The sequence below is a fragment of the Pantoea sp. BAV 3049 genome (assembly GCF_009765445.1).
In the GTDB taxonomy this organism is placed as follows: domain Bacteria; phylum Pseudomonadota; class Gammaproteobacteria; order Enterobacterales; family Enterobacteriaceae; genus Erwinia.
This window is the reverse complement of sequence record NZ_WHOY01000031.1, coordinates 1445007-1502677: the sequence shown is the minus strand read 5'-3', so window position 1 is coordinate 1502677 and position 57671 is coordinate 1445007. Positions and strand designations below refer to the sequence as shown.

Annotated in this window: 51 protein-coding genes, 1 tRNA gene and 2 rRNA genes (1 of these 54 only partly in view); 19 read left to right on the top strand and 35 right to left on the bottom strand. The window is 55.4% G+C overall.

Annotation, left to right across the window (positions count from 1 at the left end; translation table 11 throughout):
- From GSQ70_RS07710 to pepQ, 7 genes are all read right to left on the bottom strand, one after another.
- Window positions 1-2177 (bottom strand): 23S ribosomal RNA (locus GSQ70_RS07710) (it extends 729 nt beyond the left edge of the window).
- Window positions 2178-2404: 227 nt separating this feature from the next.
- A tRNA-Glu gene (locus tag GSQ70_RS07705) sits at window positions 2405-2479 on the bottom strand.
- Between the two features lie 91 nt (window positions 2480-2570).
- A 16S ribosomal RNA gene (locus GSQ70_RS07700) occupies window positions 2571-4110 on the bottom strand.
- The 16S and 23S rRNA genes sit together here with 1 tRNA gene alongside, the layout of an rRNA operon.
- Window positions 4111-4514: 404 nt before the next feature.
- Window positions 4515-5051, bottom strand: coding sequence for a menaquinone-dependent protoporphyrinogen IX dehydrogenase (gene hemG / locus GSQ70_RS07695; protein WP_158782007.1), 537 nt, complete (start codon window positions 5049-5051; stop codon window positions 4515-4517).
- 18 nt (window positions 5052-5069) lie between these two features.
- Window positions 5070-6521: a Trk system potassium transporter TrkH gene (gene trkH, locus GSQ70_RS07690; protein WP_158782006.1), complete on the bottom strand. Its 1452-nt coding sequence runs from the start codon at window positions 6519-6521 to the stop codon at window positions 5070-5072.
- A gap of 30 nt (window positions 6522-6551) precedes the next feature.
- Complete coding sequence (locus GSQ70_RS07685; RefSeq protein ID WP_158782005.1) at window positions 6552-7163, bottom strand: IMPACT family protein; 612 nt, start codon at window positions 7161-7163, stop codon at window positions 6552-6554.
- Window positions 7163-8494 (bottom strand): Xaa-Pro dipeptidase, encoded by a 1332-nt coding sequence (gene pepQ, locus GSQ70_RS07680; protein ID WP_158782004.1) that lies wholly within the window; start codon window positions 8492-8494, stop codon window positions 7163-7165. Before pepQ ends, GSQ70_RS07685 begins: the two co-directional genes overlap by 1 nt.
- Window positions 8495-8681: 187 nt before the next feature.
- Between pepQ and fadB the strand changes: the two genes are divergently transcribed.
- Entirely contained in the window at window positions 8682-10868 is a 2187-nt protein-coding gene (gene fadB, locus GSQ70_RS07675) for a fatty acid oxidation complex subunit alpha FadB (RefSeq protein ID WP_158782003.1), read from the top strand.
- A gap of 10 nt (window positions 10869-10878) precedes the next feature.
- The gene (fadA, locus tag GSQ70_RS07670; protein WP_158782002.1) at window positions 10879-12042 is read left to right on the top strand and encodes an acetyl-CoA C-acyltransferase FadA; all 1164 of its coding nucleotides are present in this window, start codon (window positions 10879-10881) and stop codon (window positions 12040-12042) included.
- 89 nt (window positions 12043-12131) lie between these two features.
- Here fadA and fre read toward each other — a convergent pair whose 3' ends face one another.
- Together fre and ubiD are read right to left on the bottom strand one after the other, a co-directional pair.
- Window positions 12132-12833 carry an NAD(P)H-flavin reductase gene (gene fre, locus GSQ70_RS07665; RefSeq protein ID WP_158782001.1) on the bottom strand — a complete coding sequence of 234 codons (702 nt, stop codon included), beginning with the start codon at window positions 12831-12833 and terminating at the stop codon, window positions 12132-12134.
- Between the two features lie 25 nt (window positions 12834-12858).
- Window positions 12859-14361 (bottom strand): 4-hydroxy-3-polyprenylbenzoate decarboxylase, encoded by a 1503-nt coding sequence (gene ubiD, locus GSQ70_RS07660; protein WP_158782000.1) that lies wholly within the window; start codon window positions 14359-14361, stop codon window positions 12859-12861.
- Between the two features lie 118 nt (window positions 14362-14479).
- Between ubiD and rfaH the strand changes: the two genes are divergently transcribed.
- Complete coding sequence (gene rfaH / locus GSQ70_RS07655) at window positions 14480-14968, top strand: transcription/translation regulatory transformer protein RfaH (RefSeq protein WP_158781999.1); 489 nt, start codon at window positions 14480-14482, stop codon at window positions 14966-14968.
- 39 nt (window positions 14969-15007) lie between these two features.
- Here the strand turns inward: rfaH and tatD are convergent, their stop codons facing one another.
- The 9 genes from tatD to udp all read right to left on the bottom strand — a co-directional run bounded on the left by tatD (window position 15008) and on the right by udp (window position 23066).
- On the bottom strand, window positions 15008-15793 hold the full coding sequence (tatD, locus tag GSQ70_RS07650) for a 3'-5' ssDNA/RNA exonuclease TatD (protein WP_158781998.1): 786 nt from the start codon (window positions 15791-15793) through the stop codon (window positions 15008-15010).
- A gap of 68 nt (window positions 15794-15861) precedes the next feature.
- Window positions 15862-16623 (bottom strand): Sec-independent protein translocase subunit TatC, encoded by a 762-nt coding sequence (tatC, locus tag GSQ70_RS07645; protein WP_158781997.1) that lies wholly within the window; start codon window positions 16621-16623, stop codon window positions 15862-15864.
- Window positions 16624-16625: 2 nt separating this feature from the next.
- Window positions 16626-17252 (bottom strand): Sec-independent protein translocase protein TatB, encoded by a 627-nt coding sequence (tatB, locus tag GSQ70_RS07640; protein WP_158781996.1) that lies wholly within the window; start codon window positions 17250-17252, stop codon window positions 16626-16628.
- Window positions 17253-17255: 3 nt separating this feature from the next.
- Entirely contained in the window at window positions 17256-17501 is a 246-nt protein-coding gene (tatA, locus tag GSQ70_RS07635) for a Sec-independent protein translocase subunit TatA (RefSeq protein ID WP_158781995.1), read from the bottom strand.
- A 121-nt stretch (window positions 17502-17622) separates the two neighbouring features.
- Window positions 17623-19260, bottom strand: coding sequence for a ubiquinone biosynthesis regulatory protein kinase UbiB (gene ubiB / locus GSQ70_RS07630; RefSeq protein WP_158781994.1), 1638 nt, complete (start codon window positions 19258-19260; stop codon window positions 17623-17625).
- Window positions 19257-19862, bottom strand: a complete 606-nt coding sequence (locus tag GSQ70_RS07625) for an SCP2 domain-containing protein (RefSeq protein ID WP_158781993.1) — start codon at window positions 19860-19862, stop codon at window positions 19257-19259. The genes ubiB and GSQ70_RS07625 overlap by 4 nt, the downstream gene beginning before the upstream one ends.
- 12 nt (window positions 19863-19874) lie before the next feature.
- A complete protein-coding gene (gene ubiE, locus GSQ70_RS07620) occupies window positions 19875-20630 on the bottom strand; it encodes a bifunctional demethylmenaquinone methyltransferase/2-methoxy-6-polyprenyl-1,4-benzoquinol methylase UbiE (protein WP_158781992.1) in 756 nt (251 codons plus the stop codon).
- A 74-nt stretch (window positions 20631-20704) separates the two neighbouring features.
- Window positions 20705-22231: a DNA recombination protein RmuC gene (rmuC, locus tag GSQ70_RS07615; RefSeq protein WP_158781991.1), complete on the bottom strand. Its 1527-nt coding sequence runs from the start codon at window positions 22229-22231 to the stop codon at window positions 20705-20707.
- 73 nt (window positions 22232-22304) lie between these two features.
- Window positions 22305-23066 (bottom strand): uridine phosphorylase, encoded by a 762-nt coding sequence (gene udp, locus GSQ70_RS07610; protein ID WP_158781990.1) that lies wholly within the window; start codon window positions 23064-23066, stop codon window positions 22305-22307.
- 289 nt (window positions 23067-23355) lie between these two features.
- Between udp and GSQ70_RS07605 the strand changes: the two genes are divergently transcribed.
- Window positions 23356-24183 carry a dienelactone hydrolase family protein gene (locus tag GSQ70_RS07605; RefSeq protein ID WP_158781989.1) on the top strand — a complete coding sequence of 276 codons (828 nt, stop codon included), beginning with the start codon at window positions 23356-23358 and terminating at the stop codon, window positions 24181-24183.
- A 48-nt stretch (window positions 24184-24231) separates the two neighbouring features.
- Here the strand turns inward: GSQ70_RS07605 and metE are convergent, their stop codons facing one another.
- Window positions 24232-26502 (bottom strand): 5-methyltetrahydropteroyltriglutamate--homocysteine S-methyltransferase, encoded by a 2271-nt coding sequence (gene metE / locus GSQ70_RS07600; RefSeq protein WP_158781988.1) that lies wholly within the window; start codon window positions 26500-26502, stop codon window positions 24232-24234.
- Between the two features lie 135 nt (window positions 26503-26637).
- Between metE and metR the strand changes: the two genes are divergently transcribed.
- The 3 genes from metR (at window position 26638) to GSQ70_RS07585 (ending at window position 28742) form a co-directional block, all read left to right on the top strand.
- Window positions 26638-27576 carry an HTH-type transcriptional regulator MetR gene (gene metR / locus GSQ70_RS07595; protein ID WP_158781987.1) on the top strand — a complete coding sequence of 313 codons (939 nt, stop codon included), beginning with the start codon at window positions 26638-26640 and terminating at the stop codon, window positions 27574-27576.
- A 231-nt stretch (window positions 27577-27807) separates the two neighbouring features.
- The gene (locus GSQ70_RS07590) at window positions 27808-28287 is read left to right on the top strand and encodes a DUF1456 family protein (protein WP_158781986.1); all 480 of its coding nucleotides are present in this window, start codon (window positions 27808-27810) and stop codon (window positions 28285-28287) included.
- Window positions 28288-28493: 206 nt separating this feature from the next.
- Window positions 28494-28742, top strand: coding sequence for a hypothetical protein (locus GSQ70_RS07585; RefSeq protein WP_158781985.1), 249 nt, complete (start codon window positions 28494-28496; stop codon window positions 28740-28742).
- 53 nt (window positions 28743-28795) lie between these two features.
- Here GSQ70_RS07585 and GSQ70_RS07580 read toward each other — a convergent pair whose 3' ends face one another.
- Window positions 28796-29656 carry a carboxylate/amino acid/amine transporter gene (locus tag GSQ70_RS07580; RefSeq protein WP_158785257.1) on the bottom strand — a complete coding sequence of 287 codons (861 nt, stop codon included), beginning with the start codon at window positions 29654-29656 and terminating at the stop codon, window positions 28796-28798.
- A 277-nt stretch (window positions 29657-29933) separates the two neighbouring features.
- Here GSQ70_RS07580 and glpT point away from each other — a divergent pair, with 277 nt between their 5' ends.
- The gene (gene glpT / locus GSQ70_RS07575) at window positions 29934-31289 is read left to right on the top strand and encodes a glycerol-3-phosphate transporter (RefSeq protein ID WP_158781984.1); all 1356 of its coding nucleotides are present in this window, start codon (window positions 29934-29936) and stop codon (window positions 31287-31289) included.
- 22 nt (window positions 31290-31311) lie between these two features.
- Window positions 31312-32331: a glycerophosphodiester phosphodiesterase gene (glpQ, locus tag GSQ70_RS07570; protein ID WP_233268546.1), complete on the top strand. Its 1020-nt coding sequence runs from the start codon at window positions 31312-31314 to the stop codon at window positions 32329-32331.
- A 43-nt stretch (window positions 32332-32374) separates the two neighbouring features.
- On the opposite strand, the gene yigL is transcribed toward glpQ, so the two are convergent.
- Window positions 32375-33175: a sugar/pyridoxal phosphate phosphatase YigL gene (yigL, locus tag GSQ70_RS07565; protein WP_158781982.1), complete on the bottom strand. Its 801-nt coding sequence runs from the start codon at window positions 33173-33175 to the stop codon at window positions 32375-32377.
- Between the two features lie 77 nt (window positions 33176-33252).
- Window positions 33253-34245, bottom strand: a complete 993-nt coding sequence (pldB, locus tag GSQ70_RS07560; protein ID WP_158781981.1) for a lysophospholipase L2 — start codon at window positions 34243-34245, stop codon at window positions 33253-33255.
- 113 nt (window positions 34246-34358) lie between these two features.
- On the opposite strand from pldB, the gene rhtB reads away from it, so the two are divergent.
- Entirely contained in the window at window positions 34359-34982 is a 624-nt protein-coding gene (gene rhtB / locus GSQ70_RS07555; protein WP_158781980.1) for a homoserine/homoserine lactone efflux protein, read from the top strand.
- Window positions 34983-35014: 32 nt separating this feature from the next.
- Here the strand turns inward: rhtB and rhtC are convergent, their stop codons facing one another.
- The 4 genes from rhtC to GSQ70_RS07535 all read right to left on the bottom strand — a co-directional run bounded on the left by rhtC (window position 35015) and on the right by GSQ70_RS07535 (window position 39665).
- Window positions 35015-35641 (bottom strand): threonine export protein RhtC, encoded by a 627-nt coding sequence (gene rhtC / locus GSQ70_RS07550; RefSeq protein WP_158781979.1) that lies wholly within the window; start codon window positions 35639-35641, stop codon window positions 35015-35017.
- A 25-nt stretch (window positions 35642-35666) separates the two neighbouring features.
- Entirely contained in the window at window positions 35667-37493 is a 1827-nt protein-coding gene (recQ, locus tag GSQ70_RS07545) for an ATP-dependent DNA helicase RecQ (protein ID WP_158781978.1), read from the bottom strand.
- 56 nt (window positions 37494-37549) lie between these two features.
- Window positions 37550-38428: a phospholipase A gene (gene pldA / locus GSQ70_RS07540; RefSeq protein ID WP_158781977.1), complete on the bottom strand. Its 879-nt coding sequence runs from the start codon at window positions 38426-38428 to the stop codon at window positions 37550-37552.
- A 118-nt stretch (window positions 38429-38546) separates the two neighbouring features.
- On the bottom strand, window positions 38547-39665 hold the full coding sequence (locus GSQ70_RS07535) for a hypothetical protein (RefSeq protein ID WP_199257235.1): 1119 nt from the start codon (window positions 39663-39665) through the stop codon (window positions 38547-38549).
- A gap of 179 nt (window positions 39666-39844) precedes the next feature.
- Here GSQ70_RS07535 and GSQ70_RS07530 point away from each other — a divergent pair, with 179 nt between their 5' ends.
- The 4 genes from GSQ70_RS07530 (at window position 39845) to GSQ70_RS07515 (ending at window position 42600) form a co-directional block, all read left to right on the top strand.
- Window positions 39845-40315: a thioesterase family protein gene (locus GSQ70_RS07530; protein WP_158781976.1), complete on the top strand. Its 471-nt coding sequence runs from the start codon at window positions 39845-39847 to the stop codon at window positions 40313-40315.
- A gap of 64 nt (window positions 40316-40379) precedes the next feature.
- Complete coding sequence (gene rarD, locus GSQ70_RS07525) at window positions 40380-41279, top strand: EamA family transporter RarD (RefSeq protein WP_158781975.1); 900 nt, start codon at window positions 40380-40382, stop codon at window positions 41277-41279.
- A 960-nt stretch (window positions 41280-42239) separates the two neighbouring features.
- On the top strand, window positions 42240-42428 hold the full coding sequence (locus GSQ70_RS07520) for a hypothetical protein (RefSeq protein WP_199257234.1): 189 nt from the start codon (window positions 42240-42242) through the stop codon (window positions 42426-42428).
- Between the two features lie 7 nt (window positions 42429-42435).
- Window positions 42436-42600, top strand: coding sequence for a hypothetical protein (locus tag GSQ70_RS07515; protein ID WP_158781974.1), 165 nt, complete (start codon window positions 42436-42438; stop codon window positions 42598-42600).
- Between the two features lie 86 nt (window positions 42601-42686).
- Here the strand turns inward: GSQ70_RS07515 and corA are convergent, their stop codons facing one another.
- Entirely contained in the window at window positions 42687-43640 is a 954-nt protein-coding gene (corA, locus tag GSQ70_RS07510; protein ID WP_158781973.1) for a magnesium/cobalt transporter CorA, read from the bottom strand.
- A 140-nt stretch (window positions 43641-43780) separates the two neighbouring features.
- Window positions 43781-43837, bottom strand: coding sequence for a YsgD/CorL family protein (gene ysgD, locus GSQ70_RS26355; protein ID WP_369699783.1), 57 nt, complete (start codon window positions 43835-43837; stop codon window positions 43781-43783).
- Between the two features lie 87 nt (window positions 43838-43924).
- Between ysgD and GSQ70_RS07505 the strand changes: the two genes are divergently transcribed.
- Window positions 43925-44398, top strand: a complete 474-nt coding sequence (locus GSQ70_RS07505) for a WbuC family cupin fold metalloprotein (protein WP_158781972.1) — start codon at window positions 43925-43927, stop codon at window positions 44396-44398.
- A gap of 41 nt (window positions 44399-44439) precedes the next feature.
- Here the strand turns inward: GSQ70_RS07505 and uvrD are convergent, their stop codons facing one another.
- The 7 genes from uvrD to GSQ70_RS07470 all read right to left on the bottom strand — a co-directional run bounded on the left by uvrD (window position 44440) and on the right by GSQ70_RS07470 (window position 52751).
- Complete coding sequence (gene uvrD / locus GSQ70_RS07500; RefSeq protein WP_158781971.1) at window positions 44440-46602, bottom strand: DNA helicase II; 2163 nt, start codon at window positions 46600-46602, stop codon at window positions 44440-44442.
- 57 nt (window positions 46603-46659) lie between these two features.
- Window positions 46660-47376 (bottom strand): 5-amino-6-(5-phospho-D-ribitylamino)uracil phosphatase YigB, encoded by a 717-nt coding sequence (gene yigB, locus GSQ70_RS07495; protein ID WP_158781970.1) that lies wholly within the window; start codon window positions 47374-47376, stop codon window positions 46660-46662.
- Window positions 47376-48284 carry a tyrosine recombinase XerC gene (xerC, locus tag GSQ70_RS07490; protein ID WP_158781969.1) on the bottom strand — a complete coding sequence of 303 codons (909 nt, stop codon included), beginning with the start codon at window positions 48282-48284 and terminating at the stop codon, window positions 47376-47378. The genes yigB and xerC overlap by 1 nt, the downstream gene beginning before the upstream one ends.
- On the bottom strand, window positions 48281-48985 hold the full coding sequence (locus GSQ70_RS07485; RefSeq protein ID WP_158781968.1) for a DUF484 domain-containing protein: 705 nt from the start codon (window positions 48983-48985) through the stop codon (window positions 48281-48283). The genes xerC and GSQ70_RS07485 overlap by 4 nt, the downstream gene beginning before the upstream one ends.
- Window positions 48982-49806 (bottom strand): diaminopimelate epimerase, encoded by an 825-nt coding sequence (dapF, locus tag GSQ70_RS07480; RefSeq protein ID WP_158781967.1) that lies wholly within the window; start codon window positions 49804-49806, stop codon window positions 48982-48984. The genes GSQ70_RS07485 and dapF overlap by 4 nt, the downstream gene beginning before the upstream one ends.
- Before the next feature lie 39 nt (window positions 49807-49845).
- Window positions 49846-50031 (bottom strand): lipoprotein, encoded by a 186-nt coding sequence (locus GSQ70_RS07475; RefSeq protein ID WP_158781966.1) that lies wholly within the window; start codon window positions 50029-50031, stop codon window positions 49846-49848.
- Window positions 50032-50195: 164 nt separating this feature from the next.
- A complete protein-coding gene (locus GSQ70_RS07470; protein ID WP_158781965.1) occupies window positions 50196-52751 on the bottom strand; it encodes a class I adenylate cyclase in 2556 nt (851 codons plus the stop codon).
- Window positions 52752-53037: 286 nt separating this feature from the next.
- On the opposite strand from GSQ70_RS07470, the gene hemC reads away from it, so the two are divergent.
- The 4 genes from hemC to hemY are packed head-to-tail and all read left to right on the top strand — an operon-like array spanning window position 53038 to window position 57063.
- Window positions 53038-53979, top strand: coding sequence for a hydroxymethylbilane synthase (gene hemC, locus GSQ70_RS07465; protein ID WP_158781964.1), 942 nt, complete (start codon window positions 53038-53040; stop codon window positions 53977-53979).
- Window positions 53976-54716: a uroporphyrinogen-III synthase gene (hemD, locus tag GSQ70_RS07460; RefSeq protein ID WP_158781963.1), complete on the top strand. Its 741-nt coding sequence runs from the start codon at window positions 53976-53978 to the stop codon at window positions 54714-54716. Before hemC ends, hemD begins: the two co-directional genes overlap by 4 nt.
- 23 nt (window positions 54717-54739) lie before the next feature.
- On the top strand, window positions 54740-55870 hold the full coding sequence (hemX, locus tag GSQ70_RS07455; RefSeq protein ID WP_158781962.1) for a uroporphyrinogen-III C-methyltransferase: 1131 nt from the start codon (window positions 54740-54742) through the stop codon (window positions 55868-55870).
- 2 nt (window positions 55871-55872) lie between these two features.
- Window positions 55873-57063, top strand: coding sequence for a protoheme IX biogenesis protein HemY (hemY, locus tag GSQ70_RS07450; RefSeq protein WP_158781961.1), 1191 nt, complete (start codon window positions 55873-55875; stop codon window positions 57061-57063).
- Window positions 57064-57671: the final 608 nt, after the last annotated feature.

Here is a 57671-nt window from a genome sequence, read left to right as displayed (position 1 = left end):
GGTATTTCAAGGTTGGCTCCACGCAGACTGGCGTCCACGCTTCAAAGCCTCCCACCTATCCTACACATCAAGGCTCAATGTTCAGTGTCAAGCTGTAGTAAAGGTTCACGGGGTCTTTCCGTCTTGCCGCGGGTACACTGCATCTTCACAGCGAGTTCAATTTCACTGAGTCTCGGGTGGAGACAGCCTGGCCATCATTACGCCATTCGTGCAGGTCGGAACTTACCCGACAAGGAATTTCGCTACCTTAGGACCGTTATAGTTACGGCCGCCGTTTACCGGGGCTTCGATCAGGAGCTTCTCCTTACGGATAACCCCATCAATTAACCTTCCGGCACCGGGCAGGCGTCACACCGTATACGTCCACTTTCGTGTTTGCACAGTGCTGTGTTTTTAATAAACAGTTGCAGCCAGCTGGTATCTTCGACTGCCTTCAGCTCCACCCGCGAGGGGTTTCACCTACCGGCAGCGTGCCTTCTCCCGAAGTTACGGCACCATTTTGCCTAGTTCCTTCACCCGAGTTCTCTCAAGCGCCTTGGTATTCTCTACCTGACCACCTGTGTCGGTTTGGGGTACGATTTGATGTTACCTGATGCTTAGAGGCTTTTCCTGGAAGCAGGGCATTTGTTACTTCAGCACCGTGGTGCCTCGTCATCACGCCTCAGCCTTAAAGCGTTCCGGATTTGCCTGGAACACCAGCCTACACGCTTAAACCGGGACAACCGTCGCCCGGCCAACATAGCCTTCTCCGTCCCCCCTTCGCAGTAACACCGAGTACAGGAATATTAACCTGTTTCCCATCGACTACGCCTTTCGGCCTCGCCTTAGGGGTCGACTCACCCTGCCCCGATTAACGTTGGACAGGAACCCTTGGTCTTCCGGCGAGCGGGCTTTTCACCCGCTTTATCGTTACTTATGTCAGCATTCGCACTTCTGATACCTCCAGCAGACCTCACGGTCCACCTTCGACGGCTTACAGAACGCTCCCCTACCCAACAACGCATAAGCGTCGCTGCCGCAGCTTCGGTGCATGGTTTAGCCCCGTTACATCTTCCGCGCAGGCCGACTCGACCAGTGAGCTATTACGCTTTCTTTAAATGATGGCTGCTTCTAAGCCAACATCCTGGCTGTCTGTGCCTTCCCACATCGTTTCCCACTTAACCATGACTTTGGGACCTTAGCTGGCGGTCTGGGTTGTTTCCCTCTTCACGACGGACGTTAGCACCCGCCGTGTGTCTCCCGTGATAACATTCTCCGGTATTCGCAGTTTGCATCGGGTTGGTAAGCCGGGATGGCCCCCTAGCCGAAACAGTGCTCTACCCCCGGAGATGAGTTCACGAGGCGCTACCTAAATAGCTTTCGGGGAGAACCAGCTATCTCCCGGTTTGATTGGCCTTTCACCCCCAGCCACAGGTCATCCGCTAATTTTTCAACATTAGTCGGTTCGGTCCTCCAGTTAGTGTTACCCAACCTTCAACCTGCCCATGGCTAGATCACCGGGTTTCGGGTCTATACCCTGCAACTTAACGCCCAGTTAAGACTCGGTTTCCCTGCGGCTCCCCTATACGGTTAACCTTGCTACAGAATATAAGTCGCTGACCCATTATACAAAAGGTACGCAGTCACACCACGAAGGTGCTCCCACTGCTTGTACGTACACGGTTTCAGGTTCTCTTTCACTCCCCTCGCCGGGGTTCTTTTCGCCTTTCCCTCACGGTACTGGTTCACTATCGGTCAGTCAGGAGTATTTAGCCTTGGAGGATGGTCCCCCCATATTCAGACAGGATACCACGTGTCCCGCCCTACTCATCGAACTCACAGCAGGTGCATTTTTGTGTACGGGAGTGTCACCCTGTACCCTGCGACTTTCCAGACGCTTCCACTAATGCACAAGCTGATTCAGGTTCTGGGCTGTTCCCCGTTCGCTCGCCGCTACTGGGGGAATCTCGGTTGATTTCTTTTCCTCGGGGTACTTAGATGTTTCAGTTCCCCCGGTTCGCCTCGCAACACTATGTATTCATGTTGCGATAGTGCAACGGATTGCACTGGGTTTCCCCATTCGGGTATCGCCGGTTGTAACGGTTCATATCACCTTACCGGCGCTTTTCGCAGATTAGCACGCCCTTCATCGCCTCTGACTGCCAGGGCATCCACCGTGTACGCTTAGTCACTTAACCTCACAACCCACAAGCGTCCCGCAGGACACGTTGTCAGCTGTAAGCATTTGAGAGACTCGAACATATCGTTGACTTCATTCTTATTACGGAGAATGAAAACGACATGTCGTTTCAATTTTCAGCTTGTTCCGGATTGTTAAAGAGCAAATATCTCAAACGTGACTCACCTTCCGGTAAACCAGTTTTGAGATACTGTTGGAGACATCTTTCACCTGTCACCAGGCAGGTGGCGTCCCCTAGGGGATTCGAACCCCTGTTGCCGCCGTGAAAGGGCGGAGTCCTAACCGCTAGACGAAGGGGACACTGAAAGTGTCACGGCTTCGCAGCCGTCCTGCTCGTTACTTTTCTATCAGACAATCTGTTGTGGACACTTCGGAGGAAGGTATCTTCAGGTAAGGAGGTGATCCAACCGCAGGTTCCCCTACGGTTACCTTGTTACGACTTCACCCCAGTCATGAATCACAAAGTGGTAAGCGCCCTCCCGGAGGTTAAGCTACCTACTTCTTTTGCAACCCACTCCCATGGTGTGACGGGCGGTGTGTACAAGGCCCGGGAACGTATTCACCGTGGCATTCTGATCCACGATTACTAGCGATTCCGACTTCACGGAGTCGAGTTGCAGACTCCGATCCGGACTACGACGCACTTTATGAGGTCCGCTTGCTCTCGCGAGGTCGCTTCTCTTTGTATGCGCCATTGTAGCACGTGTGTAGCCCTGGCCGTAAGGGCCATGATGACTTGACGTCATCCCCACCTTCCTCCGGTTTATCACCGGCAGTCTCCTTTGAGTTCCCGACCGAATCGCTGGCAACAAAGGATAAGGGTTGCGCTCGTTGCGGGACTTAACCCAACATTTCACAACACGAGCTGACGACAGCCATGCAGCACCTGTCTCACGGTTCCCGAAGGCACCAAAGCATCTCTGCTGAGTTCCGTGGATGTCAAGGCCAGGTAAGGTTCTTCGCGTTGCATCGAATTAAACCACATGCTCCACCGCTTGTGCGGGCCCCCGTCAATTCATTTGAGTTTTAACCTTGCGGCCGTACTCCCCAGGCGGTCGACTTAACGCGTTAGCTCCGGAAGCCACTCCTCATGGGAACAGCCTCCAAGTCGACATCGTTTACGGCGTGGACTACCAGGGTATCTAATCCTGTTTGCTCCCCACGCTTTCGCACCTGAGCGTCAGTCTTTGTCCAGGGGGCCGCCTTCGCCACCGGTATTCCTCCAGATCTCTACGCATTTCACCGCTACACCTGGAATTCTACCCCCCTCTACAAGACTCCAGCCTGCCAGTTTCAAATGCAGTTCCCAGGTTAAGCCCGGGGATTTCACATCTGACTTGACAGACCGCCTGCGTGCGCTTTACGCCCAGTAATTCCGATTAACGCTTGCACCCTCCGTATTACCGCGGCTGCTGGCACGGAGTTAGCCGGTGCTTCTTCTGCGGGTAACGTCAATCGGCAGGGTTATTAACCCTGCCGCCTTCCTCCCCGCTGAAAGTACTTTACAACCCGAAGGCCTTCTTCATACACGCGGCATGGCTGCATCAGGCTTGCGCCCATTGTGCAATATTCCCCACTGCTGCCTCCCGTAGGAGTCTGGACCGTGTCTCAGTTCCAGTGTGGCTGGTCATCCTCTCAGACCAGCTAGGGATCGTCGCCTAGGTGAGCCGTTACCCCACCTACTAGCTAATCCCATCTGGGCACATCCGATGGTGTGAGGCCCGAAGGTCCCCCACTTTGGTCCGTAGACGTTATGCGGTATTAGCTACCGTTTCCAGTAGTTATCCCCCTCCATCGGGCAGTTTCCCAGACATTACTCACCCGTCCGCCACTCGTCACCCGAGAGCAAGCTCTCTGTGCTACCGTTCGACTTGCATGTGTTAGGCCTGCCGCCAGCGTTCAATCTGAGCCATGATCAAACTCTTCAATTTAAGTTTGATTTGCTGAAACACGTTCAGCGATGCTCATCTGTAAAACGTCATAATGAATTTCATTATGTGTTCACTCGTGAGACTTGATATTTTTTACGTCCGGAGACGCTGATATCAATCCTGCGAGTGCCCACACAGATTGTCTGATAAATTGTTAAAGAGCTGTGCGACGCAGAGTGGCTGCCTGTCGCGAGGTGGCGTATATTACGCTTTCCTCTTTCAGAGTCAACCTCTTTTTCAGAAGTTTTCTCCGGCGGTTCAGCTTCCTGAACCTTTCAACCCGGTGGCCTGTAAGCCGTTGTTCCGTGTCGATGGAGGCGCATTATAGGGAGTTCCTGACCGCTGACAAGCGTTTATTGCAAATAAATGACTGACAGCGTCATTTTTCAACAAAGCGCCTTTTTTTACTGCGTTTTGCCTGATAATGCAGCAAATTCATGGGCAAACCGACCCACCTGCTCCCAGTCTGTGTAGTCCACTTCTTTTGTCGCATCCGTTTCGCCTCCGGTCATACGCATAATCAACTGGATCATGATGCGATCAAAGAACCCATAACGTGGGTAACGCAGCGCTCCAGCGAAAACCGCACAGCAGTCTGGCTCCCACGGAGAGTTCAGCAGGAACTTCCGCGTATAGGCGTTAGTTTGTGGAGTACGCTTTTCCGGTTTGCGGGCGGTAAGGTTCACCGAGAAAAAACCAGAGGGACGTTTACGCAGCTCCTGGAGATGAAGCTTTACGAACTTCACCACTTTTGGGTGGAAGTGACCATAGCGAATCGAAGCCCCAATCAGCACACGGTCGTATTTCGTCCAGTCAACCGCATTGGCATGCAGGATATTGACCAAATCGCACTCCTGCTGCTCTTTAAGCTGGTTAGCGATATAAGAAGCAATCTCGCGGGTCTGCCCGTCACGGCTGGAAAACAGAATTAACGCTTTCATATAAGAACTCAACTAAAGTTATTCGCGCCAGAAGGTCGGCGTGAACAGGACTAACAGCGTGAAGACCTCAAGGCGACCAAAAAGCATAGTCAGGATCAAAATCCATTTCGCCGTATCATTCATGGTAGTGAAGTTATCCGCCACCACCCCTAACCCCGGCCCCAGATTATTCAGCGTTGCCGCAACGGCAGCAAAGGCTGAAAAATCATCCACGCCGGTGGCAATAATCGCCAGCATACTCAACAGGAAAACCAGCGCATACGCTGAGAAGAATCCCCATACCGCCTCGAGGATACGTTCAGGCAGCGCCCGCTGCCCTAGCTTAATGGTATAAACCGCATTTGGGTGCACCAGCCGCTTCAGTTCGCGGTTACCCTGCTTGAACAGCAGCAGGATACGGATCACCTTCAGTCCGCCGCCTGTTGAACCGGCACAGCCACCAATAAAAGCGGAACAGAGCAGCAAAACTGGCAGGAATAACGGCCAGCGCGCGATGCTGTCCGTGGTGAAACCGGCTGTGGTCGCCATTGACACGACCTGGAAGAAGGCCTGATTAAGCGTTTGCAGCCCGGTACTGTAGACATCGTGGAACCAAAGCACCACGGTGCAGATGATCACCAGCGTCAGCTGCACGCCAATAAACATACGGAACTCCGGATCGCGCCAGTAAACACGAAGGCTGCGGCCACTCAGCAGGGAAAAGTGCAGGCCGTAGTTACAGCCGGAGATCAGCAGGAAAATGGCGATGATAGTATTAATCGTCGGGCTGTGGAAATAACCGATACTGGCGTCATGCGTGGAGAAACCGCCAATGGCGATAGTGGAGAAGCTATGCCCAATCGCATCAAACAGCGGCATTCCCGCCAGCCAAAGCGCCAGTGCGCAGATCACCGTCAGCAGCACATAAATCAGCCACAGTGTTTTAGCTGTCTCGGCAATACGCGGCCGCATCTTATTGTCCTTCAGCGGCCCCGGCATTTCGGCACGGTACAGCTGCATCCCCCCTACTCCGAGGATTGGCAGGATAGCCACCGCCAGCACAATGATCCCCATACCGCCCAGCCACTGCAGCATTTGCCGGTAGAACAGGATCGCTTTCGGCAACGAGTCCAGCCCCACCAGCGTGGTAGCCCCGGTCGTTGTCAGGCCGGAAAAGGATTCGAAGAAGGCATCGGTCACCGACAGGTTCGGATGCTCGGCAAAAATGAAAGGCATCGCCCCCACGCTGCCCAGCACCGTCCAGAACAGCACCACGATCAGAAAGCCTTCTCGCGGCTTCAACTCACGTTTCTGTTTGCGATTCGGCCACCACAGCAGCGAGCCGATCAGCAGTGCCATAAAGAAAGTCTGGGTAAATGCACGCCCGGCACCGTCACGGTAGATCAAAGCCACCAGCCCCGGAACAATCATGGTTCCCGAGAACAGAATGACCAGTAAACCCACGATGCGGGTAATGGCACGAAAATGCATGCAGCCGTTCCTTTCCTGACAGTAAATAGATTATTTGAGCGGAGCGAGGTGCAGCACCCCTCTGCTGAAGTCCGTGAGATTTTGCGTAAACCCGGCAACCTGTGCATGAGGCAGGGCCAGCGTCAGCGATACGCTTTGCAGAAATTCGCTGTGCTGCAGCTGACCGTGGAACCGGCCAATCATTCTTTCTATCTCCGACAGCTGAGCATAGTCGCAGCAGAGCGTAAACGTCAGCATCGGCACTTTTTGCAGACGGGGCAATATCTTCAATGCCTGCTGCACACCGCCACCATAAGCCTTCACCAGCCCACCCGTGCCTAGCTGAATGCCGCCATAGTAGCGAACCACCACGGCGGTGATCTCACCAATATTACTCCCCATCAGCTGGGCAAGCATCGGTTTGCCTGCCGTGCCTGAAGGCTCGCCATCATCGGAGAAGCCCAGTTGCTGAGAGTCCGCTGGCGAACCGGCCACCCAGGCCCAACAGTGATGCCGGGCGGTGGGGTGTTCGCTTTTTATCTGCTGTACAAAGGCGCGAGCCGCTTCCACACCATCAGTATGGGCTAACAGCGTGATAAAGCGGCTTTTTTTGATTTCCTCGCTGAAGCTGAACAGCTCCGCAGGGATGTCATAGGCGTCCATCAATCCAGCTTCAAATCCCGCGTCATATTTTCCACGCCCTGCTCGCGGACCACCACGTTATCCTCAATTCGGATCCCGCCATAAGGTTTCAGTGCGTCAATACGCGCCCAGTCGAAGTGCTGGCTGAATTTACCTTCACGCCATGGGGCCAGCAGCGAGTCAATAAAGTAGATACCCGGCTCAATGGTCAGCACCATGCCTGGCTCAAGAATGCGGGTGCAGCGCAGATAAGGATACTGCTGCGGCGCGGCCAGGTGCGTGCCATGGTCATCCTGCATAAACCCGGCGACGTCGTGTACCTGCAGCCCGAGCGGGTGGCCCACGCCATGCGGCATAAACGGCCCGGTCAGATCTTCCGCCACCAGCGCTTCTTCGCTCAGCCCTTTCACCAGTTGATGCTTCAGCAGCAGCTTCGCAATACGCTGGTGCATTTGCTGATGGTACTCGGTGTAGCGCACGCCCGCTTTCAGAGTGGCAATCAGCGCCAGCTCTTCTTCATTCATGTCTCTGACCAGCTGAGCGTACTCGCTGTCAGCTTTCGCGGCGTAGGTCCGGGTCAGGTCTGCAGCATAACCGTTGTATTCGGTACCGGCATCAATCAGGAAGCTGCGTGACTCTTCCGGCGGCAGGTGATCCAGTTTGGTGTAGTGCAGCACCGCAGCATGTTCATTCAGCGCAATGATATTGCCGTAAGGCACGTCGATATCACGGTGGCCGGTTGCACTGAGGTAGGCATTGTTGATATCAAACTCGCTCATGCCGGACAGGAAGGCCTCCTTCGCCGCACGATGACCGATCACCGCCGTTTTCTGCGCTTCACGCATGCAATACAGCTCGTAATCCGTTTTATAAGAGCGATGATAATGCAGGAAATCCAGCGCCCCTTTCGGATTGATCTGCTCAGCTTTGATCCCTAGCTGGGTTGCGCGTTCCGGCACGGGGCCGATATAGGCGATGTTCTGACGTTGAGCTGGCAGCAGCTGGCCGATCTCATCGGCTTTCTTCAGCGCCATGATGTCGATTTCATCCGTCCAGAAGCTTTGCGGCAGTGGCTCGACGTTATGCCAGTAATCCACCGGGGAGTAAAACCACAGCTTCGGCTTATTCACGCCATCCACCCACAGCCAGCAGTTCGGTACGGAGGTCACCGGCACCCAGGCTTTAAACTGCGGATTGACCTTAAAGGGATAGTCATGATCGTCGAGGAAAACCGTCAGCAGTTCTCCGGAGTGGATCAGCATGCCGTCCAGTTTAAAGCGGGCTAAAACCTGCTGCGCACGCGCCTGCAGCGTTTTGATATGGTCCTGATACAGGTTAACCAACGATTCCATCTCATTGCCTCCGTTAACACCAATTTGAGCGCATCTTATCACAGCCGTTTGCCCGATGCCGTTTTGCCGCGCCTGTGATCTTGTTTGCAAATAAGCAAAGTCTCGTTTGCAAATAATTAACATCCCTTCCACACTCCTGATCATCTGGTATGACCAGATCCTCTTATCGCGGCTTCAGGAGATTAACATGCTCTACCAAGGCGAAACTCTTATCTTGAACTGGCTGGACCATGGCGTCGCCGAACTGGTGTTTGATGCTCCCGGCTCGGTAAACAAGCTGGATACCCAAACCGTCGCCAGCCTGGGTGAGGCGATCTCAGTGCTCGAAACGCTGCCAGAGCTGAAAGCCGTGCTGCTCAGCTCGCGCAAACCGGCCTTTATCGTCGGGGCCGATATCACTGAATTTCTCTCGCTGTTTGCCGCCCCGGCGGAAAAACTTTCGCAGTGGCTGGCTTTTGCCAATGGCATCTTCAATCGCCTTGAAGATTTGCCGGTTCCGACCCTGGCGGCCATACAGGGCTACGCCCTCGGCGGCGGCTGTGAATGCGTGCTGGCTACCGATTTCCGCATCGCCACGCCGGATGCCCGCATTGGCCTGCCGGAAACGAAGTTAGGCATCATGCCCGGTTTTGGCGGCTCGGTTCGTTTGCCACGCCTGCTCGGCGCTGACAGCGCACTGGAAATTATCGCCGCAGGTAAAGATGTGGATGCGCAAAAAGCGCTGGCCGTCGGCCTGGTGGATGCGGTGGTCCCCGCCGAAAAATTGCGCGAGGCCGGGATCAAAATTCTGCTTGAGGCCATTGAAGGTAAGCAGGAGTGGCGCGCACGACGTCAGCCTAAGCTGCAACCGCTCAAGCTGAGCAAAATTGAAGCCGCAATGAGCTTCACCGTTGCCAAAAGCATGGTGTTGCAGACTGCCGGTAAACACTACCCGGCACCGATGACCGCAGTAAAAACCATTGAAGCCGCTGCCGGTCTGGGCCGCGACGAAGCGCTGAAGCTGGAAACTCAGGCTTTTGTGCCGCTTGCCCGTTCTGACGAAGCGCGGGCGCTGGTCGGCATCTTCCTGAACGATCAGGCGGTGAAGGCCAAAGCGAAAAAACTGACCCGCGAAGTGGAAACGCCAAAACAGGCAGCCGTGTTGGGCGCAGGTATTATGGGCGGCGGCATTGCTTATCAGTCGGCATGGAAAGGCGTGCCGGTGATGATGAAGGATATCAACCCGGCCTCACTGGAGCTGGGTATGAAAGAAGCCGCCAAGTTGCTGAACAAGCAGCTGGCGCGCGGCAAAATTGATGGCATCGCGCTTGCTGGCGTGATCGGCACCATCCAGCCAACACTGAGCTACGAAGGCTTTGAACGGGCGGACATTGTGGTCGAAGCGGTGGTAGAGAACCCGAAAGTGAAAGCCGCCGTGCTGGCTGAAACGGAAGGCCATCTGCACGAAGGGGCAATCCTGGCCTCCAACACGTCCACCATCCCTATCAGCCAGTTAGCAAATGCTCTCAAGCGCCCGGATAATTTCTGTGGCATGCACTTCTTCAACCCGGTGCACCGGATGCCGTTGGTTGAGGTCATTCGCGGCGAGAAAACGTCTGACAGCACGCTGGCGAAAGTCGTGGCCTGGGCCAGCAAAATGGGCAAAACGCCGATTGTGGTCAACGACTGTCCCGGCTTCTTCGTCAACCGTGTGCTGTTCCCCTACCTTGCCGGTTTCAGCCTGCTGCTGCGCGACGGTGCGGACTATCGCCAGGTGGATAAAGTGATGGAGAAACAGTTTGGCTGGCCAATGGGCCCGGCCTGGCTGTTGGACGTGGTAGGGATTGATACCGCACACCATGCGCAAAGCGTGATGGCGGACGGCTTCCCGGAAAGGATGAAGAAAGACTATCGCGATGCTGTGGATGTGCTGTTTGAGGCGAAACGCTTCGGACAGAAAAACCAGCTTGGCTTTTATCGTTGGGAAACTGACAGCAAAGGAAAACCGAAAAAGGTGGCCGACCCGGCGGTGGATGAGCTGCTGCAAAGCATCTGCAAGCCGAAACGGGTTTTCAGCGATGACGAGATTATCGCCCGCATGATGATCCCGATGATCAATGAGGTTGTGCGCTGCCTGGAAGAGAAGATTATTGCCACGCCTGCAGAAGCGGATATGGCGCTGGTTTACGGCCTCGGCTTCCCGCCTTTCCACGGTGGCGTGTTCCGCTATCTGGACACTCAGGGCAACGCCCGTTTCGTCAGCCAGTCCGAGTCTTTCAGCCAACTGGGCGCCCTGTATCTGCCTCCGGCCGGCCTGCGGGATAAAGCGCAGCGCGATGAGAGCTGGTATCCCCAGGTAGCGCCAATTGGCGATGCCACTTTAAAAACGGCGTGAGGATAAGAAGATGGAAAAAGTTGTCATTGTTGATGCCGTACGCACGCCGATGGGACGCTCCAAAGGCGGTGCTTATCGCCATGTCCGCGCGGAAGATCTCTCTGCCCATCTGATGCGTAGCGTGCTGAGCCGCAACCCGGCACTCGCCGCAGAAAGTCTGGACGATGTTTACTGGGGCTGCGTGCAGCAGACGCTGGAGCAGGGCTTCAATATTGCCCGTAACGCGGCCCTGCTGGCGGAGATCCCACACCGGGTGCCGGCCACTACGGTTAACCGCCTTTGCGGTTCTTCAATGCAGGCGCTGCACGATGCCGCCAGAGCGATTATGGTTGGCGATGCCAGTGCGTGTCTGGTTGGCGGCGTGGAACATATGGGCCACGTGCCGATGAGTCACGGGGTGGATTTCCATCCCGGCCTGAGCAAAACCGTGGCGAAAGCCGCCGGCATGATGGGCCTGACCGCAGAGATGCTGGCGAAGATGCACGGCATCAGCCGTGAAATGCAGGATGCATTCGCCGCCCGCTCGCACCAGCGCGCATGGGCTGCCACTCAGGCAGGGCACTTTGCCAGCGAAATTGTCGCCACCAGCGGTCATGACACCGACGGCGTACTGAAACGTTATGATTATGATGAAGTAATTCGTCCGGATACCACCGCTGAAGGTCTGGCGGCCCTGCGACCGGCGTTTGATCCGGTCAACGGTACGGTCACGGCAGCAAGCTCTTCTGCGCTGTCAGACGGTGCGGCAGCCATGCTGGTGATGAGTGAGTCCCGCGCCAGAGAGCTGGGCCTGAAACCCCGCGCTTATATCCGCTCTATGGCGGTAGTGGGCTGCGATCCGTCGATCATGGGCTATGGCCCGGTGCCTGCGTCAAAGCTGGCGCTGAAAAGGGCGGGTCTGAGCGTCAGCGATATCGACCTGTTTGAACTGAATGAAGCCTTCGCGGCCCAGACGTTGCCATGCATTAAAGACCTGGGATTAATGGACGTTCTGGATGAAAGGGTCAACCTGAACGGTGGCGCGATTGCGCTTGGTCACCCGCTGGGGTGCTCCGGCGCGCGCATCAGTACCACATTGTTAAATCTGCTGGAACGGCGTGACGCTCAGTTTGGCCTGGCGACCATGTGTATTGGTCTGGGTCAGGGGATAGCGACCGTCTTTGAGCGAATCTGATACGTTGACTGGAAGTTACACTGCTGTTCTTCCCGCCTGTCAGGGGCGGGTTTTTTCATTCAGGGGCAGAGTGCTCCACCCCTGAAAAATCAGATGAAAGCGAAGGCATCGCCGTACATCTGATCCTCTTTAGCTCCGCGCTCGGCACAGAAACGTTCCCGGGCAATTTTCGCCATATCAAAACGTCCGGCAATATAGATGTCATGACCGGCCAGACTGCCGTAATCATTCATCACCGCCGTCAGCACCGTGCCATTACGCCCTTCCCAGCCCGGTTCAGGCTGTTCGACCACCGGAATGATCTTCAGATTAGGATGCTTGACCGCCAGCGCTTCCAGCTCTTCCATATCATAGAGGTGCTTCAGCTCGCGGCCGCCCCAGTAGAGCGCGATATCGCGATCCGACTGCTGCGACAGGGCAGTGAGCAGGATTGAACGCGCGTAAGAGAAGCCCGTACCCCCCGCAATCAGGATCAGCGGACGATCGCCCTCTTCCCGCAGCCACGCATCACCGTGCGGAATATCCACGGTGATTTTTCGCTGCTGCTGGATCCGCTCCATCACCGCCATGGCGTAGAGGTTCAGCTCCGAGGCACCAATGTGCAACTCAATGATGTCTTTTTCCATCGGCGTGGATGCCAGGGAGAACGGACGCTTGTCCCGCTCATCCATCACCACCATCAGATACTGACCGGCACGGAAGCTGAAGTCGGCCTCTGGCACCATCCGTACCCGGTAAACGGTATCGGTAATTGCTTCTACCGAGATCACTTTACAGCTTAACGTTGTCATGCGTTCCCTCTGTCGGGTCGAACAATTATTTGCCGGGCGCAGTTTTGCGCCCGGGCGTCTTACTGAAGATAGCTAACTCATCCCAGATCGCATCAATTTTTGCCGTAACGGCAGGATCTTTGCGGATCGGGCGGCCCCACTCGCGCTGGGTTTCCCCCGGCCACTTGTTGGTGGCATCCAGGCCCATCTTGGAGCCAAGGCCGGAAACCGGCGAGGCAAAATCCAGATAGTCGATTGGCGTGTTTTCTACCAGCACCGTGTCTCTGGCCGGATCCATACGTGTGGTAATCGCCCAGATCACGTCATTCCAGTCGCGCGCGTTCACGTCATCATCGCAGACAATAACAAATTTCGTGTACATAAACTGGCGCAGGAATGACCAGACGCCCATCATCACCCGCTTGGCGTGGCCTGCATACTGCTTTTTCATGGTGACCACGGCCAGCCGGTAGGAACACCCTTCCGGTGGCAGATAGAAATCCACAATCTCCGGGAACTGCTTCTGCAGGATCGGGACGAAGACTTCATTCAGCGCCACACCCAGCACTGCAGGCTCATCCGGCGGACGGCCAGTGTAGGTTGAATGATAGATTGCATCCTGGCGCTGCGTAATGTGCGTGACGGTAAATACCGGGAAGCTATCCACTTCATTGTAGTAACCGGTGTGGTCGCCATAAGGGCCTTCCGGTGCCATTTCACCCGCCTCGATATAGCCTTCCAGCACGATTTCAGCGCTGGCCGGAACTTCAAGGTCGTTGGAGATGCACTTCACCACTTCGGTTTTGGTGCCACGCAGCAGTCCGGCGAAAGCATATTCCGACAGGGTATCCGGCACCGGCGTCACCGCGCCGAGAATGGTCGCCGGATCGGCACCCAGCGCCACAGCTACCGGGAATCGTTCACCGGGATGCTGCTGTGACCACTCCTGGAAATCCAGCGCGCCGCCACGATGCGACAGCCAGCGCATAATCAGCTTGTTTTTGCCAATGACCTGTTGACGGTAAATCCCGAGATTTTGCCGCTCTTTGTGCGGCCCACGGGTGACCGTCAGGCCCCAGGTGATCAGCGGAGCCGCATCTTCCGGCCAGCATTTCATCACCGGAATTTTGTGCAGATCCACCTCTTCGCCCTGCCAGATTTGCTGCTGGCAGGGAGCATCCCGCAGGCGTTTGGTCGGCATATTCAGGACCTGTTTCCACTGCGGAATTTTGTCGAAGAAATCACGGAAGCCCCGCGGTGGTTCTGGCTCTTTCAGGAAAGCGAGTAACCGACCCACGTCACGCAGTGCCGTCACATCCTCCTGGCCCATGCCTAACGCCACCCGGTCCGGCGTACCGAACAGGTTACAAAGCACTGGCATGCTATAACCTTTGGGATTTTCGAATAACAGCGCCGGGCCGCCAGCCCGCAGGGTGCGGTCGGCAATTTCGGTCATTTCAAGATCGGGATCGATCTCTTGCGTAATGCGTTTTAATTCTCCGCGCTGTTCAAGCAGAGAAAGGAAGTCGCGTAAGTCGTGGTATTTCATGACTTCTCATCAATACGGTCAGTGAATCGGCCATTATAGGGAGGATTAAAGCAGGATGCTTAGTTTTTCGAGTCGGATTTTGTTATTCTTAACGTCCCTGTAATTGTGAAGTGACGTTATGGAATCCTGGTATTTACTTTATTGCAAACGTGGGCAGCTGCTGCGCGCGAAAGAACATCTTGAGCGCCAGGCGGTGCATTGCCTCAGCCCGATGATTGCATTAGAGAAATTGGTACGTGGCAAGCGCACTCAGGTAAGCGAACCGCTGTTCCCGAACTATCTGTTTATTGAGTTCGATCCGGAAGCCATCCACACCACCACCATCAGTGCAACCCGTGGAGTCAGCCATTTCGTTCGCTTTGGCAGCCTGCCCGCTAACGTGCCGTATGATGTGATCGCCGCTTTGCAAGCCGATCAGCCCGAAACGCTGGTCGATCCCGATCTGCCGCAGCCGGGTGACCGGGTCATTATCACTGCGGGCGCTTTTGAAGGATTGAAGGCGATTTTTACCGAGCCGGACGGCGAAGCGCGTTCCATGCTGCTGCTTAACCTGCTGAATAAGCAAATCATGCGCAGCCTGGACAACAAACAATTCCAGAAGCTCTGAGGCTTCTTCTCCGCCTGCTGCCCGCCGCGTTTACACTGGCTAAACGGTCAGCCTGAACAATTCCCGGGCATTACGGTCGCACTGCTGTCCCAAAGCTGGCGCCTCCTCACCACGTAACGCCGCCACCTGCTCAACAATATGCGGTAAAAAACAGGGTTCGTTGCGGCGTGATACCGGGCGGGGACGCATATCACGCGGGATCAGATATGGTGCATCTGTTTCCAGCAGCAGGCGATTCTGTGGTATCAGCGGCATCAAATCGCGCAGTTCCATCCCGCGACGCTCGTCGCACACCCAGCCAGTAATTCCGACATAAAGTCCTGCAGCCAGGCAGGCTTCCAGCTCTGCACGGGTGCCGGTAAAGCAGTGGATCACCGCACCGGCCAGTTTCGGCAGCCACGGCGTCAGGATAGCCATAAAGCGGTCGTGCGCTTCGCGGCAGTGGAGAAAGACGGGCAGTCCCACCTCTGCGGCCAGCGCCAGTTGAGCATCGAAGGCGTAGGCCTGCTGCTCGGGTTCGGAGACATTACGGTTAAAATCCAGCCCGCACTCGCCAATCGCCACCACCTCCGGGCTTTCAGCCAGACGCTTCAGCGTGGCCGCCGTTTCTCCTGACCATTCACTGGCGTGATGAGGATGGACGCCCGCGGTTGACCAGCAATAGCCCGGACGGCGTGTGGCCAGGCTCTGCGCCTGCTGGCTTTCCAGCGCGTTGGTCCCGGTGATCAGTAAACCGGTCACCCCTGCATCTTTCGCACGTTTAACGACATGATCGCGATCTTTCGCGAACTGCGTGCTGGTCAGGTTAACCCCGATATCAAACATAGCTTGTTCCAAACAGTAACCGCCCTTTCGGGCGGTTATTTCACTTCAACGAGGCGGAGCCAGAAAAGCTATTCTTCGGTCCCGGCTTCATCCTGGTCGTTGTCTTTACGCCCTTTGCCAACGTAGAAGCGGGCGAAGAACACTCCCACTTCAAACAGGCAATACATTGGGATTGCCAGAAGCGTCTGCGAGAAAACATCCGGTGGCGTCAGTAACATGCCCACCACAAAAGCGCCGACCAGTACGTATGGGCGCTTTTTCTTCAGTTCTTCAGGTGTTGTCACGCCGGTCCAGCACAGCAACACAATGGCAATCGGCACTTCAAAGGAGACGCCAAACGCCATAAACAACGCCATCACAAAATCGAGGTAGTTGTTGATGTCGGTAGCGATCACCACGCCCTGAGGGGCGGTCTTGGCAAAGAAGCCAAAGGCCAACGGAAAGACAACAAAGTAGGCGAAAGCCATCCCCACATAAAATAGGAATGAACTGGAAAACAGCAGAGGCATAACCAGCCTGCGCTCATGCCGGTACAGCGCAGGCGCAATAAAGGCCCAAATCTGATAGAGGATCACCGGCACCGCAAGGAACACTGAGACAATCATCGTCAGCTTGATCGGAGTGAAGAACGGCGAGGCCACATCGGTCGCGATCATGCTGGCACCCGCTGGCATCTGTCTGATCAGCGGTGCAGAAACGATCTGGTAGATATCATTGGAGAAGTAAGCCAGGCAAAGAAAAATCGCCACAACGGCGATGATGCAGTTCAGCAGACGCTTACGGAGTTCAATCAAATGACTGATAAGCGGTTGGGTATCTTCAACAGCCATGTTTAACGTTGCTCTCCCGGTTGAGTGGTGGAAGCAGGAGCACGGCTGGACAGGATTGAAGGTTCCGTGCCTGTCGCTGCCACAGGCACCGGCTTAGCAACTGCCGCAGATTTCTCCGCTGGCGCACTGGCCGCTTCAGAGACGTGCACCACCGGTTCAGCGGTTACTGCCGGCGCGGTTGCAGCCTGAGGACTCGCGGGCGCTTCAGGCGCCTGCACCGGCGCGCTGGCCTGATGGTCAGCATCCGCTGGCGTTACGCCATCGTGAGATTCGGCAGGTTTTTTCACTAACGGATTATGGATAGTGTTGGCTTCATCATCGGCTTTTTCGTTCTCGCCCAGGTAGGAGCGCTTCATAGATTCCGCCGACTGCTTCAACTCTTCCATTGAGGCTTTCAGCTCTGGCGTCAGGCTGTTTTTACTCGCCTCTTCGACCTTTTTCAGGCTGTCCTGCAGCTCCTGCAATTTCAGCTCCTGAGCCAGTTCATTCTGCACGCTGGTTGCCAGCGATCGCAGAGCGCGGATCCAGCCAACGACGGTTCTGACCGCCACCGGTAAACGCTTGGGACCCAGCACCACAAGCCCGATGACGAAGACCAATATCAGTTCACTAAAGCCTATGTCGAACACGGTTTATACCTTGTCGTTCTTAACGTCTTCTTTCCTGGCTTCTGTCTGCTGTTTGTCAGCCAGTTTGGCATTGAAATCAGCATCATCGGCGTGTTTTTTTTCATTCTCATCTTCATCGCTCATGGCTTTTTTAAAGCCCTTGATGGATGACCCCAGATCGGAACCCATGGTACGCAATTTATTGGTGCCAAAGAGAAGAACCACAATTACGGCAATAATTAATAACTGCCAGATACTTATACCGCCCATATTTTGCCTCTGATAATCAGTTGTAATGCCAGTTTTGCAGTATATAACAGCTCAGGGCGCGCTGACGATGAACAAAGCAACGCCAGCTAACTCCTCAGGCCCTTTTTACTTTTCATGACAATCAGACCGTTTTTCGCCAGCCTATCAGCCAGGTCACCAGTCCGGCAGCGATCATTGCTGCGGAAATCAGATCCCATTGTGGCCGGGTCAGCAGTATCGCCGTTCCGCTCAGCAACAGGGTTGCACCCACCCCGAACAGGTAACGCGACTGATGCTGCCTGACGCGCTCCCCTTTCAAATCGGTGGTCAACTTATCCACGCTGTGCTGCAAATGCTTGTGCTGACGGAGGCTGTCGTAAAATAATTCAGGCAGTTCTGGCAGTTTTTCCGCCCAGAACGGAGCCTTTTCCTTCAGCGCCCGGACGATAGCCGGGATGCCGATCTGATCTTTAATCCAGTCTTCAAGGAACGGTTTGGCGGTTTTCCACAGGTCAAGCTGCGGATACAGCTGCCGTCCCACCCCTTCAACATACAGTAATGTTTTCTGCAGGAGAACCAGCTGAGGCTGAACTTCCATATTGAAGCGGCGTGCGGTGTTGAATAAATTCAGCAGCACGTGGCCGAAAGAGATCTCCGCCAGCGGCTTTTCAAAAATAGGCTCGCAGACCGTGCGGATGGCAAATTCAAAATCTTCCACATTGGTGTCTGGCGGAACCCAGCCAGAATCCACGTGCAGCTCGGCCACCTTGCGATAATCGCGGTTGAAGAAGGCGATGAAGTTCTCCGCCAGGTAGCGCTTGTCTTCTTTGTTCAGCGACCCGACGATGCCGCAGTCGATCCCAATATACTGCGGATCTTCCGGGTGGTCATAGCTGACGAAGATATTGCCGGGATGCATATCAGCATGGAAAAAGCTGTCGCGGAACACCTGGGTGAAGAAGACCTGCACGCCGCGCTCGGCCAGCAGCTTCATGTTGACGCCCTGCTGCTCAAGCTGCACCACATCATTTACCGGAATACCGTAAATGCGCTCCATCACCAGCATGGTTTCGCTGCAGTAGTCGGAGAAGATTTCCGGCACATAGAGCATTTTGCTGTTGTCGAAGTTCCGGCGCAGCTGGATGGCGTTTGCCGCTTCACGCAGCAGGTTCAGCTCGTCGATCAGGGTTTTCTCGTAATCCGCCACCACTTCCTGCGGGCGCAGACGGCGGCCATCAGGCAGCAAGCGCGGTACCCAACGGGCCATACGTTTGATCAGCCGCATATCCGCTTTGATCACCGGTAAAATATCCGGACGGATTACTTTGATCACCACTTCCTGACCGTTTTCTTTCAGTATGGCGGTATGCACCTGAGCAATGGAAGCGGAAGCCAGCGGTTTGATCTCGAAATCATCAAAACAGGTTTCCACTCCGCAGCCAAGCGACTGTTCAATCTGTTGTTTTGCCAGCACGCCATCAAACGGCGCAACACGGTCCTGCAGCATCGCTAACTGATCGGCTATGTGCGGCGGGAACAGGTCACGACGGGTGGACATCATCTGGCCGAACTTGATCCACACCGGCCCCAGTTGCTCTAACGCCAGACGTAAACGCTCACCCAACGGCTGGCTCTTGTGCTGGTTCGGCATCCAGAAGAGGCACTTGCGCCACAGGCGCAGCGGCAGCGCCAGCCGGGTTTTCGGGATCAGCTCATCAAGGCCGTAACTGAGGAAAATGCGGATGATAAAGTAGAGGCGACGTAGTTCTCCGAAGGTCATTTGCCCTCCAGCGCGTTCAGTCGGGCTTCCAGAGCGGAGAGTTCGCGAGACGTCGCGTCCACCTCTTCCGCAAACCAGGCCAGCTCGAGATTACCGGGCGCCAGACGCCACTCTTCCGTCAGCGCCTGGCTCAGGTAGCCCTGTTTGCGCTTCAGGTCGCCACTGAAAAACTGCACACCCCGGCGGGCAAACTGGCTGACGCCCTGAGCAACAATATCCCCGGTCCACGGCGCGAGGTACTCAGCCGGATCCAGTTCAGCCAGATCGATCAGCGCAGAGAACTGCTGCACAACCTGCAGATCCCCTGTCACTTCCAGCTCGCCGCTGCGGATCAGGCTGGTTAATTGTTGACGATCGCGCAGCTTACGCAGCGTGGCAAGCCGGGTTTTCACCAGGCAATCCGGCGTGTCATTCCAGTCACCAATCACATCCACCTGCTTTTCACTGAAGATGAACGTGATCGGCTGTTTCAGCTCAGCCAGCTCAATTGCCAGGCTTTTGCCATTCAGGCGTTGACGTGCTGCTTTCAGGCCGCGATCGCGATACAAAACCTGATTAAGTGCTGTTTCCAGCCCCGCGGTTAACAGCGGCGTTAAGGTCATGCGCTTTCCTGTTTAGAACTTGAACCCGCGGTGCAACGCTACGATGCCACCGGTGAGATTATGATAGGTGGTGTTTTCGAAGCCGACGTCTTCCATCATCTGTTTCAGCGTCTCCTGATCCGGATGCATACGGATGGATTCTGCCAGATAACGATAGCTTCCGGCGTCCTTCGCCACCAGCTCGCCAATGCGCGGCAGGATATGGAAAGAGTAAGCGTCATAAGCTTTGTTCAGCGGTTCCAGCACTGGCTTTGAGAACTCCAGCACCAGCAGACGTCCGCCCGGCTTGAGCACGCGAAACATTGAGGCCAGAGCCTTCTCTTTTTCGGTGACGTTACGCAGGCCAAAGGCGATAGTAATGCAGTCGAAGTAGTTATCCGGGAAAGGCAGCGCTTCCGCGTTGGCCTGAACGTAGTTCACATTGCCAACGATACCGATATTACGCAGCTTTTCGCGGCCCACTTTCAGCATTGAGCTGTTGATATCGGCCAGCACCACTTCGCCAGTCTCGCCCACCAGGCGCGAGAATTTTGCCGTGAGGTCACCGGTACCACCCGCCAGATCCAGCACTCGCTGGCCGCGACGCACGCCGCTGCAGTCGATAGTGAAACGCTTCCAGATGCGGTGAATACCGAACGACATCAGATCGTTCATCAGGTCATATTTGGCCGCAACGGAATGGAAAACATCAGCCACCATTTCAGCTTTGTCGCTTTTGGCTACGGTCTGGAAGCCAAAATGGGTGGTGTCCTTTGATTCATCTGCCATTTGTTTTGCCTGCTCTGCAATCAATATTCTGCCAAGTGTATCAGAGTCGCGCAGGTCAGGCACGGCCTTGCGGTTTATTCATTCACGCGCGCTGACCCACTTTTTTCCTCTGCGTCAAAGAGCCCGTCATTCCACTCATCCTCTGACTCTTCAGGGGTTTCCGGCATCGCCTGCTCGACCAGTCGGGGATTGATTGGCCGTTTCACCTCCACCCCTAACTGGCGGAAGCTTTCGGTCTGGGCAATCAGATTACCTCGCCCTTCCGACAGCTTTTTCATCGCCTGTCGGTAGCTGTCCTGCGCCCGGTCCAGGTTCTGCCCCATTGCCGACATGTCATCGACAAACAGGCGCATTTTGTCATACAGCTTCGCTGCCCGGTCGGCAATTCGCTGGGCATGGCGGCTCTGATGTTCATAGCGCCACAAATTATTAATGGTGCGCAGCGCCACCAACAGCGTGGTTGGGCTGACCAGCATAATATTCAGGTTCAGCGCTTCGTTGATCAGCTCGGGCTGGCGATCGATGGCTAACAGGAAGGCCGGTTCAACCGGGATAAACATCAACACATAATCCAGCGAGCGTAAACCGGGCAATTGTTGATAATCTTTACGGCTCAGCAGGCGGAGATGGCCCCTGATGGCGGCGATATGCTCACTGATGGCCGCTTCCCGCGTAGCCTCATCCTCGCCGTTAAAATAGCGTTCGTAGGCGACCAGCGTCATCTTGGCATCAATGACCACGTCCTTGCCCTGCGGCAGGCGCACGATAACGTCCGGCTGCATGCGCCCGTTCTGTTCCAGCTGGATATTGACCTGGGTTTCGTACTCATGGCCTTCCCGCAGGCCGGAAGCTTCCAGCACCCGGCTCAGCACCACTTCTCCCCAGTTGCCCTGGGTTTTATTATCGCCTTTCAGCGCTTTAGTAAGGTTAATCGCTTCCTGCGCCATCTGCGCGTTGAGCTGCTGAAGGTTACGGATTTCATGGGAGAGGGTGTGACGCTCACGAGCTTCCTGGCCGAAGCCTTCCTGCACCTGGCGACGGAAGCCTTCCAGCTGCTCTCGCAGCGGTGCGATCAGGCCATTAAGGCTCTGCCGGTTTTGTTCATCGACCCGGCGGCCACTGTTTTCAAAGATGCGATTTGCGAGGTTTTCAAACTGGGCGTTGAGGCGCTGCTCGCTATTGGTCAGCAGGCGCTGCTTCTCCTCTGCCGCCATGCGCGTCTCTTCCAGACGGATGGTGACTTCGCGAAGCTCCGCTTCCTGAGCGCTGCTGATTTCCAGCTGGTTGCGCAGCTCACGGGTAAGCTGCTCGGCTTCATGACGCCAGTGGTCGAGGTGATGCAGCTTTTCCTGCGCGGCAGAGAGTGAGCCGTGCAGCTGGCGCAGCTCCAGCTCGTTCTGTTTTTGCGCCTGCTGCTGATCTTCAATTTGCTGAACCAGCCGTCCACGCTCCTGCTGTAACTGTTCGGCCGACTGCAGCAGCAGCAGCCGTTCCGTTTCCTGCCGGGCTGAAAGCCGCTGGCTTCTGAACGAGGCAATTAACCAGCCTGCCAGCAGCCCGGCCAGGCCAATACAGATGCCGTAACTGATTGTTGCATCCACGCTATTTCTCCCGCACGTACTTAACTACGGGAAAAGGTAGAGCGGCACTGTATGAATGTCCAGATAAAAACGATCAGAGCAGCTTACGGGCAGCGTCAACCACAATACGCACTGCATCGCTTTCGGTTTTCTTCATCATTTCCGCATCAGGGATTTCCTGCTGAGTGCGATTTACGATGACCCCGGCCACCATACCGGCACGCAGGCCCTGGCTGGCGCACATGGTCAGCAAGGTTGCCGATTCCATTTCATAGTTCAGCACGCCCATCTGCTGCCACTCTTTCATCGAGTTCTGGAAGCGGCTGACGACCCGGCCGGAATAAGTGTCGTAACGCTCCTGCCCCGGATAGAAGGTATCTGAGGAAGCGGTGATGCCGATATGGGTTTTGGCCCCGGCCTCTTTAGCGGCTTCGACCAGTGCGGTAGTACAGGCAAAGTCTGCCACTGCCGGGAATTCCAGCGGGGCAAAGTGCAGGCTGGCACCGTCCAGACGCACCGATCCGGTCGTCACCAGCACGTCACCGACATTGATTTCTGGCTGGATGGCACCAGTAGTACCGACGCGCAGGAACGTACGCACACCCAGTTGAGCCAACTCTTCCACGGCGATAGAGGTGGAAGGGCCGCCAATTCCGGTGGAGCAGACGATCACGGCTTTGCCGCCAATCTCGGCACGCCAGGTGGTGAATTCCCGGTGGGAAGCCAGATGCACGGCATTGTCCATCAGTGCGGCAATTTTCTTAACCCGCTCGGGATCGCCAGGCACGATGGCCAGAGTAGCTCCCTGCAAATCTGCTTGTGTTAAACCCAGGTGAAAAACGTCTGACTGTGCCATTGCAAACTCCTGTGACGGCAAAAGGTGGCGCGAGGTAGGAGCGCCACAGTAACGGAAATCTGACCGGTATTGTGTGAGAGGACTCACTATGCATAATGAAAGTTACATCAAATATGCATAAAAGAGTGATATCACTCACATTTAATCACTCTTTCCTCCCGGCGTGCCACAACTTGCCCCGCCGGATCCTCTTTGCCAGTGGTAAAGATGAGAAGAGAGCAAGCACCTGGCCCAAACGTAATCCTGGCTATAGTTAGCTGATTGCGCTAATGCATGCACGGAGAGGACAATGAAAACCGAAGATAATATGACTCAAAAAATGAGCAATAATGGGTTCGCTCCTGCGGTATCGCCTGCCGCATCGACTACCATCACGACCGAAAGTGACGCCATCCTGTCTGGAGAAACCTCCATCCCGACTCAGGGTGAAAACATGCCCGCGTTTCACGCAAAGCCCCGTTACGCCAGCGGCCCCCTGCCGGTGATTCTGGTGGTGCAGGAGATCTTTGGCGTGCATGAGCATATTCGCGATATCTGCCGCCGTCTGGCGCTGGACGGTTATATGGCGATAGCGCCGGAACTCTACTTCCGTCAGGGCGATCCTCAGGATTACAACGATATTCCGACGCTGTTTAGTGAGCTGGTCAGCAAAGTGCCGGATTCTCAGGTGCTGGCCGACCTGGATCACGTGGCCAACTGGGCCTCCCGCCACGGCGGCGATATGCGCAATATGGCCGCGACCGGCTTCTGCTGGGGCGGGCGGATCACCTGGCTGTACGCCGCGCACAATCCACAGCTGAAGGCTGCCGTGGCCTGGTACGGCAAGCTGGTCGGTGATAAAACCATGAAGCAGCAGAAGCAGCCGGTCGATATCGCTGTCGATCTGACTGCGCCGGTGCTGGGTCTGTACGGTGGGAAAGATGACAGCATCCCGCAGGATACGGTGGAAACTATGCGCCAGGCGCTGCGGGCAGCCAATTCAAAATCTGAAATCGTGGTCTATCCTGATGCCGGACACGCTTTCAATGCCGACTACCGCCCCAGCTATCACCAGGAGTCCGCGAAGGATGGCTGGCAGCGGATGCTGGCGTGGTTTAAGCAGCACGGCGTGGAATAACCATTAAAAAGGGCGCCTGACGGCGCCCTGAGCACAACTACACTGAAATCAGGCTTCTGCTTTACGCAGGTTCTGCGCCGCTTTCACCATGTTAGCCAGCGCCTGACGAGTTTCCGTCCAGCCGCGTGTTTTCAGGCCACAGTCCGGGTTCACCCACAGACGCTCACCGGGAATGCGCTGTGCGGCTTTCAGCAGCAGCTCCTCCATCCATTCTACGGTCGGCACGTTAGGTGAGTGAATGTCATATACGCCCGGGCCAATTTCATTCGGATATTCAAACTCTTCGAACGACTCCAGCAGCTCCATATCTGAGCGGGACGTTTCGATGGTGATCACATCCGCATCCAGTGCCGCAATGGAATCCATGATGTCGTTGAACTCGCAGTAACACATGTGGGTGTGGATCTGCGTATCGTCCTGCGCCACAGCGGCGTTCAGACGGAAGGCATCAACGGCCCACTCCAGGTACGCGGCCCAGTCGGACTGACGCAGCGGCAGGCCTTCACGCAGGGCTGGCTCATCAATCTGGATGATGCCGATACCGGCTTTTTCCAGATCTTCCACTTCATCACGCAGCGCCAGAGCAATCTGTTTGGCGATGATTTCACGTGAAACGTCTTCACGTGGGAACGACCAGCACAGAATGGTGACCGGACCGGTCAGCATACCCTTGACCGGTTTTTCGGTCAGAGACTGGGCATACTTCGCCCACTCAACGGTGATGGCTTCAGGACGGCTGACATCGCCGATAATCACCGGTGGCTTCACGCAGCGTGAACCATAGCTCTGCACCCAGCCGTTCTGGGTAAAGGCAAAGCCGTCCAGGTTCTCACCGAAGTATTCAACCATGTCATTACGTTCCGCTTCGCCGTGAACCAGCACGTCCAGCCCTAAGCGCTCCTGCTCCACGATGGCCTGCCTGATATGCTCAGCGATGCCGGTGCGGTAGTGGCTGCCATCCAGGCGGCCCTGTTTGAAGTCCAGGCGCAGGCTGCGGATCTCAGTGGTCTGTGGGAAAGAGCCAATGGTGGTGGTTGGCCATGCCGGCAGCTGGAAGCGATCGCGCTGGGCTTTGGCACGCACGTTGTAGCTGCTGTCGCGCTGGCTGTCTTTCGCCACAATTGCCGCCAGACGTTTGCCAACCGCAGCATTGTGAACGCGGGTTGAGTTACGACGGGCACGGATTGGCGCGCTCCACGCTTCCAGCGACTGCGGATTGTTGTTGTTCAGCGCGTTGCTCAGTAGCGACAGCTCGGCACATTTCTGCAGGGCGAAGGCAAACCAGCTTTTCACCTCATCGTCCAGGCGGGTTTCAGTGCTGAGATCGATTGGGCTGTGCAACAGTGAACAGGATGAACCAATCCACAGCTGCTGGCGCTTACCGGCCAGAGGCTGCAGACGTTCAAACCAGCTGCTCAGATCCGCACGCCAGACATTTCGACCGTTGATTACCCCAACGGACAGCAGCCAGTCGGCAGGCACTTTGTCATTCAGCACGGCGATATCGTCTTTACCGTGAATGAGATCAACGTGCAGACCCTGTACTGGCAGCGCACGGATGGTGTCGATGTTGGTGCCAGCGCTTTCGAAGTAGGTAGTCAGCAGCAGTTTGGTTTTACCCTGCAAGGCTTCATAAGCCGGTTTGAAGGCGTTCAGCCACTCCGGTGGCAGCTCCAGCACCAGCGCAGGTTCGTCGATCTGCACCCATTCGATGTCGCGCTTAGCCAGGGCGTGTAGCACCTGCTGGTATACCGGCAGAATGTCTTTCAGCAGGCTCAGGCGATCAAACTGCTCGCCTTTCACTTTGCCCAGCCACAAATAGGTTACCGGACCTAACAGAACAGGTTTCACTTTGTGGCCCAGGGTCAGTGCTTCATCCACTTCATCCAGCAATTGAGTCCAGCTCAGCTTGAACTGCTGACCTTGAGTGAACTCAGGCACCATGTAGTGATAGTTGGTGTTAAACCATTTGGTCATTTCAGCCGCGGCTGCCGGTTCACCGGTTGGTGCACGGCCACGGCCCAGACGGAATAAGGTATCCAGATCGACAGAACCGTCTTTGTTCTGGTGACGGGCAGGCACGTTGCCGAGCAGCAGGCTGGTGGTCAGGACATGATCGTACCAGGCGAAATCGCCAACCGGCACCAGGTCCACACCGGCCTGTTTCTGCTGCTGCCAGTGGCGGGCACGCAGTTCACGGCCAACAGCCAGCAGTTCTTCCTGAGTGCTGTTCCCTGCCCAGTAGCTTTCCTGAGCTTTTTTCAGTTCGCGGCGCAGCCCAACACGTGGGAAGCCGAGCGTATGGTTCAGTATTGTCATCAGTTCTTTCCTCAGTTGCCGCCCATTGTCGTTGCAATCAGGCTTTTAGACGTCCAGATGTTTACACATCTATAATCAGCAGGTACTGTAATAACCACAAGCGCAAATTGTTCATTGTCGATGTGAAGGACTCTCATGATCGAACTCAAACACCTGCGGACGCTGCAGGCGCTGCGAAATACTGGTTCGCTGGCCGCTGCGGCGGCGCAGCTCCATCAAACGCAGTCGGCGTTATCCCATCAGTTCAGCGACCTGGAACAGCGTCTGGGCTTTCGTTTATTCGTGCGCAAAAGTCAGCCGCTGCGCTTTACGCCGCAGGGTGAAATTCTGCTGCATCTCGCCGAGCAGGTACTGCCGCAGATCCAGCATGCGTTGCAGGCCTGTCATGAGCCGCACCAGACCACGCTGCGCATCGCCATTGAGTGCCACAGCTGCATTCAGTGGCTGACCCCGGCGCTGAGCAACTTCCGCCAGAGCTGGCCGCAGGTGGTAATGGATTTCAAATCCGGCGTAACCTTTGACCCGCAGCCTGCACTGCAACAGGGCGAGCTGGACGTGGTGCTGACCTCGGATATCCTGCCGCGCAGCGGGCTGTTCTATTCACCGATGTTTGATTTTGAGGTGCGTCTGGTGCTGGCTCCGGACCATCCGCTGGCGCAGGTTGAACATATTTCACCTGAGGATCTGGCGAATGAAGTACTGATGATCTATCCGGTGCAGCGTCAGCGCCTGGATATCTGGCGGCATTTCCTGCAGCCTGCGGGCGTCAGCCCGGCATTGAAAAGTGTCGATAACACGCTGCTGTTGATTCAGATGGTCTCCGCCGGGATGGGGATTGCCGCGCTGCCGCATTGGGTGGTGGAAAGCTTTGAACATCAGGGACTGGTGGTAACCAAAACCCTGGGAGATGGCCTGTGGAGCCGCTTATACGCTGCAGTGCGCGACGGTGAGCAGCGCCAGCCGGTCGTGGAAGCCTTTATCCGCTCTGCCCGCCAGCATGCCTGCGATCACCTGCCGCTGGTGCGGGATGCCTCGCAGCCGGGGACACCGCTGCCCTCGCCTCTGCCGCTCTGAATGCATCGCCAGCGTTTTGCTGGCGGTTTTGCTGGCGGTTTTCCTGTTTCTGCCGCCCTCTTATCTATAGCCAAAATAATTGGAGTTGCAGCAAGGCGGCCAGCGAGCAAATCCCCAGGAGCTTACTCAAGTAAGTGACTGGGGTGCGCTCGTGCAGCCAACACAGCTGCAACTTCAAGTATGAAGGGTATATAATGCGCCCAATGCCCTTTGTTCCCTGATGAGAGTTTTATGACTAATAACGACGTCCTGCGCAGCGTGCGCTACATGCTTCAGTTAAACGATGCCCAGGTTGTAGCCATCCTGGCACTGGCCGACACTGAAGTCTCCGAAGCCGAAGTGCACAGCTTTCTGAAGAAAGATGATGAGCCCGGCTTCCGTGCCTGCCCGGATGTGGTGATGGGTTATTTTCTTAACGGCCTGATTTTCCAGCGTCGCGGCAAAAGCGAGGACGCGCCGGAGCCGTCGATTGAACGCAAGATGACCAATAACATCATCGTGAAGAAACTTCGCGTGGCGTTCGATCTGAAAACAACCGATATCCTTGAGATCCTCAAGCTGGCGGATTTTGCTGTCGGTCAGTCTGAAATTGGGGCGATTTTCCGCAAGCCGGGCCATAAAAATTACCGTGAGTGCGGTGACCAGATTTTACGTAATTTCCTGAAAGGGCTGACCATGAAAGTTCGTCCTTCTGCCAGCAAACCAGCCTGAATTTAACGGCAGCCTCAGGGCTGCCCATTATTTCTGTTTTAAAATAATACTACTGTTATTTAAGAAACAATAAAACCTCCCACTTCCAATCATTCCATAAGATTTTAAGCAAGCATTTAATATAATTTGACTTATCCATTGCGCAGCAATAATCTTTTAAGGGGCCCCAAACCAATTAAATAAATCACCATGAAAAGGAATTAATCATGAGAGAACTGAACGTTTCTGAAATTAATGAAGTCAGCGGCGCAGGTAAAATCCAGGACGGAGCGGCTAATTTTTTCGGTTCGCTTTTTACCAATATTTTTAAATCCGCTTCTTCTGCACTGACCGATCTGGGATACACCGAGGATCAGGCTTCTGCAGCAGGCCAGGATCTGGGCAGCCGCATTGGCGGTCTGATTGAAACTCAGATTAATAAAGTGATTGATGCGCTTGGTTCACTGGTTAAATAAATCACCAGCAAACAACATCGGGAAGTTTTAACCTTCCCGATGTCTAATAATATTTAAACCGTGCTCTTTTTAATTATCCAGTGTCGGTGAACCCATAACGATGAAAATATAACCGCTGAGCCAATAATGAAACTTGGCCAGTGCGGCTGCTGTTGCCAGATCGCCAAATTAACCAGCAGTCCGGCAGGCACATGCATATTATTCATAATCCCCAGCGTACCCGCATCCACCTGAGTTGCACCGTAGTTCCACATAAAATAGCCCAGACCAGAAGCCGCAACCCCCAGCCAGATCAGAATGCCCCACTGGAAGGTAGTGGTCGGTAATTTATGCGGATTTCCCCACAGGAACCAGGCCACTATCGCCACGCTGACCGCACCGATATAGAACCATGAAAAGGCTGTATGCTGCGGCATCGGACGTGTTTCCTGCAGGCGCTTGTAACCCACCATGCCCACCGCAAAACAGATATTGGCCAGCTGGACCAGCAGCAGACCAAACCAGAAGTGATCGCTGACTTTGTCATAACGGATAATGGCTGCACCCGCCACCGCCAACAGCGCGCTGAGCGCATAACCAAATCGAATGCCGCGCCCTGCCAGCAAATCATAAATAAGTGTCACATACAGCGGCGTCATCACGGTAAACAGCAACAGCTCCGACACGCTGAGATAGAGATAAGCCTGGAAGCTGATGAGATACATGATCCCCAGTTGCAAAGCTCCCACCGCCATATACAGCAACAGCGTTGAAGCCCTGTACCCACGCCAGCGCAGGAACGGCAGAAACACGACAGCGGCCAGCAGCAGGCGGATCAGGACCGAGAACCAGGTATCTACCTGCCCGGCCAGATATTCGCCAATCAGGCTGAAGGAAAATGCCCACAAAATTGTGGTGACAATCAGTAGCGTCACAATAGAAAACTCTGCAGTGAAAAGTGCGGCCAGTGTAGCGAAAATCAGTAACCTGCAGGAAACTATCTGGTTGACATGTGCGTAATTCATAATCAGACAAATTCGCAAACTGTCATAAAAATGTAACATTTGCGTGACCCTTCACACTCCTGAACGCCGTTTACCCTTATCCTCTGCGCGAAATGGAACATATCGTTCTGCGATAACGAGCATTAAGTTTCCATAACGCGCCAGCAGGCGTGAATAAAGAGAATAAACTGCGCCATTGGAGGCCACCATGTTAAGTATTTTTAAGCCAGCAGCACATCAACATCGGGTTGATGCCGCTAAGGTAGATCCGCTCTACCGCAAACTACGCTGGCAAATTTTTCTGGGGATATTTTTCGGTTATGCCGCTTACTATCTGGTGCGCAAAAACTTTGCGCTGGCGATGCCGTATCTGGTTGAGCAGGGATTTTCACGCGGCGACCTCGGCTTCGCCCTGTCGGGAATTTCCATCGCCTATGGTTTTTCCAAGTTCATTATGGGCTCCGTCTCAGACCGCTCTAATCCCCGCGTTTTCCTGCCTGCCGGGCTGATCCTTGCCGCGGCGGTGATGCTGTTTATGGGGTTCGTTCCCTGGGCCACTTCCAGCATTATGGTGATGTTTGTGCTGCTGTTCCTGTGCGGCTGGTTCCAGGGCATGGGCTGGCCACCCTGCGGCAGGACTATGGTCCACTGGTGGTCGCAGAAAGAGCGCGGTCGTATCGTCTCGGTGTGGAACTGTGCTCATAACGTTGGCGGGGGGCTTCCGCCGCTGCTGTTCCTGCTGGGAATGGCCTGGTTTAACGACTGGAAAGCCGCGCTGTATATGCCCGCATTTGGTGCCATCCTGGTGGCGATTATCGCTTTTGCCCTGATGCGCGATACGCCGCAATCCTGTGGCCTGCCGCCGATTGAAGAGTACAAAAATGACTATCCGCCGGACTACGATGAGAAACATGAAGAGGAACTGACGGCGAAGCAGATCTTTATGCAGTACATCCTGCCGAATAAACTGCTGTGGTATATCGCCCTGGCCAACGTGTTCGTTTACCTGCTGCGTTACGGCATCCTCGACTGGTCCCCAACCTATCTGAAAGAAGTGAAGCACTTTACGCTGGATAAATCCTCCTGGGCTTACTTCCTGTATGAGTACGCGGGTATTCCCGGCACGCTACTGTGCGGCTGGATGTCGGACAAAGTGTTCCGTGGCAATCGTGGTGCAACCGGCGTGTTCTTTATGATCCTGGTGACCATCGCGACGGTTATCTACTGGATGAACCCGGCGGGCAATCCCGGTGTGGATATGGCCTGCATGATCGTGATTGGCTTCCTGATTTATGGTCCTGTCATGTTAATCGGTTTACATGCTCTGGAACTGGCACCGAAAAAAGCCGCAGGTACGGCCGCAGGCTTCACTGGACTGTTCGGTTATCTCGGTGGCTCTGTCGCCGCCAGCGCCATTGTCGGCTACACCGTCGATTTCTTCGGCTGGGATGGCGGGTTTATGGTGATGATTGGCGGCAGCGTGCTGGCAGTCGTTCTGCTGATTATGACCATGATCAGTGAGAACCAACACAAGCAACAGCTGGCGGAGAAAAATGATGCTTAAAACGCTGATAGCAACCCTGATAATGGCTTCTTCACTGTGCGCAATGGCCGCCGGAGAAGAGAAGATTGTAATTGCCCATCGTGGCGCCAGCGGCTATCTGCCGGAGCATACTCTGCCGGCAAAAGCGATGGCTTACGCTCAGGGAGCGGACTTTCTTGAGCAGGATCTGGTGATGACCAAAGACGACCAGTTGGTGGTGCTGCATGACCACTACCTGGACCGTGTGACTGACGTCGCCGATCGCTATCCTGACCGTGCACGCAAGGATGGCCGTTACTACGCCATCGACTTTACCCTCGCCGAGATTAAAGGCCTGAAATTTACCGAAGGCTTTACGGTGAAGAATGGTCAGAAAGTGCAGACCTTCCCGGACCGCTTCCCGATGGGCAAATCTGATTTTCGCGTGCATACCTTTGCGGAAGAGATCGAATTTATTCAGGGCCTGAACCACTCCACCGGTAAAAACATCGGCATCTATACCGAAATCAAAGCACCGTGGTTCCACCGCCGGGAGGGCAAGGATATCTCGGCAAAAGTGCTCGACGTGCTGAAGCAGTACGGTTACACCAGCAAAAGCGACAATGTTTACCTGCAGTGCTTCGACTACAACGAGGTGAAGCGCATTAAAACGGAGCTGGAGCCGCAGCGCGGCATGAACCTGAAAATGGTGCAGCTGATCGCCGAGACTAAATGGGATGAAACCCAGGAACAGAAAAACGGTAAGTGGGTGAACTACAGCTACGACTGGATGTTCAAACCTGGCGCGATGAAAACCCTGTCACAGTACGTTGACGGTATCGGGCCGGATTATCACATGCTGGTGGCAGAAGGTACCAAGAAAGGCCATATCAGCCTGACTAATATGGTAAAGGAAGCCCATCAGAGCGGTCTGGTGGTACATCCTTACACGGTGCGCGCCGACCAGTTACCTGACTGGGTTGATAATGTCGATCAGCTCTATGAGGTGCTTTACCATCAGGCCGGGGTGGACGGGTTGTTTACCGACTTCCCGGACAAAGCCCTGCACTTCCTGCAGCGCTGACCGGCTTCCGCCCCTGAGCTATCAGGGGCGGGAACCGCACAGATCAAACGTTGTACAGCTTACGCAGATAATTCGGCACCGCGTTATCCGCGTTGCTGCCAATCACTTCCAGCGCCGGCAGTAAATCCTTCAGACGCTGATGAGAGTTGCTCATAATGCAGCCCTTTCCGGCCATGCTCAGCATCTCTTTATCGTTCATGCCGTCGCCAAAGGAGATGCAATCTTTCAGGCTGTAGCCCAGTATTTGCGAGACCGCATCCAGCGCATGACCTTTAGAGACACCACCCGCCATCACTTCCAGACAGGTCGGCAGCGAGAAGCTAACGTTAACCCTGTCGCCCCAGCGGGCAATCAGCGCCTCTTCCAGCGGGACCAGCTTGTCCGGATCGCCGCAGGTGAAGAACACCTTGCTGATACCGTCCGTCGGCAGTGAGCCTGGCTGATAGATCTGATAGTTGAAGTCGGACTCACGGAAAAAGTCCATCTCTTCAGGGCGATGGCGATTAAGGAACCACTCTTCATCACGGTAAATATTGGTGAAGATATCCGGGTTGCTGTGGTGCATGGCAAACAGCTCAAGAGCGATGTCTTCATCCAGGTTATGGCTGAAAATCAGCTCTCCGGCGGTGTTGTGCACGCGCGCGCCGTTTGAGGTGATCATAAAGGCATCAATTCCCAGGCTGTCACGCATCTGCGCCACATCGATATGATGGCGACCAGTAGCAAAAATAAAACTCACCCCTTTGCGGGTCAGCAACTGTAGCGTTTCGCGGGCAAAAGGAGATAAACGGTGATCCGGAGACAACAGGGTGCCATCAAGATCGGAAGCAACGATAGGGTACATAAAACCTCTGGTTAATCTGTTATCGGGGTGCCTGTTGCTCCCCCCGCTAATGGAATCCACATCTGAGTGGTGCAAAATCAGGAATGCCGGGCAAAAAATGCCACGATGGCCTCCAGCGCTTCGGCACGCATGCTGTCTTTTTCAAATAAGATCTCATGACGCGCACCGTTGATAACCTGCGGTTTACCCCCTTCACAGGGCTGCCCCGCGGCGGTCATAGCCTGGCAGAAAAGATCCTGGGCCCGGTTATCAACCACCTTGTCGCTGCCTGCCTGCAACAGCAGCAGCGGTGTGGAAATGTCTTTTGCTTTACTGATAATACTTTGTCCTGCCAGCATCCCTTCCCGCACCCAATGGTAGGTGGGGCCGCCAACCCGCAATCCCGGATCGTCCGCGTAAAAACGTAGGTTGCGCCGGTAACGCTCGTGGCTGTGGGTCAGTTGATTAATGCCAAACGGACGCGGCCGCCATTTTCCGGTCCCTATCGCATAACCATCGCGGAAGGTCGGGCGCTTTTCCGCCCAGTCCAGAATATGGTTTGCCATCCACTGCGGCATTGGCAGGTATATGCCAAACATCGGCGAAGCCAGCACCGCGGCATCAAAGGCTTTCGGCTGCCTGGCGATCATCAGCGCCATGATCGCCCCACCCATCGAGTGCGCCAGCGCATAGCGATGACGATAATGGCGGCTGGCGATCTCTTTCAGATACAGCGTTTCGAGATCGTCGACGTAATGATCGAATGCTTCCACGTGCCCACGGTGGGAATCCTGCAGAAGCCGCCCGGACCGCCCCTGTCCGCGATGATCGATAATCACCACATCATAGCCGCAATGAAACAGATCGTAGGCCAGTTCCGGATATTTCACATAGCTTTCAATACGCCCCGGGCACAGCAGGATAACTTTGTCATGTTGCGGCGAGATGAAACGGACATAGCGAATCGTGACGTTATCGACTCCGGCGAACTCACCCTCTTCCCGGCTCTGCCAGAAATCAAGCAGCGGGCCGGTTGCAAATGCCGCGAACGCTTTTTCTCGCGTTGGCCAGCCGTTATTCTGCTTACCCATCGGCTAACTCTCTTTAGCTCTCATCGCCCGGAATGACCTGCAGTCCTCCCGTAGCGCAACCGTCAACAATGACGTATTGTGTCATACTTCTGCGAGTTCAGGGAGCGTTACCCATGACCATCGAATGGTGGCTGGCCTATCTTTTAACCACCAGTATCTTAAGTCTTTCACCCGGTTCCGGTGCAATCAACACCATGAGTACCGGCATCAGCCATGGCTATCGCGGGGCGGTGGCTTCCATATCCGGCCTGCAGGTCGGGCTGGCGGCGCATATTGTGCTGGTCGGCATTGGCCTGGGGGCACTGTTTTCCCAGTCGGTGCTGGCCTTTGAAATTCTGAAATGGGCCGGGGCCGCTTATCTGGTCTGGCTGGGCATTCAGCAGTGGCGTTCCGGCGGTGGGATCGACCTGCAGGCGGTGGCAAAGGCTATGCCACGTCGCCGACTATTCAAACGTGCGGTGCTGGTAAACCTGACCAATCCGAAGAGCATCGTCTTCCTGGCCGCGCTGTTCCCGCAGTTCATCATTCCGCATCAGCCGCAGGCGATGCAGTATCTGGTGCTGGGTGCCACCACGGTGGTGGTCGATATTCTGGTGATGATTGGCTATGCCACGCTGGCCACGCGCATTGCGGGCTGGATTAAAGGACCAAAGCAGATGAAGCTGCTCAATCGGACGTTTGGCGGGATGTTTATGGCAGTAGGCGCGCTGCTGGCTTCTGCCCGGCGCGTTGCCTGAATGAAAAGGCCGGGTTATCCCGGCCTGAACTCTTAGCGTGACAGGATCAGGTGAATGCCGAATCCGGCAAACAGCGCCCCGGCAACGCCATCAATCCACTTCGCCGCTCGCTGATAGCCACGGCGCATCGCTGGCAGCGCAAAGATGCTGGCGACCAGAGTGAACCACGCAAAGGTCTCAGCGATAATCAGCAGAAACAGGCCCCAGCGCGCACCCGATCCCACATCATCACCGACAAACAGAGAGAACACGCTGCCAAAGTATATAACGGCCTTCGGGTTCGCCAGATTGGTCAGGAAGCCTCTCATCAGGCTGCGTCCATTGCGCGACAGTTCTACTGCTTTCTCCTGCGGTGGCAGAGGATTCTTATGCTGCTGACGTGCTGAGCGCAGCATCTGCCAGCCCATCCACAACAGATATAATCCTCCCGCCACCATGATGATCTGGTGCAGCCATGCCATCTTTTGCAGGATCAGATTCAGGCCCATCAGCGCCACGCCTGCCCAGATGACAATCCCCATGGTGATCCCCAGCACGCCCAGCATCGCCTCTTTACGCGAGCGGCTTGCCGCCGTTTGCGACACAAAGAAGAAGTCCGGACCCGGGCTCATCAGAGCCACAAGGTGCACCAGCGCAACGGTCAGAAACAACATCAGCATTTTCTCTTCCTTAAATACGGGGGAACTACTCTTCGCCGTCAACGTGCTCGCGGATCATCACCATAAATGGTTTTCCGAAACGTTCCAGCTTGCGCTGGCCGATACCGTTAACGCTGAGCATTTCAGAAGCCGTCAGCGGCATCTGCTCGGCCATCTCAATCAGCGTGGCGTCGTTGAATACCACATAAGGCGGAATGTTTTCTTCATCGGCAATGGCTTTACGCAGTTTGCGCAGCTTGGCAAACAGCTTACGGTCGTAATTGCCGCCGAAAGATTTTTGGTTGTTGCTGCGCGGCTTGATGCTGACCAGGCGCGGCACGGCCAGCATCAACGGGGATTCTCCGCGCAGTACCGGGCGGGCGGCTTCCGTCAGCTGCAGGGCCGAATGCATGGCGATATTTTGCGTCACCAGGCCGAGGTGGATCAACTGACGCAGTACGCTGACCCAGTGCTCATGACTCTGCTCGCGGCCGATGCCATACACTGGCAGCTTGTCATGCTGCATATCACGGATGCGCTGGTTGTTGGCTCCGCGCAGGATCTCCACGATGTAGCCCATCCCGAAGCGCTGACCGACGCGGTAGATGCTTGACAGCGCTTTCTGCGCCTCTACCAGGCCATCATAGCGACGTGGCGGATCGAGGCAGATATCACAGTTATCACAGGGCTGCTGACGGCCTTCGCCGAAGTAGTTCAGCAGCACCAGACGACGGCAGGTTTGCGCCTCGGCGAAAGCCCCCATCGCATTCAGCTTGTGGCGTTCAATATCCTGCAGCGGCCCGGGCGCTTTCTCATCCAGACAGCGACGCAACCACGCCATGTCCGCCGGATCGTAAAGCATCAGCGCTTCAGCTGGCAGACCATCACGCCCTGCGCGGCCGGTTTCCTGATAGTAGGATTCGATATTGCGAGGAATGTCGAAGTGCACCACGAAGCGAACGTTCGGTTTATTGATGCCCATACCAAATGCCACCGTAGCCACCACGATTTGCAAATCATCACGCTGGAAAGCTTCCTGCACCTGAGCACGGTGCGCGTTATCCATCCCGGCGTGATAGGCCCCAACGCTGAGACCCCGGCTTTGCAAACGGGCAGCGGTGTCTTCCACCTTAGCCCGACTGTTGCAATAAATGATGCCGCACTTGCCGCGCTGGTCCTGTACGTAACGGATTAGCTGCTCGGTCGGCTTGAACTTCTCCACCAGCGTATAGCGGATATTGGGGCGGTCGAAGCTGCTGACCTGGATCAGCGGATCGTTCAGCTGCAGCAGGCGCACAATGTCGTTACGGGTCGTTTCATCTGCGGTGGCGGTCAGCGCCATCACCGGCACCTCAGGTAACCGCTGACGCAGCTGCCCGAGCGCGCCGTATTCAGGACGGAAATCATGGCCCCACTGAGAGATACAGTGGGCTTCATCCACCGCCAGCATCGCCGGGTTCCAGTGCAGCAGGTTGTCGAGGAAGTTGTCCATCATCAGCCGCTCAGGGGCGATGTAAAGCAGCTTAACCCGACCGGTACGGCAACCAGCCAGCACTTCCTGCTGCTCTTCCCGCGTCTGGGTGGAGTTCAGGCAGGCCGCCGCCACGCCGTTAGCCAGCAGCTGATCCACCTGATCTTTCATCAGAGAAATCAGCGGCGACACCACCAGCGTCAGCCCTTCCCGAACCAGCGCCGGGATCTGGTAGCAAAGCGATTTGCCGCCGCCGGTCGGCATGACCACCAGGCAGTCACGCCCTTTCAGCGAGGCCTGAATAATGGTTTGCTGACCCGGACGGAATTGCTGGTAGCCGAAGGTATCCTGTAAAACCTGCTCCGCCAGCGCTTCCTGATCAATCACTGCAGCCGTAGACACGTATTCCCCAAATCTGATGGTGGGCGCACTGAGAGCTTCAGCCCGCCCGGAGAGCATTAAAACAGGTCGTTCAGCATCACGCCGACACCAACCCGGGTTTGACGGTGGTTATAGTCAATCAGGGATTCACCATAGCCACTAAAGACTTGCGTGTAGAAGCGAACGTGTTCGCTGACCGGATAGCTCCAGCCTAACTGAGCGCCGCCGTAGCCGCTGTTCCAGTTGTAGTTGCTCTGCAGGCTGAAGACGCTGGCACCCAGCTGATAGCCCACAGTCAGGCGATAATACCCCATGTACCTGGTGATATCCGGGTTATCATCATTATTTTCACTTTCTGGGATGCGGTACCAGGGTTTTGCCTCCACCAGCCAGTTACCGTTCTGCGCCATCAAACGGGCATAGACACGGTTCCAGCTGCGGGACGTCGGCTCTGAGCGGCCATTAGACTGGTGATTCAGACCCATTTCCACATCGCGCAGCGTCCAGCCAGCAAAGTTGTAGTCCGTTGCCCAACCCAGGAAAATCTGTGGCTGATAGTCGGTTTCACGGAACGGTGAAGATCCGCCGCGGTTAGACAACTGCCACCAGGAGTCCTGAGTATACGATGCCGCCAGCACCGAGTTGTCGCCCAGAATGCCGCGCCACAGTGGGAAAGCCAGGCTCAGCTGGAATTTCACTTCATCATGCTTGGCTTTGTTTGACCAGTTGTAGGTCTGTATCGCCTCTTTATTAATATTGCTGGTATCGGTATAGATAACGTAGTTGCTTTCATATGGATAAAGGACGAACGGGTTGTCATGCTTTTCCAACAGGTTAGCAATGATACTGCCACGGACGGACGGCTGGTCATGAACCTCTGTGACCGTGGCTTCTTGTGCCAGAACTAACGAGGGAAACAGGAGTGCTGCAGTGAGCACTCCTTTCAGCATCTGCATAGTATTCTCCAGAGCAAAAACGAAATAAGTGGGTAAAAAGCATGCCATTCTACACACAAATAGTGGCCGGGATTAGCGATGATTTTCTAAAGCGATCGCCGCTATTCTTTCGGCCCTCTCATTTGTTCTGTAATGCCCGGAAATCATTGAACCATGCTGGATTTACCGCTGTGCCGCCGCCAGTATCCGGCTGCACGGTATACGAGAGATACACACTGTTGAGCAGCCAGGGAATTTTGTCAGGACCAAAGTTTCTGGTCATCTGAACATTCTGTTCAAAACCATAGGTAGCAACGGCCAGCCGCCCGGTATCACGGAAAATCTTCATCTGATTACGCAGGTAATGTTGACGGCTTTCGAACCAGGGACTGAGCGCCAGGAAATTATCCCAGCGCTGACGGGGGAAAGGATGCAGGGTTGCCGCCCTGATAACCTGCCAGTTCAACCGGTTTCGCGGCAGATTGTACTTGGCGGCATAAGCTGCGGAGATCGGCTTATGCATATTTTGCCGCCACCAGGTCACCAGTGAGAACTCCGTCACCAGAAACGTCTGGTCGGGGCGCATGCGCGGCAAAATATAGTCGAGGAAGGGACGCGAGGCCTCCAGTGAAGGCACATGCGGATGGATATCAACGCCCTCAATATCCGGCGTGGCTTTGACAAACGCCATCCAGCGTGCCGTAGACGGCGTGCGGTTTTTCGGCAAATCGAGTCGGTTGAGCGCCCCCATATATAAGTGCGTTTTACACTCTCTGCTGCAGTGGGCTTTTCGGTAGGCAATCACTTTTGCCGCCATCCCCTCATAAAACGTGTTGAGGTCTGCGTTGCGATCCTGCGGACGGCTTTCAATATAGGGTTCATTGCCGATCACCAGAATATCGACCTTCCCCATCACCTGCGGCAGAACCTGATCCAGCCGGGCAAGCTGCTGCTGAAAATCAGCGCTACCGGGCTGAGGAAAGTCGCGATTCGGGAAGAGCCATTTGAGCGTCAGAATGGTTTTATAGCCTTTCGCTCCCGCTTCGAGGATGGTGCTGAGAGTACCATTGGCTCCGCCCCGCGGGCTGATTCGCGGCATCGGCAGAAACAAGCGGATCCACTCTGCATTCGCTCGTTTAAGATGTGGATAATCAACATCTTCAAAGTGTTCATTGAAGTTGGCGCCAAGCGCGCCCTGGGCCAGTAATGGCGCGGGCGAAATCAGCAATGCCGCGCAAAGAAGATAAATTTTTCGCATTTTTTCGATCCACGGGTTGTTCATGGCAAACTGAGGCAACCCTATCGACCTTAGTTCATCTCCTCTGGCTGGCAACCGGGAAAACGATTTTTTCCTCTTTCCAACGCGATATGAAACAATTTTAAACCGCTGGTCTGCTAAAGTATTTCGCTGTGTTTTCCGCAAAGGATTTTCGAAAAATGTCTGCTGTTCCCCTCAGTCAGGACGCCGCTCGCCGCCTGATCGGTGAGATTTTTGTTGATGACATGCCGTTTAACCGCGCCCTTGGCCTGCGGCTGGATCGGCTGGAGCCTGATTACGCCGAACTGAGCTTTGCCAATCAGCAGCAGTTGGTCGGTAACGTCGCGCAAAAGATTCTGCACGGCGGGGTGATTGCCTCCGTACTGGACGTGGCGGCCGGGCTGGTTTGCGTCAGCAGTGCCCTGACCCGCCAGGAAAGCATCACCGAGGAAGAGCTGCGCCAGCGGCTTTCGCGTATGGGCACCATTGACCTGCGCGTGGACTATCTGCGCCCGGGACGGGGCGAACGCTTTATTGCCACCAGCAGCCTGCTGCGCGGCGGGAATAAAGTCTCCGTGGCCCGCGTTGAATTGCATAATGATGCTGGCGTCTATATTGCCAGCGCCACCGCAACTTATCTGACGGGCTAGCTGCCCGTCATGTACGGTTCTGCGTTTTCTGAACTTAAAATCTGCTCTGAAGGAGTCTGTCTGTATGGACGCGCAACAAACACGACAGGGGATATTCTTTGCCCTGGGTGCCTATTTTATCTGGGGCATCGCACCGGCCTATTTCAAGTTAATCCAGCAGGTGGATGCCGGGGAGATCATGACACACCGGGTGATCTGGTCATTCTTCTTTATGCTGATTCTGGTTGGCGTTACCCGCAACTGGCCGAAGGTTAAGCTCACCCTGCAGCAGCCGAAAAAGGTGCTGCTGCTGGCGGTGTCCGCCACGGTAATTTGCTGTAACTGGTTGATTTTTATCTGGGCTGTAAATAATCACCATATGCTGGAAGCCAGCCTCGGCTACTTTATCAATCCGCTGTTTAACGTGCTGGTCGGGATGGTGTTTCTCGGTGAGCGCTTCCGCCGGTTGCAGTGGCTGGCCGTACTGCTGGCAGCCTGCGGCGTGCTGGTACAGCTGTGGAAATTTGGCTCGGTGCCGATCATCGCGCTGGGGCTGGCGGTGACCTTCTCTTTCTACGGTCTGCTGCGTAAGAAAATCGGCGTGGATGCGCAAACCGGTATGCTGATCGAGACCAGCTGGCTGCTGCCGGTAGCCGCTATTTATCTGTTCGGTATCGCCGACAGCAGTACCAGCCATCTGACACAAAACCCGTTGTCGCTGAATCTGTTACTGGTGGCGGCCGGTATCGTAACCACCATTCCGCTGATGCTGTTCACCGCGGCCTGCACACGGCTGCGGCTCTCCACCGTAGGCTTCTTTCAGTACCTTGGTCCGACGCTGATGTTCCTGCTGGCAGTGGTGTTCTACGGCGAACAGCTGACGCAGGACAAGGCCGTCACCTTCAGCTTTATCTGGGCCGCGCTGGCGCTGTTTATCTTTGATGCTCTGTGGACGATGCGGCGTCGCGAGGTTAGGTTAGCCTGAGGAGAGTTGATCATGACGGAAGTCTGTTTCTGAATGGGGCAGACTTTCGGGTCAGGGTCAGAACAGACTGTCAATATACCAATAGTGTATGTTTTGTTTAATTTTGATCTGATATTGTTTGCCCGTCTATAGCTAAATATAACTTAAGGATTTTTATGTTTAACGATGAGCCTCCGTCGAGAATAACGACACAATTCTGATTATCTCCTCCGCACGGTCGATAGAGATAATCAGCTCACCATACCCATTCAAAGGGTGTGATTATCTTTAAATCGATACCTGACATGTCGAGGTGAATTATGCTTTTCAAATTGTTATATCTACCTTCTCCATCAAACATGACGTATTCCTCATCAACCTGCGATTCTTCCGTATATGAATCTACGGGGGCTAACGTCATGATCAAATTATATCTGCGTCGTCTGTTTTTAATACTAAAAAATCAGTTGGTAAAAAACTACCAGAATGCGACAAAAGCACAAATAGACAGCCTTATTCCCTGAATGACAGCAGCGTATAGCCCGGATATCCAGCCCCACAGACATGGGGCTGGATGATACGGATGTTATTCGTCTGGTAGCACCAAAGATAGATGTCCTGTTTTTGCACGGGATACAGCATGCATTTTCGCATTGCCAGATATTTTGGGTGAGCTGTAAGCGGAATACGTTATATGTGAGGATTTAATTTATGCAGCATGTGAAAAATAATTTCATCTGGAATTAAATTACCATTAATGATGCGATTGTTATCCCGATTTTGGTCATGTTACTCTGCGTTTTTATTTATAGTTGGCAAGGGATGCACTTGTATTTTAACGGTGAATCACTTCCAGATCTGTCCCCTGATTATAAAAAACTGCCTTACTATACATTACGCACACAATGCGATTAACCATGGTTTAATTTACTCAATGATTTTACGCTTATTTTTGGGATGCTGTCGGCGAAATTCCTTGCGATGCGCAGAGTGATTCTGCCGTTCGTTAATTTTATGGAATCTGTTCCGTTAGTCGGTTTTTTAACCTTTACGACGGCTTTCTTTCTCGGTCTCTTTCCGCACAGCGTTCTGGGTCTGGAAGGGCTGGCAATCTTTGCCGCATTTACAGGCCAGGCATGGAACATGATGCTGACGCTGTATCAGACATGAGGCAGTCATGCTCTGCGATCGCGTTCTGCTGATGACAGGAACGCCAGGCTCAATTACCGATATCTTTCGCATAGATATTCCAGGCGGAAAACGCAACGCTGAGAGTATTAAACCTTTTGTGGATACCATCAGTGAAACGCTAAATATGAAGATTGCCGCCGCATCAGTCTGACACTTAACGGCATAATCCCTGAGATGATTGCATCATGTCTTTCTGAGATCATGCAACCCTCTCATCTTCCAGAATTTTTTCGCCGCTTACAGCCAGTTCTTCCGCTTAAAATAAGCGTAAGGGGCCAGGCCGGCCAGGATCATCAGGCAGATAGCGCCAGGGTAACCAAAGCTCCACTTCAGCTCCGGCATAAACTCAAAGTTCATGCCGTAACTGGAGGCCACCAGCGTTGGCGGCAGGAAGACCACCGACACCACCGAGAAGATTTTGATGATGCGGTTCTGCTCGATGTTGATAAAGCCCATCGCTGCCTGCATCAGGAAGTTCACCTTCTGGAACAGCGACTCGTTGTGCGGCAACAGGGATTCGATATCCCGCAGGATTTCCCGCGCCTGCTCAAGCTGGTTGGCAGGCAGACGCGCCTTACGCACCAGGAAGTTAAGCGCTCGCTGGGTATCCATCAGGCACAGGCGCACCTTCCAGCCGATATCTTCCAGCTCTGCCAGCGTGGACAGCGCGGCGTCAAACTCATCGCCCTGGTGCCCTTCCATGATCACCCGGCTCAGCTTTTCCAGATCGCTGTAGATGTTCTCGATTTCATCCGCCAGCTGTTCAATTTTGGTTTCGAACAGGTCCAGCAGAAGCTCATAGGCGTTGCCGTCGATCAGCACCTGGTTACGTGCACGCATACGATAGAGGCGGAAAGCAGGCAGCTCACGCTCACGCAGGGTATAGAGACGCCCTTCACGAATGGTAAACGCCACCGTGGAGTTACCGGCGTGGTCGTCCGCATCTTCATAGAAGAAAAAGGAGTGAATATGCAGGCCATCTTCGTCTTCAAAGAAACGGGCAGATGCCTCAATGTCTTCCAGTTCAGGACGGGTTGCCAGGCTCTGGCCCAGCTCGATCTGTACGCGATCGCGCTCACCCTCTTCAGGCTCAATCAGGTCCACCCAGACCGAACTGACCAGTTCATCGTTGGGTTCTTCCAGCTCGAGACGAGTCAGGCGGCTGTGATCAAGTTTAAATGCGCTCAGCATAGCTGTACTCCCAAATCGCAATAACGTGGGACTGGCGCTTGAACACGGGAAACGGGGGGCGTTTCAGGTCGATCTGACTCAGAGCGACGCAAAAGCGGGTCGCCAACAACCACGAAGGCTATCGGCAGAAGAGGATAGCCTTAGGAGTTGTACCTGGTGTCCAGGTCAATGAGCCAGTATCTACTGGGTGTGTCCAAGGCGAATGTCCTCTTAGGGTAATGGTGCGCGCATGTTACGCTGTGCTGAAAATGGCGTCAACAGCAACCCGGATAATAAGGATTCGAATGAAACAGATTACCCGTTCCGACATCAGCAACATGAGTGAACAGGCTGCCAGCGTGGCACGACTGCGTTCGCACCGCACGCTGCATGAAGAACTCAGCGACCCGGTACAGCGTCTGGCTATCGCCATGGAGCCGGGCACCTACATCCGCCCGCACCGCCATCCGCAAACCTGGGAGCTGCTCACGCCGCTGAAAGGTCGCTTCGTGGTGCTGCAGTTTGATGATGCGGGAGAAGTGACCGATCGCACCGTGCTGGGCGAAGAAGTTTTGTTACAGGAAATGCCGGCTTTCACCTGGCACGCGGTGCTGTCTCTGGATGAAGGCGGCGTGATTTTTGAAGTGAAGCATGGCCTTTATCAGGCACTGACAGAAGATGACTGTCAGCACTGGGCACCTCAGGAAGGAGCCGAAGGCACTGCTGAAGTAATGGCCTGGTATGCCAGCGCGCAGCCGGGCGACCGCTACTCACGCTGATGCTGACGGAACGGCGGTATCTTGCCGCCGTCCCAATTGGCTCAGACTGTTTCCAGCTTCGCGTAAGCAGCCACCAGCCACTTGATCCCCTGCCCCTGGAAAGCCACCTGCAAACGGCTGTGCTCGCCGCTGCCTTCCAGGTTCACAATAGTGCCTTCGCCAAATTTGGCATGGCGCACACGCTGACCAAGGGCAAAGCCACTGTCATTCTGAGAAACTGGCGTACCCATGCGCTGATGGCTGACCGGGCGGCTGACGCTGGCGCGCAGGCGAACTTCTTCCACGCACTCTTCCGGTAATTCACCCACGAAGCGCGACGGACGGTGGTACACCTCTTTGCCATACAGGCGGCGGGTTTCGGCATAGGTGAGGGTCAGTTTCTGCATCGCCCGCGTCACGCCAACGTAGGCCAGGCGGCGCTCCTCTTCCAGCCTGCCACCTTCATCCAGCGACATCTGGCTCGGGAACATCCCTTCTTCCATGCCGACGATAAATACCTGCTTAAACTCCAGGCCTTTCGCCGCATGCATGGTCATCAGCTGCACAGCATCCTGCCACTTATCTGCCTGGCCCTCGCCTGCTTCCAGCGCGGCATGCGACAGGAAAGCCTGCAGCGGCATCAAATCTTCATCTTCGTCCTGATAGCTGTACTGCCGCGTGGCGTTGACCAGCTCCTCAAGGTTTTCGATTCGCGCCTGGCCCTTCTCGCCCTTCTCCTGGTCGTACATCAGCCACAGGCCCGAATCTTTAATCACCCGGTCAGTCTGCACGTGCAGCGGCAGCTCGCTGGTCTCCTGCGCCAACGAGTCCACCAGTTCGGTGAAGCGTTGCAGCGCAGAGGCGGCACGGCCTGCCAGCGCTTTTTCCTGCAGCAGAGCGCGGGCGGTTTGCCATAATGTAAGCTGCCGTTCACGAGCCGTCTGCCGCACCACATCGAGCGTGCGATCGCCGATGCCGCGCGTCGGCGTATTCACCACCCGCTCAAAAGCAGCGTCGTCATTACGGTTGGCAATCAATCGCAGATAAGCCAGCGCGTCTTTGATTTCCTGGCGCTCGAAGAAGCGCATGCCGCCATAGATGCGGTAAGGCATGCTGGTCTGTAACAGCGCCTCTTCCAGCACGCGCGACTGGGCGTTGCTGCGGTAGAGGATGGCGCAGTCGTTCAGCGCGCCGCCGTTTTCCATCCACACCTTGATGCGATTGACCACAAAGCGCGCTTCATCCAGCTCGTTAAAGGCGCAGTAGATGGCGATAGGCTCACCGTCGATGCCATCAGTCCACAGTTCTTTACCCAGCCGTCCATTGTTATTGGCGATCAGGGCGTTAGCGGCTTTCAGGATATTGTTGGTGGAGCGGTAGTTTTGCTCCAGACGGATGGTCTCAGCGCCGCTGAAATCGTTAAGGAAACGCTGGATGTTCTCCACCTGCGCCCCACGCCAGCCGTAGATCGACTGGTCATCATCCCCGACGATAATCACTTTGCCGCTGTCACCCGCCAGCATTCTGATCCATGCATACTGGATGTTGTTGGTATCCTGGAATTCGTCCACCAGGATATTGGTGAAGCGCTCACGGTAGTGATTGAGGATATGCGGTTTGTTCAGCCACAGCTCGTGTGCGCGCAGCAGCAGCTCGGCGAAATCCACCAGCCCGGCACGGTCACAGGCTTCCTGGTAGGCCTGATAAATTCTCAGCCAGGTCTGCTCCACCGGGTTGCCGTAGCTCTCGATATGTTTTGGTCGCAGGCCTTCATCTTTCTTGCCGTTGATGTACCACATTGCCTGACGGGCGGGCCACTGCTTCTCATCCAGATTCATCGCCTTAATCAGGCGCTTCAGCAGGCGCAGCTGATCTTCGCTATCCAGGATCTGGAAATCCTGTGGCAGGTTGGCATCCAGATGATGTGCACGCAGCAGACGATGAGCCAGGCCGTGGAAAGTGCCAATCCACATGCCGCCCTGACTGGTGCCGATCAGCTGCTCAATACGGTGACGCATCTCGGCGGCAGCCTTGTTGGTAAAAGTCACGGCCATGACCGAATACGGCGAACAGTTCTCTACCGCCAGCAGCCAGGCAATGCGGTGCACCAGCACGCGCGTTTTACCACTTCCCGCGCCCGCCAGCACCAACAGGTTGCTGCGCGGCGCGGCAACGGCCTCGCGTTGTTTGTCATTCAAGCTGTCGAGCAGGTCTGAAACGTCCATAGGCACCGTCAGGAAAGAGGGAGCAATCAGCACTCCACTGGATATTTAACCAGCTTATTATATCAGCGCGGTCAGCGATGCCAACCGCGAAATTTCTAAAGTAGGCAGCAGGCGGCTGTCAGCAATGTGCATCAGGTTGCCCTCATGCAGATTGATCCAGCAGGCCTGCATCCCGCAGCGCACGGAACCCGCCACATCGGTGGTCAGGTCATCGCCGACATGCAGAATACTTTCCAGCGGCAAACCCAGCTTTTCCGCCGCCAACTGATACATATCATCGTAAGGTTTGGCGCGGCCATCCGGCCCGGCACGCAGGATAAATTTGAAGTATTTATCCAGCCCGAACAGGTGTGGTTCAGCGTTGCCGTTGGTGATCGCCACCAACGGGATGCGTTTTGCCAGAGCTGCCAGCGTCTCGTGCGTTTCATCCGGCACATCAATCTGGCTGCGCCAGTGGGCGAAGTTCGCCATCACCGCACGTGAACCTTCATCAGCTTCACGTCCGTTCAATCCGACATTGAGCATCGCCAGTTCAATGGCACGACGACGCCATTCGCTGACGTCGTGGTAAATTTCAGGTTCCTGCTCACGCAGGCTGTCGCGCAGCTGCTGATACTGCTCCACGCTGAACTCGCTCAGCGAAGGATGCCAGGACTGCAGGAAGGCGTGGGACTCTTTCGTGGTGCGACGGATCACCGGATGGTTATCGTACAGCGTGTCATCCAGGTCAAAGGTCATCGCTGCTATCGGCCGCAGCGGGCGGTAAAAATGCATCAGGATTTTCCTCGTTTGGCACGGGGATGGGCGGCATCGTAAACCGACGCCAGGTGTTGGAAGTCAAGATGGGTATAGATTTGCGTGGTGCTGAGGTTAGCGTGACCCAGCAGCTCCTGCACCGCACGCAAGTCGCCACTGGATTCCAGCATATGAGTGGCAAAGGAGTGGCGCAGCTTGTGCGGATGAATATGGCTGGAGACGCCCTGCTTCACGCCCCACTCGGCAAAACGTTTCTGCACGTTGCGGGCCGAGATGCGTTTTCCCTGCTTCGACAGAAACACCGCATTGTCTTCCGGCGCAAACAGCTCGCGCATTTCCAGCCAGTGCTCCAGCCACAGCACCGCCGTGCGACCAACCGGAAGGCGTCGCTCTTTGCTGCCTTTACCGATCACCCACACTTCGCCGGAGGCCATATCGAGATGGCCGGTATCAATGCCAACCAGCTCCGACAGACGAAGACCGGCACCGTACATGATTTCCAGCATTGCCCGGTCACGCACTGCCAGCGGATCGTTCAGGTCGATCTCCAGCAGACGATCAACTTCATCGACATCAATATTTTTCGGTAAATGGCGCGGTGCACGCGGAGTGGCGACGCCCTTAGCCGGGTTAGCCTTCAGCCTGCCCTGGCTGATTTGCCAGTCCAGAAAGCTGCGTAAAGCAGAGAGGCGCAGTGCCAGGCTGGCGGGTTTTAACCCGGCACGGCGGCTGCGGGCGGCCAGCGAACGAACCTGTGCCGCATCCAGCTTCTCCCAACTGCTGAGCTTCATTTCATCCAGCAGGGTGATACAGGCGGTCAGCTGACGTTGGTAACTGGTCTGGGTCAGCGGGCTGAGCTGGCGCTCCACCTTCAGATAACGCAGAAAGCCCTCTACGGCAGACTGTAGAGGGGAGCCGCCATTCATGCGCGTTCAACCCAGCGCAGCAGCAGCTCCGGCAGCATTTGTGACAGATGCTGGAGCAGCACCGTGCCCATTCCGGACTGGTAATGCTGGTTATCACGGCTGCTGAAGATCAACACGCCGAGGTCGCCCTGCTCGCCCATCAGCGACATGGCAACCGAGCCGATGGCTTTCGCCTGGGGCAACAGCAGCAGCAACTCGGGGCCGTTCAGGCTGCCAAGATAGTGATGCTGTTTGCCCAGGCGCTGAATGCGGATGGATTCGAAGGCCTGACGCGGCAGCGCCAGCTGCGTGAAGTCGGAAGGCGCGCCAATGCGCCACTTCTCGCTGAACAGCCGCACGTTAGCACCGGCCAGCCCCAGCTCACGCGCCCAGCGATGCAGGCGATTCAGCATGTCATGCAGGCTGGAAGCGGAGGCAAGGCGGGCCTGCAGCGTCAGCAGACGGTCGAACAGCTGCTGGTTAGCGCTGGCCTGCTCCATCAGCAGGGTAATCTCTTCTTCCAGCTGGCTGATATGGTTACGCTGACGACCCAGCTGCCACTCCACCAGCGAAACGGTTCCGCGTACCGGATGCGGCACCAGCATTTGTTCAACCTGGCGGGCATTGCGGATAAAGAAGTCCGGATTTTGCAGCAGGTAATCGCTGACTGCACGATCGTCCAGCAGGACGTTTTCCGCCTGGAGTTCTCCGACATTTTTCATAAATGAATAAATCCGTCATAAACGTGAGTGGCAGGACCGGTCATATACAGCGAGTGACCCGGACCTTTCCAGGCAATGTTTAAGCTGCCGCCAGGCAGATCGACGCGCACTTTTTCCGCCAGCAGCGTCTGCTGAATGCCAACCGCCACGGCGGCGCAGGCTCCGCTGCCACAGGCTTGCGTTTCACCCGCTCCGCGCTCATACACGCGCAGGCGGATGTGCTCGCGACTGACAACTTCCATAAAACCAACGTTTACCCGCTCCGGGAAGCGCTCGTGGCTTTCCAGCACCGGACCGAGCGATTCCACCAGCGCGGTTTTCACGCTGTCCACCTGCAGCACGCAGTGCGGATTGCCCATCGAAACCACACCACACATCACCGTCTGTTCAGCGGCACGCATCAGATAGAGGTTTTCAGCTTTGTTGGCGCGGAACGGCACCTGCTGCGGTTCGAAATTCGGCTCGCCCATGTTCACGCACACCAGTTCATCCTGGCTCACGCTGAGCACCATGCGCCCGGTCTGGGTACTGACGCGGATATCGCTTTTATTGGTCAGCCCTTTCAGGCGGACAAAGCGGGCGAAACAGCGCGCGCCATTGCCACACTGGGCCACTTCGCTACCGTCAGCATTAAAGATACGGTAATGAAAATCGAGGTCAGGATCGTACGGCGGTTCAACAATCAGCAGCTGATCGAAGCCGATCCCCAGATGACGATCCGCCAGACGACGGATCAGCTCGGGAGAAAAATAGACGTTTTGCGTCACGGCATCGACCACCATAAAGTCATTGCCCAGACCGTGCATTTTGGAGAACTGCATTTTTAGCTCCAATGAGTGCGTCATAGTTGACTCTGCCGGTTAGCCATCCGAGCCTGTCGAGGTTGTCGTTGACTGCTGCACTTCAGTGGCCGGTGGTTTGGTTACCGGTGCGGTCTGTTTCTTCGGTTGTTCCTGCGGCGGGAAATACAAAGGCCCTTTCAATCCGCATCCCACCAGGCTGGCTACAGCCAGCACCAGCGCCATCCGGCAAATCACTTTGTTCATGCTTATTCTGCTCGTTATTGATGCCTGTTGGTTGCCTATCATCGCAGGTGAAGTACTAAAAGCAACAGGAAAAGGTGATCGAATGTCGCAGAAGGGAAACAGCATGCACTGCGCCTGAGTGCCTGAAATGGTCTGCGGCAGAGCGGGACCCTGCCACAGTGGCATCAGTGCATCTGGTAGCGCTGACCGTAATCGGTGTTGGCATCGTTATCCGACACCGTGGCACACAACTGCGCCAGAGTCTGACTGCGGAAAGGGATCACCTGGAAGCGCTCGTCCAGCTGCACAATCTGATAGAACTGCGGCAGATTGAAGTTGATAAAGCTGGAGCCGTAGGTAAAACGATCGTGAGACGATGAGTAGAAGCGGCTCACATCACGCACCAGCTCTTCCTTACTGCCTTCACAGTGGTGATAAATCTCTACCCGGTTAGTTTCATCGAGGATGTAGATATTAAAACCGTGATCGTCCTGAGTATCTTCGAAGAAGAACTGGATAATCCCCTCGCTGGCGTAGCCGTTCACCACTGCTGGCAGGCGCGCCTGATCGGTTTCCACCTTGATCGACAAACCGTGCAGCTTGTTGTTGGAGATGGCTCCGTAGAACTCCACGGCATTCTCCAGTTTCTGCACCGACACGCTCAGGCGTTCAAAGAACAGGCCCCAGGTCTGCCCGGCCACGCGCACGGCTTTAAACCGGCCAGGCTCCTGGCGTGTACTCGAAAGGCGCAGCTCGATGCATTCTGACACCAGTTGCTGCACGCGAGTGCGGATCAGCCCACGCAAATGCTGGCTGTAGCAGAACACCTCAACAGAATCTGGCGGAGCCGCATCCTGATGCATTTTGCCGAGAATGGTCTTCAACCCTTCAATCATCGCCTGCTCGCCGTTGAAATGCAGCGTTCGCACTTCATTCCACGAGTTGCGGTACAACAGGTCGATACTGCCGATCAGGCACTGTTGCTGCTGGCCGAAGCTGAACACGTCCAGCTTACGGAAATCAAAATGCACCACCTGATTGCGGAAGACGGCGGTCGGATCGTGTTCCAGGTTGACGATAATCGCCAGGTGACGAATTTCACACGGGCTGTAGAGCGCCTTCGCTGTCGGCGATGGCAGGCGCAGCGGGAAGTGGTGCGAGACATCCGCCACCAGCTCCTGCAACCTGGCCAGATCGCAGATTTCGTTGCCTTTAATATGCAGGCGGGTTTTGCTGGTCAGCAGGCCGTTGAACCACGCCCAGGCCACCAGCTTGTTCAGGTAGCGGTTATACTCCAGCGGCTGATGGCTGATGATCGACTGCATGTCCGGCGACTGGTTATACAAATACCAGCCGGCACGGTTAGCCCGGCCATGCGGCACGTGAATAAAGGTCAGATGCTGTTCAGACAGGTCAGGCGAGATCTGTGGGTTGACCAGCGTCACTTTGCCCGGCAGCGCTTCGAAGGCCGCATACAGCTTACGGGTCAATACACCAATATCCTGCGGACTTGCGCTAACGCTCAGGTTATTGCGGCGCGCAAAGCGGATCAGGTTACGATAGCTCTGCATCATCGCATCAAGCAATTCGTTATGTGCTTCACGCACTCGCCCGATTTTCCAGTCAGCACGGCTGTCCAGAATCTCCACGCGCTGTGCGTCCCAGCCCCACTCGGTGACCAGCTGGCTGAGGATCTCACGCCTCCAGCCGGACTCTTCGGTTTCCACCGAGAGTTTTTCGCAGACCTTCAGATAGAAGCAGCGGCGCACCAGGTCAAGACGGGCATGGTCATCAATGCTGGTGAGGTAATGCGTCACTCTTTCCAGCATCATGCAATACGGGTCGAGGCCGTACGAGACAATTTCGCCATCGTGCAGGCGCTGTTTAATGTCCATTGCCAGCAGCCGGGTAGACGGGTATTCCCAGGAGTAGGCTTCCAGCAGCAGCGTTTTCAGCACGGCCTTATAGGGCGAGTCGATGCTTTTATACAACTGCCACAGACTGGCCCCGAAATACTCTTCAGCAGAGAGCGTATCCAGCCCTCCCAGATCCAGCCACTCGTTCGGCGTCAGAACCCCTTTCTGGTACAGCGACATGACGTAGTCGTCATAGTGCTCTTCTTCTTCGCCGGGAACCATGTTCCACAGGATACGCTTACCGGCCAGTCGCACGGCGGTGCGGTAGAACTCATCCAGCAACAGGATATGCTGGGTGGAACCGCAATCTTCGCCGCCCAGACTGCCACTTTCGTTGTGGCGGAAGCGATTTTCGTCGATCAGGAAGAAGCTGACTTCCACCCCCATCGCCGCACACCACTTTTGCAGAAGAGTGCATTTTTTCTGCAGGCAGAGGCGCTCTTCATTATCCAGCCATGACTGGTGGCAGACCCAGATATCAAGGTCCGAGGTGAGATTCTGACCAACGGAGGAGGTGCTGCCCATAGAGTAGACGCCGGTAATCGGCATCTCGCCCTGCGGAGGGATCGCGGCGTTTGATCCAGATTTCCCTTCCAAATCATTGAGATAGCTTATCTGGTTTTCATCAGGCGTGTAAAAGCTGATGCCATATGGAACGTTACCTTCAAGATAACCCGGCATCAGCGGATGATGATAATGTAATAAGGTTGGCAGCAGACTGTATACCTGCTGGAAGGCAGGTCCCATAGCAGCCAGGGCGCGATCGACGCGCAGCTGGTTGATGGCATCCAGTCTCTGTTTCAGTGTCTCTATGTAGAGGTACAAGACGTCTCGCCTGATTATCCCAGTGCTTACAAAAAACCCTGTTTCCGAAATTCGCCGCTTGATTTAAAAATAGTCGTGCGAAAAATGCTGGAAACGTGATCAATCTAACACCAGGCTGATTGACCGTAAAGAAAGTTGCGCTACTTAACAGTTTAGCACGTTTTACAATCGATCTGCCCTAAGATCCCTCAACACGCCTCTTCCCTGCCGTTTAAACCCGCGGAAACTGACAGCATTCCCGTATCAATGATAGGATAATCAATGAACGATAAAAACGGTAACAAGCATGTTAGACAAAATTTTAAGAATTGCCACCAGGCAAAGTCCGCTTGCGCTATGGCAGGCACATTATGTTCAACAACGCCTGATGGCCTGCCATCCGGGGCTTCGCGTTGAGCTGGTGCCGATGGTGACCAAAGGGGATGTGATCCTCGATACCCCGCTGGCCAAGGTCGGCGGCAAGGGCTTATTCGTCAAAGAACTGGAGCAGGCGCTGCTGTCCGACCGCGCTGATATTGCCGTTCATTCGATGAAAGACGTGCCGGTAGCCTTCCCGGAAGGGCTGGGGCTGGTCACGATTTGCGAACGGGAAGATCCGCTTGATGCCTTCGTGTCTACTCAATTCGATTCTGTCGATGCCCTGCCACAGGGTGCAGTGGTGGGCACCTCCAGCCTGCGCCGCCAGTGCCAGCTCAGCGAACGCCGTCCGGATCTGATTATCCGTTCCCTTCGCGGTAACGTCGGTACGCGGCTGGGGAAACTCGACGCCGGTGACTACGATGCCATTATTCTGGCCGTCGCCGGGTTAAAGCGTCTGGGGCTGTCCGATCGTATCCGCCACGCTATGCCAGCCGAGGAGTCTCTGCCAGCAGTAGGCCAGGGCGCGGTGGGAATTGAGTGCCGTCTTGATGATGCTCAGACCATCGCCCTGCTGGAAGCGCTGAATGATGAAGACACCTCGGTGCGGGTTAAAGCCGAGCGCGCAATGAACACCCGCCTGGAAGGGGGCTGCCAGGTGCCGATCGGCAGCTATGCGGTCCTCAATGGCGATGAGCTGTGGCTGCGTGGCCTTATCGGTTCACCTGACGGCACCGAGATGATCCGTGGCGAGCGCCGTGGCCCGCGTGCAGATGCTGAGAAAATGGGCATTTCACTGGCGGAAGAGTTGCTGAACAACGGTGGACGTGAAATTCTGGCCGAAGTCTATCAGGGGAATCCTCCCGAATGACCATTCTGGTAACCCGACCCGAACCGGCCGCTGACGAGCTGGTCAGCCGTTTGCGTCAGGCGGGAAAGGTTGCCTGGTCAATGCCGCTGATCGAATTCACACCGGGAACAGGGCTGGGCAACCTGCCCGGCCAGCTCGCATCGTTGCAGGAAGGCGATCTGGTGTTTCTCCTGTCGCAGCACGCCATTCATTATGCTCAACCCGCTCTGACACGAGCCGGAGCCGCATGGCCCGCAGACCTGAACTATTATGCTATAGGTCGCACCACTGCGCTGGCCCTGCATGCATCCAGCGGGCTGGATGTTATCTGGCCCCATGAGCGTGAAACCAGCGAAGTGCTGATACAATTACCTGCGTTACAAAAAGTCGCCGGAAAGCAGGCTTTGATCCTGCGGGGCAATGGCGGACGTGAACTTCTGGCAGAAACCTTGCAACAGCGCGGAGCTAATGTACAGTTTGTTGAGTGCTATCAACGCTGTGCAAAGCACTATCAGGGTTCAATAGAGGGTCGCCGCTGGCGCGACCGCGGTATCACCACTCTGGTGGTCACCAGCGGTGAAATGCTGCAACAACTTTATTTGCTGTTCCCCGATATAGATCGTGAGGAATGGCTTCTGCACTGCCGACTGGTTGTCGTCAGTGAACGTTTGGCTGCCCGCGCCAGGGAACTGGGTTGGCGCGATATCAGGGTGGCCGATGGTGCCGATAACGACGCGCTGCTGCGGGCGTTACAATAAACTTAAATATGGGATGTGCCACAATGACGGAACAAAAAGATTCCTCTGCCATGGTTGATGAGACCACCCCAGCGGTAGAGAGCTCATCACCAGAACAACAACCAGGCCGTAAGTCGCGGAATACCGCCACGGCGCTGGCTGTTCTGGCGATTGCAATCGCGCTGGCTTCAGGCGTAGGGCTTTATATTAACGGGAAACATCAGACGGACCAGCTGACCGCGGCCAATCAGGCACTGGCGAACCAGCTGTCCGAGCTTCAGCAGCAGTCAGTCGGCGACAAGCAGACCCTGGTGCAGCAGCTGACCACGCAGACCAGCGCGCTGGACACGGCCCGTCAGCAGCAGGCCGCCATGAGCCAGCAGCTTGACCAGTTAAAAGAGAAAGTCGCCACCATTTCCGGTAACGATGCACATACCTGGCTTCTGGCTCAGGCCGATTATCTGGTGAAACTGGCTGGCCGGAAGCTATGGAGCGATCAGGATGTCACCACTGCTGCCGCACTGCTGAAAAGTGCGGATAACAGCCTGGCTGAAATGAACGATCCGAGCCTGATTGAGGTACGTCGTGCGCTGACCAATGACATCAGCTCGCTGTCTGCAGTGAGCCAGGTCGATTACGACGGCATTATCCTCAAGCTGAACCAGCTCTCCAACGGCGTGGATAACCTGCGCCTGGCCGATAACGACAGCGACGATTCCCCGATGGATGCCGACAGTGGCGAACTCTCCTCTTCGCTGCACGAATGGCGTCAGAATCTGGTGAAAAGCTGGCACAACTTTATGGATGACTTTATTACCATCCGCCGCCGCGACGCCACTTCAGAGCCTTTGCTGGCACCAAACCAGGAAGTCTATCTGCGTGAGAACATCCGTTCGCGGCTGCTGATTGCCTCTCAGGCGGTTCCCCGCCACCAGAACGAGATCTACAAGCAGTCAATCGACACGGTCTCTGCCTGGGTGCGTGCCTGGTACGATACCAACGATCCGGCCACCAAAGCCTTTCTCAGCCAGCTGGATGAACTGAGCCAGCAGAGCGTGTCGATGGATGTGCCGGATGCGCTGCAGAGCCAGCCGTTGCTGGATAAACTGATGCAAACGCGCGTGCGAAACCTGCTGGCCCAGCCCGGCACCGGGCAACAGCAGCAGGGAGAATAAGCATGCTCAAGGTTCTGATACTCTTTCTGTTACTGATGGCCGGTGTGGTGCTCGGCCCGATGCTGGCCGGTCACCAGGGTTACGTCCTGATCCAGACTGATAACTGGAATATTGAAACCAGCGTCACCGGCCTGACGATCGTGCTGATCCTTTCGCTGATTGTGATCCTGTTTGTGGAGTGGCTGCTGCGTCGGTTATTCCGCACCGGGGCCAGAACGCGCGGCTGGTTCAGAGGCCGCAAAGGCAATCGCGCCCGCAAGCAGACCAATGCAGCGCTGATGAAGCTGGCCGAAGGCGATCACCGCCAGGCGGAAAAACTGCTGTCGCGTAATGCTGACCATGCCGAACAGCCGGTGGTGAACTACCTGCTGGCCACTGAGGCTGCGCAACAGCGCGGTGATGAGATCCGTGCCAATCAGCACCTCGAAAGAGCGACTGAGCTGGCTGGTAACGATCAGCTACCGGTAGAGATCACCCGTGTGCGCATTCAACTGGCCCGGAATGAAGACCATGCCGCGCGTGGCGGTGTCGATCGTCTGCTGGAAGTGGCTCCGCGCCATCCGGAAGTACTGCGCCTGGCTGAACAGGCTTACGTACGCACCGGTGCCTGGGGCTCATTGCTGGATATTCTGCCAGCGATGGAGAAAGCCCAGGTGTCTGACGATACCCATCGCCTGGCGCTGCAGCAGGAAGCCTGGCTGGGATTAATGAATCAGGCGATGGCCGATCAGGGCAGCGAAGGTCTGAAGCGCTGGTGGCAAAACCAGAGCCGTAAAACCCGCCATGAAACGGCGCTGCAGGTGGCGATGGCTGACCACCTGATCGTCTGTGATGACCATGAAACGGCGCAGCAAATCGTGCTGGATGGACTGAAGCGCAATTACGACGAGCGTCTGGTGCTGCTGATGCCGCGGCTGAAAACCGGCAACCCCGAGCAGCTGGAAAAAGCGCTGCGTCAGCAGATCAAGCAGCACGGTGCCACGCCTCTGCTGCACAGCACGCTGGGCCAGCTACTGATGAAGCATGGCGAGTGGGAGCAAGCCAGCGAAGCCTTCAGGGAAGCGCTGAAGCAGCGTCCTGATGCGTTTGACTACGCCTGGCTGGCCGATACGCTTGATCGTCAGCACAAGCCGGAAGAAGCGGCGGAAATGCGTCGGGACGGCCTGCTGCTGACGCTGAAGAATACGCCTTAGCGTCAAAGCATCTGTTACGAGCCGGGTTAATTACCCGGCTTTTTTTTGCCTGATTTAAGGTCGGGGCAAAAAAAAACACCTGCCAGTCCGGCAGGTGTAAAAGATCAGGTCGGTAAGACAATTTGGCTGATACCTGACTCAACGTAGTGTCCTGGTCCCATTAAGGTCTTGCGACGATAGTGGTGGGTGGACAACAGGTATCGTAAAGGGCTCTGCATCATTCCCGGGTTTATGAAGCGTTAGCAAACATAAGGAGTGGAATGAGCATCTACATGGTTATTATTGCATAAGCCGTGCCAGGTCAGAATTGGTTGATAAAAATATATTTAACTTATTGATAAACAGATGCTTTAACAGGAATATTTTTTGCGTCTCTCTTTGCAGCACCGTCGCTAATCTGCAACATTCCCTTTACTGTGCGTCGCCATCTGGAGACAATCAGCGCATAGTTAAGTAAGTTCATTATAAATCATAATGTTAGCTGTCTCTTAAATGAGACAAAGCGTCCCTTCCCTGGTTGCCGTACGGCTCAAACCTCCTTCGGAGGTCCTCATCCTCTTAGGCTACAGATGCAAAAAGGCCAGCTCGAAAGCTGGCCTTTTCTGAAT

Coding starts and splice junctions, on each gene's coding strand:
- hemG (WP_158782007.1), bottom strand. CDS start 5,051: ATGAAAGCGTTAATTCTGTTTTCCAGCCGTGACGGGCAGACCCGCGAG.
- trkH (WP_158782006.1), bottom strand. CDS start 6,521: ATGCATTTTCGTGCCATTACCCGCATCGTGGGTTTACTGGTCATTCTG.
- GSQ70_RS07685 (WP_158782005.1), bottom strand. CDS start 7,163: ATGGACGCCTATGACATCCCTGCGGAGCTGTTCAGCTTCAGCGAGGAA.
- pepQ (WP_158782004.1), bottom strand. CDS start 8,494: ATGGAATCGTTGGTTAACCTGTATCAGGACCATATCAAAACGCTGCAG.
- fadB (WP_158782003.1), top strand. CDS start 8,682: ATGCTCTACCAAGGCGAAACTCTTATCTTGAACTGGCTGGACCATGGC.
- fadA (WP_158782002.1), top strand. CDS start 10,879: ATGGAAAAAGTTGTCATTGTTGATGCCGTACGCACGCCGATGGGACGC.
- fre (WP_158782001.1), bottom strand. CDS start 12,833: ATGACAACGTTAAGCTGTAAAGTGATCTCGGTAGAAGCAATTACCGAT.
- ubiD (WP_158782000.1), bottom strand. CDS start 14,361: ATGAAATACCACGACTTACGCGACTTCCTTTCTCTGCTTGAACAGCGC.
- rfaH (WP_158781999.1), top strand. CDS start 14,480: ATGGAATCCTGGTATTTACTTTATTGCAAACGTGGGCAGCTGCTGCGC.
- tatD (WP_158781998.1), bottom strand. CDS start 15,793: ATGTTTGATATCGGGGTTAACCTGACCAGCACGCAGTTCGCGAAAGAT.
- tatC (WP_158781997.1), bottom strand. CDS start 16,623: ATGGCTGTTGAAGATACCCAACCGCTTATCAGTCATTTGATTGAACTC.
- tatA (WP_158781995.1), bottom strand. CDS start 17,501: ATGGGCGGTATAAGTATCTGGCAGTTATTAATTATTGCCGTAATTGTG.
- ubiB (WP_158781994.1), bottom strand. CDS start 19,260: ATGACCTTCGGAGAACTACGTCGCCTCTACTTTATCATCCGCATTTTC.
- GSQ70_RS07625 (WP_158781993.1), bottom strand. CDS start 19,862: ATGACCTTAACGCCGCTGTTAACCGCGGGGCTGGAAACAGCACTTAAT.
- ubiE (WP_158781992.1), bottom strand. CDS start 20,630: ATGGCAGATGAATCAAAGGACACCACCCATTTTGGCTTCCAGACCGTA.
- udp (WP_158781990.1), bottom strand. CDS start 23,066: ATGGCACAGTCAGACGTTTTTCACCTGGGTTTAACACAAGCAGATTTG.
- GSQ70_RS07605 (WP_158781989.1), top strand. CDS start 23,356: ATGAAAACCGAAGATAATATGACTCAAAAAATGAGCAATAATGGGTTC.
- metE (WP_158781988.1), bottom strand. CDS start 26,502: ATGACAATACTGAACCATACGCTCGGCTTCCCACGTGTTGGGCTGCGC.
- metR (WP_158781987.1), top strand. CDS start 26,638: ATGATCGAACTCAAACACCTGCGGACGCTGCAGGCGCTGCGAAATACT.
- GSQ70_RS07590 (WP_158781986.1), top strand. CDS start 27,808: ATGACTAATAACGACGTCCTGCGCAGCGTGCGCTACATGCTTCAGTTA.
- GSQ70_RS07585 (WP_158781985.1), top strand. CDS start 28,494: ATGAGAGAACTGAACGTTTCTGAAATTAATGAAGTCAGCGGCGCAGGT.
- glpT (WP_158781984.1), top strand. CDS start 29,934: ATGTTAAGTATTTTTAAGCCAGCAGCACATCAACATCGGGTTGATGCC.
- glpQ (WP_233268546.1), top strand. CDS start 31,312: ATGGCTTCTTCACTGTGCGCAATGGCCGCCGGAGAAGAGAAGATTGTA.
- yigL (WP_158781982.1), bottom strand. CDS start 33,175: ATGTACCCTATCGTTGCTTCCGATCTTGATGGCACCCTGTTGTCTCCG.
- pldB (WP_158781981.1), bottom strand. CDS start 34,245: ATGGGTAAGCAGAATAACGGCTGGCCAACGCGAGAAAAAGCGTTCGCG.
- rhtB (WP_158781980.1), top strand. CDS start 34,359: ATGACCATCGAATGGTGGCTGGCCTATCTTTTAACCACCAGTATCTTA.
- rhtC (WP_158781979.1), bottom strand. CDS start 35,641: ATGCTGATGTTGTTTCTGACCGTTGCGCTGGTGCACCTTGTGGCTCTG.
- pldA (WP_158781977.1), bottom strand. CDS start 38,428: ATGCAGATGCTGAAAGGAGTGCTCACTGCAGCACTCCTGTTTCCCTCG.
- GSQ70_RS07535 (WP_199257235.1), bottom strand. CDS start 39,665: ATGCGAAAAATTTATCTTCTTTGCGCGGCATTGCTGATTTCGCCCGCG.
- GSQ70_RS07530 (WP_158781976.1), top strand. CDS start 39,845: ATGTCTGCTGTTCCCCTCAGTCAGGACGCCGCTCGCCGCCTGATCGGT.
- rarD (WP_158781975.1), top strand. CDS start 40,380: ATGGACGCGCAACAAACACGACAGGGGATATTCTTTGCCCTGGGTGCC.
- GSQ70_RS07520 (WP_199257234.1), top strand. CDS start 42,240: ATGCGCAGAGTGATTCTGCCGTTCGTTAATTTTATGGAATCTGTTCCG.
- GSQ70_RS07515 (WP_158781974.1), top strand. CDS start 42,436: ATGCTCTGCGATCGCGTTCTGCTGATGACAGGAACGCCAGGCTCAATT.
- corA (WP_158781973.1), bottom strand. CDS start 43,640: ATGCTGAGCGCATTTAAACTTGATCACAGCCGCCTGACTCGTCTCGAG.
- GSQ70_RS07505 (WP_158781972.1), top strand. CDS start 43,925: ATGAAACAGATTACCCGTTCCGACATCAGCAACATGAGTGAACAGGCT.
- uvrD (WP_158781971.1), bottom strand. CDS start 46,602: ATGGACGTTTCAGACCTGCTCGACAGCTTGAATGACAAACAACGCGAG.
- yigB (WP_158781970.1), bottom strand. CDS start 47,376: ATGCATTTTTACCGCCCGCTGCGGCCGATAGCAGCGATGACCTTTGAC.
- xerC (WP_158781969.1), bottom strand. CDS start 48,284: ATGAATGGCGGCTCCCCTCTACAGTCTGCCGTAGAGGGCTTTCTGCGT.
- GSQ70_RS07485 (WP_158781968.1), bottom strand. CDS start 48,985: ATGAAAAATGTCGGAGAACTCCAGGCGGAAAACGTCCTGCTGGACGAT.
- dapF (WP_158781967.1), bottom strand. CDS start 49,806: ATGCAGTTCTCCAAAATGCACGGTCTGGGCAATGACTTTATGGTGGTC.
- GSQ70_RS07475 (WP_158781966.1), bottom strand. CDS start 50,031: ATGAACAAAGTGATTTGCCGGATGGCGCTGGTGCTGGCTGTAGCCAGC.
- hemC (WP_158781964.1), top strand. CDS start 53,038: ATGTTAGACAAAATTTTAAGAATTGCCACCAGGCAAAGTCCGCTTGCG.
- hemD (WP_158781963.1), top strand. CDS start 53,976: ATGACCATTCTGGTAACCCGACCCGAACCGGCCGCTGACGAGCTGGTC.
- hemX (WP_158781962.1), top strand. CDS start 54,740: ATGACGGAACAAAAAGATTCCTCTGCCATGGTTGATGAGACCACCCCA.
- hemY (WP_158781961.1), top strand. CDS start 55,873: ATGCTCAAGGTTCTGATACTCTTTCTGTTACTGATGGCCGGTGTGGTG.